We start from the raw sequence: 57,671 nt of genomic DNA on the forward strand, positions 1-57,671 counted from the left end.
TCCCGAAAGGCAGGCGTGTGTTGTTTGCGGGGCTTGTTTTTCGTTGCTGATGGTTTAGTCATGAGTCACCTCTGAGTTACGAGTTTACTCACTTAATACCGTGTCCACTATTACTGGGTAAGATCAAATACCGATCATTGGCACATAGTTGGTTAACTGGCTTACTTGGTGCAGAATACGTTCAGACACCCATTGCGGTAAGCTGGAAAGAGAGTTTTGCAGCGACTGCAGACCTTCAGAATTGTTCATCACTTCTCCTCTAAAATGAAAATAATAACGGCAGAATAATAAGTTCTGTCATTAAATGAGAGCTGTTCAGTTGAATAATATATGTCTGAAGAAAATTTTAATATCAGCATCAGATGTGAATGAGACGAGGGCAACCTTATACATAGACAACATATTTGTATCAAAATAAATTTAAAAATGTCCAATGCGGCATATTTAATATGAATCTGTAGACAGTCTATACCCTTGTAGATGTGTTAAATCTATGAACTGTACGGACATACTGATTGGGAATAGAGTTATCAATTTCAATGGTTACATTTAGATGTCAACTAATGTGAATTTTTATTCTTATTTATACGTCTTGATAATATACACCGATATTTTTTCCAATATTAATTGGGTTGCATTGAGAATTCAGCCTTGGATATAATCACAAAGCTGAATGTTAATGCTTGAAATTTCAATTGGAAAATTAAATTCAACCTATTTTGAATTCATGAAATCGATATTCTCTACCACGTTCGTTAAGTTCTGAAATATAATGCAGTGCTTTTTTATCACTCAATCCTAAACTCTGCAAAACAGCATATAACTGATAGAACTCACCAGCAAGATCACCAGCAAAAATTCCAGGATCATCTGAACCAAGTGTAACCATTATTCCTGGGTCGCCTGGCTGTGTATAATTTGGCAATCCCATCCATCTAAATACATGATGTTCAACAAAACTTTCATATTGGCTGATTCGAACGTTGCTTGAAGGCAATGTTTCAATAAGTACTTTTCTATCCTTGATAATCATCATTAGTGCCTGTTGTACTTTTATATATTCCTCTGCTGACATATATTCTGCATCAACAAATGTGAGTTGACTTCCTCGCGAACGTATTTCTGAGTCACTGAGCCATTCCCATAAAAGTCTGCAGTCCTTGACATTGGAACTGACAGCCTCATCAACCTTTAATGCTTCCATCATTTCTAAATCACTCAGTGGTGTGACCGAGTCTACGGATTTTGGAAGTACAGAGTTTTTTATATCCCGAGGAGTAGAGGTAAAGACTTTTGCTAGAAATCCAATATTGAGTCCTCTAAGCTTCATCACTCGCTCTAAAGTTATACTATTTATTTGCTGTCCAAATAATTCAGATCCAAGTTCGGTCAGTTCAGCTTCTAGTTTATATGCTAACCCGGTTTCTCCTGTCATTTTTAGAAGACGCCAAGTGGAAAGTAGATCAAGTAACCAGTCATCTTTGCGTATGTATACCCCTCTAGGCATTCTCTTTAACCATAGTTCAGGAGATATACCCATTGCTGTACCATGGCCAATACGATCTCCTTCACATAGTCCAAGTAATTCTAAAGCATCAAACATAGCCCGAATACCTGATAATATATGATGGAAATCTTCTCCTGCATGGTAACTGCGATGTGTAATACCAAAATGTCGGCACATACGGTACACGCTTGCAAACACTTCTGGTGGAGCATCTAACTCATTAGCAGCAGCATCAATACCCCTAACCCATAGCCTTAAGGATGGGTAGTGTTCAAGCGTATTTTTAAGGGTATATACTTGGTTGGTTAGTTTAGTTCGTAAAGTATAGTGTCTATAAGGGGTATCAAACCGAGATTCAGGCAGTTTAATAAAGTGAGTAACAAGTGCTAATTTTAAAAAACGTCCATTTTTAGCGTTCGGCTCTTTGATTTTTTTTTCAAAATCTCTTAGCAATAAAGTAAGATCACTTGCAGGTTTAGTGTCATACAAATATCTCCAGTATCCACTTAAAATATTATAGATGATTGATATGTTCTTGTTTTCGCTATCTTTAGGAGCAAATCGTCCTTCCAAATAAACAATTCGGCTATGATTAGGTAATGAACCATGCATACTTTGGAATCGTTCTAAATAATCTTTTTCAATTGGTTCGCGTAAATCTGTCCAAGTGATTTTTTGAAATTGATCAAAACCGTACTGCTCTTCACTTTGGACAAGCAATCTGTAATAAAGGTTTTGCAAGATTAAATAACAATGAAGCATGTTCGTCAAAGAGACTGAAGGTATAGTGTCTAGCCTTTTTAATAGGAGAAAAATCCAATACCTTTCTGAAACTATATTATCATTGTCATAAAGTATGAAGTTATTATATTCTGGTTCATTATGTGATATGCTTGGGGCGTGGCTTAGTAATGCTAGTGAAAATACATCTTCACAGTTTTTTGGGAGCTCTTCACTAGAGGAAAGACAACCAAAGGCTGCAGGGATTAAATATTTTCTAAGTTGTTTTGCTATATATATATGCTTTCGAAATAAGGATGTGGAAAAATCAGGGTGAACAGCTCTGGCTAATTCTCTCAGACGTGATGAGTTGCTTCCAGTGTCATTATATTTATTGCAGAAATCAGTAATTTCTCTTTCTGGTTCTGTTATTGCACGAAGCCAACAAAGCTCGGCGTGAGTGCTTCCATTCAAATGCAAATGAGTCTCATGTAATCCTTCCTTGTTAAAATACTCTTCGATTAAAGGATCAAATGGCAATAGTAAAGAATTTAATCTGTTGTAAGATGATATATCAGCGAACTGATTGGGGGCGGGGAGTTTATCTAGATAATAATCATTTTGAGGCCAAAGATAAGCAGCTGCTTGAATGGGTATGCCACTTACTCGGCTTAATATGCCTTGCTGCCAAATGCCGAACATTTGGAGTTTAACTCGTAAAATACCATGACGAGAAGTTATAAACTCTTTCACAATGAATCGTAGAGCAGATTGTAGTGGAGAGCTATCCGTTGGCTTGTGGTATAATTTCCAGGCTTCAAGAGCCCTACTAAAAACGTGATCGGGTTCTCTGGCCGCCCAAGGTTGATGGGTAAGATATAACTCTTCTCTGATTTCTTCTTCATTTAATGGGAAATGAAATGATTTCTCTTCAATAATCGTAAGTATTCGATGACTTGACAGTAAGTCACACCCTAACTTTGCAGAAGTTGATAATGATCGAACGGTCATTCGCCATCTCCAATTTTGGTACTGGCTTTAGTCCTTCCTCGGGATTTTGGTTCTGCCTCGGTTTTTCGCCATCGACCAGCGATAAATGCTTTGACAGGTAATTCGGCACTTGAAATATTTGTTATCGTATCATCTAGGGATAGGGCCTCTTTAATTATTATTCTTGATTCTTTTTTAAGAAGACCAAGAACAATCGGACAACTTGATATTAGAGTTGTAAGAGGGAGACTGCTTTTATTTTTTTTCAGAAAATCTTTTTTCTTTTTGAGTATATCAAAGGCCGAGGTTAGCGGATTAGTACGATCAGGTGAGATGCTATAATCTAGCAAATTGTGATCAGCTTCTTCCACTAAAAAAGCATTAATTAAACATGCAGCATTGATTTCCATTATGTCATCAACATTTCTTCCGCCACTGAGCAAACCAGGGCGAATTCGATCTGAGGACTTCTCAAGGCTAAAGTAAATTCTTATCCAAATTTTTCCAAGTAGAACAGAGGATGGGGAAAACTCTTTAAAAGATTCTTTATTTAATTCTTGCCATGCGAGTATGGAGTTAATTAAATCTCCCTCCAACTCTGAATTGTCGCTATCTTTTACAGTGTCATCACTAACTGTGTGTGGATTATCCTCAGAAGACATTGTATCGATGCTTCCACCCCAGTCTGGACTGCTGATACTAAGTTGTGGATAAGTACTTTTTAGCCGACGTGATACCTCTTCATGAGAACGAGCACCAAAAAGACGTTCAACTAAACCAAGTATATTATATATAGAAGAATAACAGCGACTGCTCTGACTTGATACATCTAAAAGGCTATATGCTAGAGTTGGATAAGCTTTATTCTCTCTACTGTAATTGATACTTAATATACTATCTATAGTACTAAAGCCTTCGCCTTTTCCTCTTGCTTCATCAGGTTCTCTTTTATTTAAACCAATGATACCAAAATCAATTACAGGAGCTTTAGCTTGAGAAGGGTGTCTAGCTGCGAGTACTGCTGTTGCACGTCTAGCCCAGTTCAGTGCATCTTCGTTTCTACCTATAGCCATATACTGGCTAAACTGCCTATAAAGCAAGTCTTGATTCATATTGTCCGACATACGTCGTTTTTCTTTTCCCCATAACGTAACATTGCCTGGCCCTGTCAACATGTATTTTATCGATGCTGATGCTGACTCGGCGCATTGCCCAGCGACTTCTGCAGCTAAGGCTAAATAGCAATTGTTAAGGTCATCATTACTTGCCTGAGGTCGTAAATAGGCTGCGGTATCAACATCTCCATCCTGACAGCATAAATCGAAGACTGCTTTGGACAGTGTGGGAAGATAATTAGCTGTTAGATCGTCAACTACTACACCGTATTTGTATAAACTTCCCTGAGCCATTGCTCTTAATGATTCCCTTAAAGCATCAGAGAGGTCACGATTCCATGTATTATTTATATCATCGTCAGATTTTGATAGGTGGGGGGCACAACCTTGCAAAACTTGTAATATTGAGCGTAGTGGTTGCTTTAATAAATGCGTTCTGAATAACTCGATATCTGATTGAGAGGCTATACGTAACCCACGACTAATAATTTCATCCAAGACTTTTATAGGATCGCGTTTTACATCATTCCATCGAGACGAGCAGATTTTATAGCTTGATGGATGGGTGCCATCATACATTTTACCGAAAAGTCTATTAAGTGTTTTTAAATGTTGACGGCGCGATAATGGGAATAACTTCAAAACGTATTGATCTTCTAAATGATCAAGCATTCTTAAACGCTGTTCCTCTCTCCAGGAATTATTTTTATTTTCAACTGAAGGAAGTCGTTGTGAAAACTCATCCCTGACCAAGAGTGAATAAAGTTCCATATCGCCAGTGACCAATATAAGGAGGCGAGGGCTATCCAGATAGTTTCGTATGCATTCTAATAATGGGAATGCGTGTTGGGCGTTAGTATCTGCATCATCAAATGCTAGCATTAATGTATCTGTATTTAATAAATGACAAGCAATATCTATGGCCTGATGAAAATACTTCCTTAACGACCTACTATCCTCTGCTTGGGTAAGGCCTCTATCAAAAAATAATTCTGGATCAAGATGCGCTAACTGGTCATGACCATTACGAAAGAGGCTTAGTCCACCAGCTAATTTTTTGAAGGCTTGACGAAAATTATTTTTGAGAGGTTCATTATCTAGAGACATATAACTGTTGTCGACAGCTACCTTTAGTGCTCTCAATACGTTCAATAATAAATTTTCACATGCTTCCAGCCGAGTGGGATCAATATAATCAAGTTTTGAAATGCTAATGGAAGTACTGTTTATATCTTTTTGAGATAATTCAAAGGGTAAGTTTTCATACACAGTACGCAAAAATGTCGTTTTACCTGCACCACGTGATCCATCAATAAAATAAACCAACCCACTGCTTGGAGGGTATTCATTTTGGAAGGTTGGTACTGACGATTTATCACCAAGAGGGTTTTTTTCTTTGGTTTGTAATATGGTGTTTTTGATGTCAAATATTAATTTTTTATATACATCTTGATGTATCAGTTCATCCGAACCCATTTTCATATAGCTATTGCATTCATCAATATTTATTACTATTGTGGTATCTTGAGCGTCCATTTTATCCCCAAATATGATAACTGAAATATTCTAATACCGTACTATATTATCTTTTTCACTCTAAAACTCAAATCATAAAAATGAGCGAGAGGAACAGCGCACGTCGACCAAAGTTTACTAGCGGCACAGGGGGACTGTTTTATCATCAGCACTCTGAAATTTCTATCAATTCAGGTATCTCAAACACATCATCAACTTCTATACCGAGGTAACGAGCCATGCTTTCATGTCTTTTTAAGCCAACTAGAGGTTGGAGCACTGGAGGATATTTTGTTTCTTGGGTATTAACTAAAGTTTAGTTTTTCACTTTGAATGTGTGTTGTACATCGAACCAACCAGATCAGGCTTTTATGTCCATGCATGATAGCTACGGCTGTATTGTCGAGGGGGATATGTTGTGAAAACTGAACGGGGATTACAACAAGTAGTCTGCATGTGCAGATTTCCCTGCTTGCAATTGTTTCTTCTATCCTTTTAGTTAACTCAAGCAGGTCAGGGCTTCTGGTCTTTGTTGTAACATCATTGTTCAGCACTGTATCTATGCGGCAGTTGCTGACATGTTAACGCAGCAACAACATACCCCATTCTGAGGTTAAAAGCTCAACAGACATTCGTACATCTTAACCGACCCCTCTTGGTTAAGCATGCTTAGCCAGTTATTATTTTATTTTAAATCAAGGGATTAGTTTTGGTTGGATTTCTGTTTTAACCCTTGCATTTTAGACGTATTATTTGGGATTAATCCACTTGCCCTGCTTCTTGTCACCATTTTCGGTGTTTGTAAAAAGCCCTTTTTAAGGTTATTGCTCATGGAGTTATGGATATTTTTAGCTGCGCTTTATGTCATTTACTTGTTGTTTTTCAAAAAGAAAAAGAACAAAACCGCCGGGGTAACTACTTCCAAGACCTTCAAAGCGCCACCAAAAGAATGGATCGCTGACATCAAGAAAAAAGAGACGGTTGTGCGAAACGATGATAGTGAAGATGACAACCTTGCAACCTTTACATTGAGTGGCGGCCGGGGTGTTGAACTTCGGGTGACAACCAATCATTACCAGAGCACCTCAAAGTCAGCAGGTGCATTAGCTCGCTGGGTACTTCCGGGTGAAATGATAACTGTAGCTGGTGTAACAATTAGCGGTGGCCATATTTACGTGGGACAACGTATGAAGCCCTCTAGTCAGGAGTCAGGCGGCTATTATGACGATGGAAGTGAGGCATCATTAATTGATGATACATGTAAGATACAACCCACTTCGTATCTTTACGAAGACAGTTCATTAGGATACTGGCCCAGTTTTTCCTCTCTTTCCCCTGAAGCACGCGGTGCGTATGTTAGTTGGCTTGCCAGCGATAGGTCCGACCCATCGTGTCCTATAGGCTATGTTTTTATATACCTCTACGGTCTGGAAAGAAAAGCGCTTGTAGATTCTACTTACCAAAAATTCCCTGATGCTGAGTTCAGCAGCCTGTTCAATGAAGTCGCTCGGTTAAGATCGGTATTCATTGAGAACCGCTCCTTCCGTGTATATTCGACCCAATTGCTCGAAGCCATGTCTATTCTGCGTCCGGACTTGGGTTTAACCACTGTGCTCGATAGCGATTCTGGTTTCAGCAACGGCATGCAATTTAAGCTGGCTCTGGCAAAAACTGTACATGAAGGCGTTCCTGTATCAGCTGAACTGGCATTGAACTGGGTAATAAACCATACCGAGTATTCGCTGCGTACCCCGGCTCGCCGCTGTGCTAAAGAGTTTGCTGCGCTTTTCAAACGGCGTTACACCCTCAAATATGGTGAAGGGATGGTCGTTAAGGCGAATAAAACGCGCCTAAGGTTAGATTACACACCAGCAAGTCCTAGTTTGCGAGCTGTCCGACTTCCTGTTCCTGACCTGCCTGATCCAAGTGCATTGAAGGGACCTGTCCAAAAAATTATGGCCCTTGCTGACATATGTACAGATGAACTTGATGCTTACAGTCGCTACCTTGGCCGGAAAGGTACGTCAGTCAATGATACGGCTGCAATTATGTTGCTCCCTTCAGAGATCGTTAATGAAAGCGCAGAAAAAATATTAAGCTCATTCAAACGCTGGGCTGATGAGGCGATCCTCGAAAAAGAGGGGCGAGTATCAGTTGCTGACTTTTGGGCACATATGAATGCCAGCTGTCCAACTAAAATCAATAAAAAAGAGGCCGACTTGATGCAGGCCTTTGCTCTGAAGATGGGTTACGGTCTGGCACCTGACCCGTATTATCACCATGTGAAGGCGGATGTTGATGGGACACTTGTTCTATTCCCTGCCGCCGAAGGTGGACGCTTCTCACCTTCTCCTGAATTTATCTCAGCAGTAATGACGCTCAGATTAGGGGCGATGGTCGCCTTGATTGACGATTCCCTTGATCAAGCTGAACAGAAAGTGCTTGAGAATGCCATCAACAACAATCCTGTCTTCACCGATGATGAAAAGCGCTCTCTACATGCGTACTTAACGTGGCAGCTTCATACCCCAGCCAATATGACGGGAATGAAAAGCAGGGTTGAGTTGATGGGGGCTGCGGAAAAGGCTGCTGTGGGTAAAGTTATCGTTAGTGTTGCCTGCTCAGATGGAACAATAGCGCCTGCCGAAATTAAACAGCTTGAGAAGATTTATTCAAGTTTGGGTCTGGATCCCTCATCTGTCTCGAGCAATATCCATCAGCATTCTGCAACTGAACATGATCTCGTCTCGTCTGTACCAACTGATCAGCCAACGGCAGGGTTCACACTGGATGCTAATGTACTTGCCCGACACGAATCTGCCACGGATGATGTTCGTAAATTACTGAACACAGTTTTCACCGAAGAAGAACTGGAAGAGCCAGAAAGCGCACCTGCCTCATTAACGGAGGCGGGGGGCCTTGATTCCGCACATAGCCAGCTTTATCGCAGTTTGCTGGAGAAAGAACAGTGGTCCCGGAAAGAGGCGACAGAATTGTGCGGAAATTTGAACTTGATGCTCGGCGGTGCGCTTGAGGTGATCAATGACTGGTCCTATGCGGTGGTTGATGCTCCGGTACTGGACGATACCGATGATGATATCTGGGTTGACCTGGAAATTGCCAAAGAATTAGAGGGATAGTGAATGTCTGTAACACGTATAAGAGTGAAAGAACGCGACGCTATTATTCAGTCACTTAAGTCAGGTGTAACGCCAAGGATAGGCATTCAGCATATCCAGGTTGGCCGCGTGAATGAGATCACCGCTCTCCATCAGGATATTGAGAGGATTGCTGACGGTGGTGCAAGCTTCAGACTTATCATCGGTGAATATGGTTCTGGTAAAACGTTCTTTATGAGTGTTGTGCGCTCTATTGCGCTGGAGAAGAAGTTGGTGTCAGTCAGTGCTGACCTTTCTCCTGACAGACGTATTCACTCATCGGGAGGTCAGGCTCGTAATCTTTATTCTGAGCTCATGAAAAACATGTCCACCAGAAACAAGCCGGATGGTAATGCGTTACTTAGCGTTGTTGAAAGGTTCGTTACGGAGGCAAGGAAGGAAGCTGACACGGACGGCTCCGAGGTTTCATCTGTTATTCATAAACGCCTGGCAGCACTATCAGATATGGTCGGTGGATATGACTTTGCGAAGGTCATTGATGCATTCTGGCGGGGGCATGAGCAGGATAACGAAACGCTAAAATCCAATGCCATTCGCTGGTTGCGTGGAGAGTACACTACTAAAACTGATGCCCGTCACGATCTCGACGTTCGGACTATTATCTCAGACGCTTCATTCTATGACTCTTTGAAGCTGATGAGCCTTTTTGTCCGCCAGGCTGGCTATGCCGGTCTTTTGGTCAGCCTCGACGAAATGGTGAACCTCTTTAAACTGAATAATACGCAAGCAAGAACAGCGAACTACGAACAGATTTTGCGGATCCTGAATGACTGCCTGCAAGGCTCAGCCGAGAACATTGGTTTTATCCTCGGGGGGACGCCAGAGTTCCTTTTCGATCCGCGCAAAGGTCTTTACAGCTATGAGGCGCTCCAATCACGTCTGGCGGAAAATCGGTTCGCGCAAAAAGCAGGAGTGATTGACTACTCGTCTCCTACTTTGCATCTTGCCAGCCTCACCCCTGAGGAACTGTATATTTTACTGAGAAATCTTCGCCATGTTTATGCAGGCGGAGATCCAGAGAATTATCTGATTCCAGATGAGGCACTGACTGGATTTCTGCATCACTGTAGTAAAACCATTGGAGATGCTTACTTCCGTACCCCCCGTAATACCATAAAAGGTTTCCTGGACATGCTGGCCGTGCTGGAACAAAACAGAACGATGAATTGGCAAACACTAATCGAGGGTGTGGCGATTGAAGAGGACAGGCCCAGCGATATGGATGACGCCATTGTAGAGGAAAGCGATGACGATGACGGACTGGCGAACTTCAAACTATGAGCAGTGCCTATGATAGTCTCGATCCCCGCGTCCGTAAGTGGGTTTACAAGCAGGGGTGGTCTACATTAAGGCCCTTGCAGGAGAGTTCTATCCCGGCAATTTTAGCCCGTGATCGAGACGTGCTAATCAGTGCAGGCACAGCAGCGGGTAAAACAGAGGCTTTCTTTCTTCCTGCCTGTTCGGCAGTTGCAGATCTCACTAATGGATTTGGCATCGTCTATATCAGTCCGTTGAAGGCATTGATTAACGATCAGTACCGTCGTCTTGAGAGCCTTGGAGATGCATTGGAAATGCCAGTGACTCCCTGGCACGGGGATGTGCCACAAAGCAAAAAGAAGAAGGCTCGGACAAACCCTGCTGGCATTTTACTGATTACACCTGAGTCACTTGAGTCTTTGCTCATAAACTCAATGGGCTGGCTCAAACAGGCGTTTTCTTCAGTCGCATACATCGTTATTGATGAGTTTCATGCTTTTATTGGCTCAGAGCGTGGTGTACAGCTGCTTTCTCTACTCAATAGAATTGACCATGTGCTAGGACGCCAGGTAAATCCAATTCCCCGCGTTGCGTTGAGTGCCACGCTAGGGGAACTGGAGAAAGTGCCCGAAATGTTGCGCCCGGACAAACGACTCCCCTGTGTAACTGTTACAGATAGTAATAGCACGGCCACTCTTCAGGTACAGGTCAAAGGGTACCTGGAGCGAGTGATCCAAAAAGAGGAAGAACTTCAGAGTTCAGTTGAACATGACGTTTGCGCTGACATTTTTAGACTTTGCCGTGGCGATTCTCATTTGGTCTTTGCAAACAGCCGAAAGCGCACTGAAAGTATTGCGGCAACGCTGAGCGACATGTGTGAGGAACAAATTGTTCCGAATGAATTTTTCCCCCACCATGGTTCCCTTGCCAAGGAATTACGTGAGGCGCTTGAATCTCGTCTTCAGAAAGGTAATTTGCCCACAACTGCTGTTTGTACAATGACGCTTGAGTTGGGAATTGATATCGGTAAGGTTAAGTCGGTTATCCAAGTTACGCCTCCGCATTCTGTTTCCAGTCTACGTCAGCGTATGGGACGTTCTGGGCGACGCGACTCCCCATCAGTTCTAAGAATGCTAATTACAGAAAATGAGCTTACTGTAACTAGCAGTATCGTTGACCACCTACGGCTGCAGTTGGTCCAGTCGATGGCAATGATCAGATTGATGATCTCTAAACAATGGTTTGAACCAGCAGATGCTCGACAGATGCATTATTCCACGCTGTTGCACCAGATTCTTGCTATTACGGCACAATGGGGCGGAGTTCGTGCCGACCAGCTCTGGTCACAACTATGCCAGACAGGGCCGTTTAGAAATGTAGATTTAAACGATTTCAAAAGTCTGCTTAAACATATGGGAACCTGTGGCCTGCTCACTCAACTTGCTAGCGGCGAAATGGTTGTTGGGGCAGAGGGTGAGAAACTGACTAACCATTACACGTTTTATGCCGTGTTCAATACACCGGAAGAGTTCCGCATTGTCACCGGAAACAGAACCCTTGGAACAGTGCCTGTGGACTCCCCACTGCTACCAGACCAACATATCATCTTCGGTGGGCGGCGCTGGAAAGTGACAGAGATCGAGACAGAGAAAAAAGTTATCTATGTAGAGGCGACCAAAGGCGGTCAGCCACCACAATTTAGTGGTGGAGGAATGTCTGTTCATGATGCCGTACGTCAGGAAATGCTCGCTATCTATAAGGAAAGTGATTACCGCATAGCGATAGGTAGCAAGAGAGTAGATTATGCCGATTCTGCCGCCAGAAATCTATTTGCTGAAGGCTGTAGTAACTTTCGGCGTTATGACCTGCAAAATGAATATTTTATTACGAGCGGTCAACACTGTTACGTAATTCCCTGGATGGGGGATAAAGTGGTGAATACGATTACAGCCTTGCTCCTACGCTGTGGTTTTAAAGCAAATTCGTTTGCTGGTGTTATAGAAATCGATAATTCAAGTGTAGCTTCCGTTCAGCACGCGCTTAAAGAAATACTGTTGTCAGGCTTGCCATCTGCATTTGATCTTGCTACAGATGTTCCAGAAAAGTACTTGGATAAATATGATGATTATTTACCAGAGTCCCTTCTTGCGAAGGGATTTGGGGAAAAGGCGTATGATATAGCAGGTACACGCATCTGGCTGCAAAAAAATCTTTAGTAATATAATGTTGTATTTAGGGTTTAAATAAGTTAACTATATCCTAAATTTATTTACCTGTTGATTTGCTAGGCTTCAACCCCGGGGTGTTGCCAGGTGTATCTTTATTATCACGTCGACGTTGATCCGGTTTTCCTGTCGATTTAGCAATTGGCTTTGGACCTGGTTTTAGACCCATGATAGTTTTCCTTTTGAAATTTAAGAGAAAGACTCTCAGCATCAATATTATTGATGTTGTGAAAATTATCAATGGAAGCGAGCAATGTTTCAATAATTAACTCTAAATATGTGAACAGTGTCAGCTTTTGGGACTAAGTGGTCAGATCTGATGGAACTGACCACTTAGTCCCAAAATATAATATATTTTTAAGTTTAAGGGCTAACGATAACTCTTATATCCGATCCGGAAATACTTTTAATGTATGAGTAACTCGTTCCAAGCACTGCTAACTGACCGCTAGAAATTTTTGTAGCTGAAATAGCAGGTTGTACTATAGCAAACTTGAAAACCAGTTCGTGATCATGACACTTATTTCGCAATATCTCGAGTTGTTCTGGGAGTCCTTTTAGGATTCTATCAAAACCGATTGGAAGCGACTTTTGATAACGCTCCATCAAACGATCAAAAAACTTCTCACCCGTATATAACCATTTTACAGATCTGGATGCCTGACCACACACTTCGTAAACATCGTTCACGCGGGCTCCTGGTATAGCCACTCCATCAGTCAAGGAACAATATTTGCAGTGAAATAAATCAATATGAATGACATTTTTACTTTCACGAATTGCAACGAGATCGGCGATTTCACCTGCACCATCATCATTGAATACTATACTGTAATCATCAGCAATCTTGTTGTAAGTAAATCCCTGTACACTATCAAAGCGTTTTTCTGCACGCATTGATTCCTGATGAATTTTAGTTGTCCCCCAATCCCATACCTCAAGTAGAGAGATTGGCAATTTTATATCTACACTGTTGGGCGAGAAATAACGATAATTACCTAGAAGCATTGACCCATCGACACTTAGTAGCACCAGTGGTTCGCTATCCAAGTATTCATCTAACGGAACCTCTTGAGATAATGAAATTTTCAAACCGGGGCAGTGTGTTTTGTAACCATCTTCCAATAGCTTAATATTGATCTTTGTAATTAGATGTTCCAATCCATCTGTATCTGCGACGTACACAGGAATACTTAAAGTTAGGTCATCATCATAATTTGGCTTGCCCAGAACAATATCAAGAAGGTTGAACCTCTCTCCCTGAAAAATAAGAGATCTTTTTTGTTCATTCTCGATTGCTATGGACTCAGGCCAGTCTGAGTAAAAAAGGCCATCAGGCCATTTTTGCTCAATTTTCTCTGCTCGCATGACATTCTTCAATAAATCACTTGGGTCTATTGTTTTATCATTAAGTTTCTTAGAGATATTTTTACACCATTCGACCCAATAATTAATTGGTGATGAGTTCATCTCCCAAATTTTACCTTTGTGCGAGCAACCAACTGTAGTTCTATCACCTTGTTCGAAACCAGTTGCAAAAACGTTGGATTTCTTTGCACTACCTTTTTCAATCTCACTGATTACTTGATTGATGTCGTGACCTACATGCATCGTAAATCGGAGATCCTTTCGGGCACGAGATAAGCCTACGTTTTGCAATTTCATTAACTTAATATTGTGGAGCGAGCGAAATGTCGGTTCACCATTAATACGTACAGGTTCTTTAGCCACTAAATTAAGGAATCGGTTAGACTGCATGTCATCACCCGATGTGTGAATAAAAAGTGTGTTCTCGGGTTTGTTGTAAAATGCCAGATATAAGAGCCAGTTGGTGTCGAAAATAGCTTCAGTTTGAGCCCATCCAACAAGTGTTTCCCGTTTTGTTACTACGATGACTGTATCTGCTTCATCATTAATGGAAATATATTGCAGCTTCTCTCTGTTGCCAGACATTTCATTTGCTCTTTCTGGCATCCAGTTCTTGGGGGAAAGATGATAGGCTGTTGCACTAATCTTTGGATTCGGATTCAACCCAAAGATAGTATCTGCGTCTTTCTCATCTGAAAACTGCCCACTGAATGACTCTTTTTCTATTTCCTTACTAACTTTTTCTTGACTAACATCCCGGATCACAGAACCCCAGTCAGCACTCTCTTTATAGAGCTCTGACATTTGGTGATCAGTCTTTTGGTTTGCAATGTTGGCAACAAATTTTGCGTTCCCAAGAGAATTATCAACCCTAGTTAACCGGCCAATAAACTGTAATGTGACTGCAGGGCTTCTGTGCTGATCATGAATAGCGGCGATTTTAAGTTCAGGCAAATCAAAACCTTCCCCTAGCATGTCCACACAAACGATGATTCGGTATTTTTTCAGGACAATCTCTTCGAAAATTCTAGCTTGGTTTGGAACTTTGCTATGTATTAATACCGGGTTAAGATCCGCATGAGTCCTGTAAATTTCGAAGAGGGCTTCAGCTCGTTTTTGTGATTTAGCCCGCACTAACATCAGATGGTTATAGCCCGCTTGTATATCTTTTCTCAATAGCTCTACAGCCTGATCTGCTATAGCTTGGTCAGAGCGATCTAAATTGTATTCCCGTACTGGGTGAAATTCGATGCTTTTGAAATAGCCATCATTTTGAGCATCGCGAAGAGGGTAGTTATAAATAATTTTTCCTTCTAATGCTAAACCATCTTCTCGAAATGGAGTTGCGGTAAACTGAATACATGGTTTCCCGTTGAAAGATTTTTTGATACGGCCCCAACTTGTTGCTGCAACGTGATGGGCTTCATCTATTAGAAGGTGACTACAGATTCCTACCAAAGCTTGCAGTGCATCCTTATCGAATAGTTGGAGGGCTTGCGGAGTAGCTACAATAACATTTGCTTTAGCAAGTTGAAGAACTTCTTGTTCAGACATTCCCGAGTTGATTACTTCGACTACAGGGTTTAAAGCCGTATCAGATATGGCTCCCACAGTGCGAAGTGTTACGAATTTTTCGCATTTACCAGATATTTGAGTCCTCAGAGCATCTGATGGAACCAGAATTAAGGTTCTAGACATTTTGCCTGCAATGAGCAGGGCAAGCATTGTGTCAGTTTTTCCTGTACCCGTAGGCATTACGACCGTTGCCGGGGAGGAAGGGTCAACCACCAGATGCCCCAGCGTTGCATAAATAGCAGCTAATTGGGGCTTACGTAGACCCGGAGTGTTGGTCAAGGGTACTGCAAGACTGAAATTAAATCGGTGATCCTGCCAACTTTGAAAGACATCCGTATAATTAGCTACTTCGCTCATAGACTTTTCCTAGGTTAACGACAAAGGAAGAATTCGGATCTCTATATTACCATGAGGCTAATACCTCTTTTAGAGGTATATTGTGACGAACCCTATAATTGAGCGAAAAACATATCTTAATTTTGTAGGGATTGTTACAACCTGCTACATGTCGCAAGTTGTAGCAGGGTACCGAGGCAGACTACAGAAATTTCACGGAGAAATGTGTCAATTATGTTAATAGCACTCTGAGTGAGGATAAATACCTCACTCAGAGTGCTATTAACAGGCTAATCCGCCTAAGCGTGAACACTGGCTTGTGCCAAAATTACGGTAATCGCTGTAAATATTCTTGGTACTGGTTTACGCCAGATACGCCAGTCGAATCAGGAAACGCCAGTAGGCATGAAATATGAGCGACCCGTGAGCTGAAATAAATAACATACTCATCTATCTCTGACCCCTGCTACAGCTGCTACACGTAGCAGCTGTAGCAGGGGAAACATAAAGCGTCATTTACTTTTTCTGACTGAACCAGTACTTCTCTGTTGACGTATGGATACGTTTCCCTTTTCCATAATTTTCCCTATCTACGTTTTTCTGATGCAATTCTCAAAGCCTCACATACCTTTTCCCGAAGACGTTTTGGCTTATCTGTTACTCCGGCAAATATCCTAATGTGTCCTAGTTCTTCTCCAGGGCATCTCAAATAACTAATAAAAACATTGATGCTACTCAGGAAATTATAAAAGCGCAGGTCTGCATCTATTTCTTGATTCTATTTCCACCATCACCTGACAAGCTGGCGATAATCACATTCCATCTCATCGATGAAATCATCACCGATTGTCGGAAAGCCATAGCTCAAATGCTCTTTCCCTTTAATTTCAAATAAATTATAGAGATAGCTATCCTTTTGGTTAGCGACGTGAACAGGCATAAAGGGCCTGTTTCTTACGATATTTTCGTTTAGTTTACTGGCGTTGATGATGTTGTATTGATCTCCGGTGATATCAATAACGTAATCTTCCACTTCCAGCCAGAAGTGAGTTATTGCGCCATTTTTACCGGTGACTCCAGTGACCCCTTTCAATTCCAGTTCGGGCCATAATTGCAGAAAGTGGAAGGAAAGTAACATTGAGCAAAGCTTGCAACTCATTACCGGGAAGCCGTGAGGTACAAGGTAGGTTGTTGACGGATCACATGTTTCGAGTATCTTTCGAAACCTATTCGCCTCTTCACGTGCAGTCTCAATGGTAAACAATATTATCCCCCTGATTTAGCATACGAGTGTTTGTAAGCATACGTACCAATGGCAGGCTCCTTAGGATTTATTCTGCGTAGTATGAGTCAATGCTGTCCGGTCGAATCATACGTGAAGCCTAGGGAGTTAGACTTTATATAACAGGATTGCGCCATTACCGCACACTCCTGTTTTTCGCTTGTGTGGATTAAGAATTGGTCTTATCCAGTTAGCTTTAATGTTGTTAATTCAACGTCAGTGAGTCTGCCACTATCTGCCTTTTTCACAAAGTAAGCCCACCACTGCATCATCGGACGACGTTGCTCAAGGTAATCACTGCGGTTGTAAGCGCGACGTACCTCATTTTTGTCCACATGAGCCAGTGCTGCTTCAATGACATCAGGCGGAAATCCTTTCTCATTGAGTGCCGTACTGGCGATAGAACGTAAGCCGTGTGAAACGAGTACGCCTCCTAAGCCAGCACGCTTCAGTGCGGCATTAACTGTTTGGCTGTTCATTGGCTGGGTTGGTTTGATGCGACTGGGAAAGATAAATTCTCGGCCACCACTGAGTGACTTCATCATTTCCAGAATAGAGAGAGCCTCATCGGATAGTGGAACCGTATGGTCCCGGTTCATCTTCATTCGAGCTGCAGGAATTTTCCATTCGCTAGCATTGAAATCGATCTCATCCCATCGAGCCTCAGCAGCTTCGGCAGGGCGGGTAATGGTGAGAAGCTGCCACATGAACAAGCACCGCGTTGACACACTGATACTTGCTGTACGCATTGTTTGCATTAACTGTGGAAGCTGATCCGGACGGATACTCGGCATGTTTTTCTTTTGCGGTTTCTCGAACGCTTTTCCGATATTTACACTGGGAACTGCATCAATCAGGCCTGTGTTCTGCGCATAAATCATGACTTCGTTAATACGCTGACAAAGGCGTCGGACTGTCTCTAATGCACCTCTGGCCTGGACCGGCTGCACTGCTTTAACCAGAGTATGAGCCTTAATCTCAGTGACACTGATATCACCGATTGCTGGAAAAATATCTCTCTCAAGTGAGCGCCAGATATCGTCGGCATAGTCTTCTGTTACGCTGGCTTTCTTCACATTCCACCAACGCTGGGCAACTAGCAAGAAAGTGTTGGTTTTAGCCTCTTGAGAATTTCTTACCTGTTCTTTCTGATGTTCCTGAGGATCAATGTCTTTCGCCAACAAAACTCGAGATTCAGCTCTGAGTTTACGCGCATCAGAAAGGGATATGGCAGGGTATGCACCGAAGCTCTGTTTGGTTCGCTGCTTGGTCAGAGGCCGATAGTAACGGAACTGCCAGAGCTTACTACCACTGGACTTGATTAATAGAGTAAGCCCGTCACCATCATACAGCTGGTAATCGGTAGCTTTAGGTTTGGCGGCTTTGATTTCCGTATCGGTTAACGGCTTGGTTTTTCTTGCCATGGGGGAGTCTCCATGCGTTTAGGCCCAACGAAAACAATAGAGCTTTTCGTTGGGCCTATCAATGGGCCTAAAAGGTGCGGATTTAATTAGTTCTCTTCGGACTTCGCGGGACAAATTGAAGGCACAAAAAAGCCCGCAGGGCTTGTGCCGTGCGGGCTCTTAGGACTTCATCGGATGACTCTGGTAATCACCGATGGAGAATTTTGGTGGAGCTGGGGGGATTTGAACCCCCGTCCGAAATTACTACACCGTCGGCACTACATGCTTAGTCCAATCTTTACATTCGCCGGTCAGCTGCGGATGGACACGCCACTAACAAACTAGCCTGATTGGATTTAACGCTTCAGCCCCAGGCAGGACATCCACGCGATCTCTTTTGGGTTTGACCTCTCTTGATCCCCGTCTTAAGAGCGGAAGCTAGGGAGAGAGGGCTCTAAGCAGGGTATTAAGCTGCTAGTGCGTAGTTTTCGTCGTTTGCGACTATTTTTTTGCGGCTTTTTACGAGGCCAACCGCCCCTCGGCATGCTCCTAGGGCTTCGCAAATCCCGTCGAATCCAGAATCAGCCCCAAGTAACTGTGAGCAGTATAACAGAAGTTTACCCTGTTAAGCCAGCGGCTTAACGATTGGCATGCTTCATGATACGGGCTTTCGCCGTCTGCCATTCACGATCTTTGATGTCATCGCGCTTATCGTGTTCTTTCTTACCTTTGGCAACACCGATCTTCACTTTGCTCCAGGCATTTTTCCAATACATGGATAAAGCAACGAGGGTGTAACCATCGCGGTTAACGAGGCCAATCAGTGAGTCAAGCTCACGCTTTTTCAGCAGCAGTTTGCGGGAACGTGTGGGATCGCATACTACATGAGTCGAAGCAACGTTCAGTGGCGAGATGGTAGCACCAAACAGATAGGCTTCACCGTCACGAAACATCACGTAGCTGTCGCTGATGTTAGCTTTGCCAGCACGCAGTGATTTTACTTCCCAACCTTGCAGAGCCAAGCCCGCTTCGATCTCTTCTTCGATGAAGTATTCAAAACGTGCTCGCTTATTTTGCGCAATGGTAGCGGAACCGGGTTTGTATGCTTTTTTCTTTGTCATAGTGTAAGCATTATACTGGATGCGACAGCGAAAGAAATCCTTTCCCGGTCGGTACCTGCGCAAATTCATGTATTTTCGAACCATTAAATGTGCAGCGGATTTTTTGTCTGACGATAGATAAATGGTATTATCTGTACGTTTTATGCCTCACAGGAAATGATATGCCCCAGATCAGTCGATCTGCATTGGTGCCGTTCAGCGCCGAGCAGATGTATCAGTTGGTTAATGATGTTCATTCTTATCCCGATTTTCTGCCAGGTTGCATCGGTAGCCGGGTGATTGCCGCTTCCCCTAATGAGATGACCGCGGCGGTTGACGTTGCGAAAGCCGGTATCAGCAAGACGTTTACCACGCGTAATACGTTGCATGATAACCAACGTATCAATATGCAGCTGGTTGATGGCCCGTTCCGTAAGCTGATGGGGGGCTGGCAGTTCACCGCGTTGAGCCCAGAGGCTTGTAAGGTTGAATTACATCTGGATTTTGAATTCACCAACAAGCTGATTGAGTTGGCTTTCGGCAAAGTGTTTAAAGAACTGGCAGGCAATATGGTGCAGGCGTTCACTCAGCGTGCAAAAGAGATTTACAGTGTCTGATATACAGGTCGAGGTGGTGTATGCGCTGCCAGAGCGCCAGTATGTGCGCCAGGTGAAATTAGCGCCGGGCAGTAACGTCGAACAGGCAATCCTGGCTTCTGGGTTGCTTGAGCTGCGTAGTGATATCGATTTAAACAGCAATAAAGTCGGGATCTACAGCCGCCCCGCCAAATTGGGTGATGTGCTGAATGACGGCGACCGGGTGGAGATTTATCGGCCATTGATTGCCGATCCTAAAGAACTACGTCGCCAGCGGGCGGAAAAAGCAAAAAAATAAGGCGCACTCAGCGCCTTATTTTTTATCAGAATATTATCTTCCGAGTTGCAGCCTGAACTGTCGTGACGAGTTCTGCACTCCCTCACGGGCCGGATGACAGCTCCGGCTTGGCTTACTGTGCCGTCAGCGCGGTTTTATTCTGTATATCAGTCAATACGCCTGCGCTGTCGAAGGTCAGCGTCAGCGTTTGCTGGGTAATTTTTTCATGGCCAGGTTGCTGGCGGAACACGTAGAACCACGTCTGAGAACCAAACGGATCCTGCATCATTGGTGTGCCCAATGTATAAGCAACCTGTTGTTGTGTCATTCCTTTGTGGACTTTCGCCACATCAGTAGGTGTCAGGTAGTTACCCTGGTTGATATCAGGCCGGTAAACCACCTTCTCGAAAGTAGAACAGCCTGCAGTCAGCATCACAAGAACCACAGCGGCAGCTGTCAGCGTTTTACAGCGCATAGTAATCACATTCCTTTAGGGCATAGGATGCCGATGATAATAGACCTTGCAGCAGTTGGAAACCTTTACAGGGCTCCAATATGACCTCAGGAAAGTAAAAAAGTTATGCAGCCAGCAATTCTTTTGCGTTTGCCAGCGTATTTTTAGTGACTTCACTGCCACCAAGAAGGCGCGCCAGCTCTTGCAAGCGAGCCCGTTTGTCCAAAGGGGACATCTGGGTTTCGGTTTCTGTGCCGTCGGTTTGTTTGCTGACAAAGAAATGCTGATGGCCACAACCGGCAACCTGCGGCAGGTGGGTGACGCACATCACCTGTGTTGATTCACCCAATTGGCGCAGCAGGCGGCCAACGATGGCAGCGGTTGGGCCGCTGATCCCCACGTCAACTTCATCAAAGATCAATGCCGGGGTTTCCATTTTACGCGCGGTGATCACCTGAATGGCTAATGCGATACGGGAAAGTTCACCGCCAGATGCCACCTTGGCCAACGGCTGCAACGGTTGCCCCGGGTTGGTGGAAACGTAAAACTCGATGCGGCTTGCCCCTTCGCTACTGAGATACTCAGGCTCAAAGCGGACATCAATCTGGAATTTACCGTGCGGCATTGAGAGCGTATTCATGCTGTCGGTAATCAATGTGGTCAGCTCTGCGGCATAATGTTGGCGTTTTTGGTGCAGTTGTTCAGCCAGTGCCAGCGCTTGCTGGTGATGCTGGGCAACCGCTGCACTGAGATGTTGGTGATCGCTTTCCTGCTGGGAGAGCAGTTGTTGTTCATCGAGCAACTGCTGATGCAGGTTGGGGAGCTCTTCTGGCGAAACATGGTGTTTGCGCGCCAGGCTGATTTGCCGGGAAAGGCGTTGCTCCAGCTCATACAGCCGGTTGGGATCGAGATCCATGCGATCGGTATAATGACGCAGTTCGTCACTGGCCTCGCTGATTTGGATCGACGCTTCTTCGAGCATGTCCAACAGCCCGCTGAGCTTTTCGTCCATACTTGCCAACTCGGTCAACAGATGTTTGGTGCTATAGAGTTGGCTGAGCATATTGTGCTCTTCATCATCTGCCAGCAGCTGCAATGCCTGCTGGCTTAGCGTCAGCAACTGGCCGCTGTTGGCCAGGCGTTTGTATTCGGTATCGATCTGCTCGAATTCACCCGCCTGCGGGGCAAATTCATTCAGCTCTTTCAGTTGATATTGCAGCAGTTGTTTGCGGGCATCACGTTCGAGGGATTGCTGCTGATGATGTGCCAGTTCGCGGCAGCTTTGGTGCCACTGGTGGTAAGCCTGACGCATGGCCGTTTGCAACGCAGGTTCGCTGGCATAGGCATCCAGCAGCTGTTTCTGGTGTTCGGGCTTTAACAGCAACTGGTGTGCATGTTGGCCGTGGATCTGGATCAGCCGTTGGCCCAGTTCGCGCAATTGCGAAAGCGGGACGGCAGTGCCGTTGATAAAACCGCGTGAACGGCCATCGGCACCAATCACGCGGCGCAGCAGGCATTCGTTACTGTCATCAAGCTGATTCTGCTCCAGCCATTCGCGGGCGGAGGGGGTATCTGCCAGAGAAAAGCGCGCGCAGATATCGGCACGGGTGGCCCCTAAACGCACCACTTTGCCGTCGGCACGATTGCCGAGACACAGGCCAAGCGCATCGATGGCGATCGACTTACCGGCACCGGTTTCACCGGTAATCGCCGTCATACCCGGTTGAAAGTCGATCTCCAACTCACGAACGATAGCAAAATTGCTGATGGTTAATTGTGCCAGCATAGGGACCTTCCTGTGTATAAAAACACAACTGTTATTTCATACAGTATAAACTGGTTTTATATACAGTAAAGTAGCTGGCGCTATTTTTAGAACAATTTTTTTGACCACCCCAACTTGGTGCTCAATGTATTGAAATAGCTGTAATCCTTTGGATGAATAAGATTCAGATGGAAGTCACTACGGCGAATCAGCACCTCTTCACCCTCCTGTATGGGCAGGGCGATCTGGCTGTCGCAACTGATTTCCAGATCGCGCCCGGTCTGGGAAAACTTCAGCCGGATGGTGCTGCTGCCATTGATGACCAATGGCCGGGCAGAAAGCGTGTGCGGGAACATCGGAACCAGCGCAATGGCTTCCAGAGAAGGCGTGAGTATTGGCCCACCGGCGGAAAGTGAATAGGCGGTAGAGCCGGTTGGCGTGGCGATGATCAGGCCGTCGGAACGCTGGGAAAACGCAAAGCGATCGTCGATATACACTTCAAACTCGATCATATGCGCTACTTTGCCCGGGTGCAGCACCACCTCGTTAATCGCGGTGCTGACACGGCATTGCTGGTGCTCTTTATGCACGATGGTTTCCAGCAGGAACCGCTGTTCGTCGATATACTCGCCTTCCAGCACGTCGGCCAGTTGCTGCAGTGCGTTATCAGGATCGAGATCGGTCAGGAAGCCCAGATTGCCGCGGTTAACCCCGATCACCTTGATATCGTAACGCGCCAGTACACGCGCTGCTCCCAGCATGTTGCCATCGCCACCCACCACCACTGCCAGATCGGCCTGCTGGCCAATATCTGCCAGGCTGCCGGTAATCACGTCTTTCAGCCCGAGATCGTGGGCGATCTGGCGCTCAAGGATTACCGAATAGCCACGGGCGACCAGCCAGTGAAACAACATCTCATGTGTTGCCAAAGCAGAAGGGTGACGCGGGTGGCCAACAATGCCAATACAGGTAAATTTTTTATTCATTGTTGTGATTTTCCTCACCGGGGCCGGATTATGCCCCACATTGTGACCGGCTGACTTGAAACCCCGGTTTTGATCCCCATAATAAGCCAAGTTGCGAGATTAATGCTAAAACGCGGAGATATCCATGAGTAGTAAAGAACAGAAGACGCCAAACGAGCAAGTCTCGGAAGAGATGGAACAGCAAGCCCAGCACGAGGAAACCCTGCCGGAGATGATGGAAGGTGTCGATCTGCGCGACGAACGCATTACTGAGCTGGAAGCCCAACTGGCAGAAGCCCAGCAACGTGAGCGTGACAGCCTGTTACGTGCCAAGGCTGAGATGGAAAACGTCCGTCGCCGCACCGAACTGGACATTGAAAAAGCACACAAATTCGCGTTAGAGAAATTTGCAGGCGATCTGCTGCCGGTGATCGATAACCTTGAGCGTGCGCTGGAGCTGGCAGACAAGAACAACCCAGATTTGGCGGCGATGATCGAAGGTATCGAACTGACGCTGAAGTCACTGTTGGACGCGGTACGCAAGTACGGCATTGAAGTGGTGGGAGATACCAATGTGCCGTTCAACCCAGACGTGCATCAGGCGATGAGCATGATGGAGTCCGCTGAACATCAGCCGAACCATGTGATGATGGTGATGCAGAAAGGCTATACGCTGAATGGCCGCCTGCTGCGCCCGGCAATGGTCGCGGTGGCTAAAGCCAAGGCGTAAGGTTTTGGTGATAAGTGAGGGCACCGCAAGGTGCCCTTGTTGTTTAGCGGCAACAATTTCCGAACCTCATTACAATTCCTATCCTTTTCTTGGCTTGTGATACAGCTTCCTATTTTCCCCATCTGCATGCTTTAAAAATTGAAATTCTACATCTGTATTCTTTTTGGCCGAACGGCACACTGATGGGCAGTGAGAGATGGATAACTTATTGGAAGAGCCCAGTGAACGGCTCGGTGCTGCCAGAATCAGAAGATAGGGTGCTTGGCAGTTATTGCGCTAGCGGGCTTGGTGGAATAGGCATGCGGCAAGGAACATTCTGGCGGCAATAAGCGATGCGCAACTGCGGGACATCGGGCTCAGGCGCACTGATGTGGAGCGGGAAGAGCGGAGATAACCTAGGCCGTGGTGACGCTCATTGATCTGCCGATGCCCCAGCCAGGGGCATCGGCAGCGTAGTTTTATTCCTGCGGCAAGCGTGGTGTCCAGTCGATAGGGGCTGAGCCTTGCTGTTCAAGCAACTGGTTGGCCTGTGAGAAATGGCGGCAGCCGAGAAAACCACGATGAGCAGAAAGCGGTGATGGATGAGGGGCTTTCAGCACGTGGTGGCGCTGGCGATCGATAAAATTCCCTTTCTTCTGCGCATGCGACCCCCACAACAGGAACACCAGTCCCTCACGGTGTTCATTCAGCGCGGCAATCACCTTATCAGTAAAGGTTTCCCAGCCCAGATTGGCATGAGAGTGCGCCCGGCCAGCTTCGACGGTTAATACGGTATTAAGCAGCAGCACGCCCTGCTCGGCCCAGCTTTGCAGATAACCGTGGTCAGGGCGCTCAAAACCGGGGATATCGGTCATCAGTTCTTTATACATATTCACCAGCGACGGCGGTGCCGGGATGCCAGGGCGCACGGAAAACGACAGGCCATGAGCCTGATTGGGGCCATGGTAAGGGTCTTGCCCGAGGATCACCACTTTGACATCTGCCAGTTCAGTAAACCTGAAGGCATTGAACACGTCTTTCTGCGGCGGATAAATGGTCTTACCAGACTGACGCTCTGCGGCAACAAAGGCGAGCGTTTCAAGAAAATAGGGCTGCTCTTTTTCTTTGCCGATGACGTCATGCCAGGTGAGGGAGGTGGACATAAACGCTCTCCTTTGTTTTCGTTAGCAATTCACTGTGCATAGCTTACCGTTTACCTTCGTACAGTGAAACCTGCTTTTAGCATTGGCGTAGAAGGTCGGGGGGACCAAAAATTACAAATTTTTTTAAAATTTACAAAAATAATTTTAAGGCCGTAAAGGGGTAAAATTGATATAAAACATAAATTTGCCTTTGACGCCCATTATCCCACCCCGTAAAAATTGACTTAAATCAAGGAACTCACCCGGTCAGACTGGTATACAGAACAATAAGACAACATTGGTTTTACCAAATAGCCGGAACTCGTCATGGGTTTCGACAATGTAGAAATTTTTCTCCCTTATTACGGAGGCAACACAATGATTACTGGTATTCAAATCACTAAAGCGAACAATCAGGCACTGGTGAACTCTTTCTGGCTGCTGGATGAAGAGAAATCAGAAGCCCGCTGCGTGTGCGCCAAGGCTGATTATTCTGAAGATCAGATCGTTCCTGTCAGCGAACTGGGCCAGATCGAGTATCGTGAAGTGCCGATGGAAATGCAGCCAACCGTGCGTGTGGAAGGTGGTCAGCACCTGAACGTGAACGTGCTGCGTCGTGAAACGCTGGAAGATGCGGTCAAGAACCCGGAAAAATACCCGCAACTGACCATCCGTGTTTCTGGCTATGCGGTGCGTTTCAACTCACTGACGCCAGAACAGCAACGTGATGTTATTGCTCGTACCTTTACTGAAAGCCTGTAATTTCAGGCTGAGGACGAAAGGGAGCTGCGGCTCCCTTTTTTAATGCCTGTAGCGCAGCAAGCAAGGGAGAGAGCAGATCTCCAGCGGCTGAGATCATAAAAAACCGCCTTCAGAGAAAAGGCGGTTTTCAGATACTCAGATCATATTATTACTCAGGTTTGGCTTTGGGCTGACGGCGTTTACCGACGTTTTTCGCGTCGCGATGGCGTACTTTGACCTTGGCCTTTTCTTTATTCTTCAGCTTATCTTCAGCGCGTTTTGCCAGAACCTTCTTCGAAGGTTTACCGTTACTCTTTTCGTTTGGCGCTTTGGTGGTCGGGCGCAGTTCATCAATCACGCGGGCTTTCAGCGGTTCATTCAGATAACGGCCCACTTTGCCCAGCAGCAGATGATCGTGTGCTTCCACCAGCGAGATCGCGGTGCCTTTGCGCCCGGCGCGGCCAGTGCGGCCGATACGGTGCAGATAGGTATCGGCGGTGCGCGGCATGTCGAAGTTAAACACGTGGGTGATATCCAGGATATCCAGGCCACGCGCGGCAACGTCGGTGGCAACCAGCACGTTCACCCGGCCATCCATCATACGTTTGACCGCTTCGTTACGCTTGGCTTGCACCATTTCACCTTCGAGATAACAGGTGTTGATACCCGCTTCGCGCAGCCAGGCGGCCAGTTCATGCACGCGCTCGCGTTTGCGCACGAAGATGACGGATTTCTGCACTTCCGGCTGCTTCAGCAGATGCACCAGCAGCGCGGTTTTATGCTTGACGTCATCGGCACGGTAGTACCATTGCAGGATTTTTTTGCGTTCGCGGCGCGATGGGTCGGCTTCCACTTCCACCGGCTCTTTCAGGATGCGTTCGGCAAATTCGCGAATGGCATCGCCTTCCAGCGTGGCAGAGAACAGCAGTGTCTGGTTGCGCCAGCGGGTTTCGGCAGAAATGGTTTCGATATCCTGCGCAAAGCCCATATCGAGCATGCGATCGGCTTCATCGAGGATCAGGGTTTCAACCGCACGGCAATCAAAGTTTTCTTCTTTGATGTATTGCAGCAGGCGGCCAGTGGTCGCAACCACGATGTCCTGGTTCTCACTGAACACTTCTGCGTGGTTCATATAGGCCACGCCGCCGGTGATGGTGGCAATATCCAACGAGGTATGAGCAGCTAATTCACGCGCCTGATCGGCAACCTGCATTGCCAGTTCACGCGTTGGGGTGAGGATCAGTACGCGCGGCGGGCCGGATTTTTTACGCGGGAAATCCAGCAGGTGCTGTAAAACGGGCAGCAAAAATGCGGCGGTTTTACCGGTGCCGGTGGGAGCCGAACCCAAGACATCACGCCCGTCCATGGCCGGCGGGATCGCTTCGGCTTGAATGGCGGTGGGGCGATCGTAACCTTTATCACGCAGCGCGGTGATCAGGCGTTCATCGAGTTCGAGTTCGGAAAATTGGGTTGCTGTCATGGTCTACCTCTACTTGGGGCGCCGATTATAGACGGGTTAGCCTCAGGGTTCACCCTTTTTAAGGAAAGCATCTCTTTTACCCTCAATCAGATTGCCTTATGCTACGCCAGTTTTGTCACCAGGTGGCTATTGTGAGTAATCAAACAACAACCAAACAGGCCCCGCGCCGCGGTGGTTTTACCTTTAAACAATTCTTTGTTGCTCACGATCGCTGTGCGATGAAAGTGGGCACCGATGGCGTGCTGCTCGGTGCCTGGGTGGCGCTGGGGCAGGCACGGCGGATCCTGGATATTGGCTGTGGCAGTGGGCTGATCGCCCTGATGCTGGCACAGCGATCGGCCGCAGAGGTCACCATTGATGCGGTTGAGCTGGATAGTGACGCTGCCGCTCAGGCCGGTGAAAACGTGCTGGAATCGCCCTGGCCGCAAAAGATTAACGTGCATAGCCAGGATATCCACCATTTTGCCCTGCGGCATACCCATTGCTATGACCTGATCGTCAGTAATCCGCCTTATTTTGAGCCGTCCGTCGCCTGCCGCGATCTGGCCCGAACCCACGCTCGCTATACCGAAACCCTGACTCACGATGCTCTGCTGGATTGTGCCGAGCGTTTGCTCGGTGAAAACGGCCATTTCTGCGTGGTGTTACCTCATGGTATCGGCGAAGCATTTGAAGTGAATGCCCACCAACGTGGCTGGCATACCGCTCGGCGGCTGAATATCAGCGATCGGGCCGAGACGCCGCAGCATCGTATGTTGTTGGCTCTGACACGTCACCCGGTGGTAAAGGAGGAAGCTGAGTTGGCGATAAAACAGGATGATGGCCGCTATACCGCTGATTTCCGCCGGTTGATTACGGATTTTTACCTGAACTATTAACATTCCCCTCTCAGCACAAGAGGGGAAAAATTCTCAAGGTTGCAGGATGGTGGGCTTGGGTTGCGGCAGTTGCTCGGGATAATCCAACGTAAAATGCAGCCCACGGCTTTCTTTGCGCGCCATCGCGCTGCGCACAATCAGCTCCGCTACCTGTACCAGATTGCGTAACTCCAACAGATTGTTGGAGATGCGGAAGTTGGCATAGTACTCATCGATCTCCTGCTGCAGCGTATTGATACGACGCAGGGCGCGCTCAAGGCGTTTGGTGGTGCGCACGATGCCGACGTAATCCCACATAAACAGCCGCAATTCATGCCAGTTATGCTGGATCACCACACGTTCGTCGGAATCGTCGACTCGGCTTTCATCCCACGCTGGTAACTGTTTGGCTAACGTGATGGCGGGCAGGCGCGTCAGAATATCTTCGGCAGCGGACCAACCATAAACCAGGCACTCCAGCAGTGAGTTAGACGCCATGCGGTTAGCGCCGTGCAGGCCGGTATAGCTGACTTCGCCAATGGCGTACAGGCCATCCAGATCGGTACGGCCATGCTGATCGACCATCACGCCGCCGCAGGTGTAGTGGGCGGCTGGCACAATCGGGATCGGCTGTTTGGTCAGATCAAACCCCAGCGTCAGCAGTTTTTCATGGATCATCGGGAAATGCTGGGTGATAAATTCGGCTGGCTTATGGCTGATGTCCAGATACATGCAGTCTGCACCCAGGCGCTTCATCTCATGATCAATGGCGCGAGCCACGATATCGCGCGGAGCCAGTTCGCCTCGCGGGTCGAAGTCCGGCATAAAGCGGCTGCCGTCCGGGCGTATCAGATAAGCCCCTTCACCGCGCAGTGCTTCGGTCAGCAGGAAGTTGCGGGCCTGTGGATGGAACAGGCAGGTTGGGTGGAACTGGTTGAATTCCAGATTGGCGACCCGGCAGCCGGCGCGCCAGGCCATGGCAATGCCGTCACCGGAGGAGATATCCGGGTTGGTAGTGTACTGATAGACCTTGGCAGCACCGCCGGTGGCCAGCACCACCGCTTTGGCGCGGTAAGTCTCCACCTGCTCCTGTTCACGGTTCCAGACGTAAGCGCCCACTACGCGTTTGGTGCCCGGCAAACCGATTTTATTGGAGGTGATCAGATCGACCGCATTGTGGCGTTCCATGACACAAATATTAGGGTGGGAACTTGCTTTCCCTACCAGGGTGGTCTCTACTTCTTTACCGGTAGCATCGGCGGCGTGCAGGATACGGCGGTGGCTATGCCCGCCCTCGCGCGTCAGATGATAACGTGCTTCACCCTGGGAATTGGTTTCGGTGTCGAACAGAACGCCTTGATCGATCAGCCACTGTACGCAATGGCGTGCGTTTCCGGCGATAAATTCGACGGCGTCTTTATCACACAGGCCTGCTCCGGCGATCAGTGTGTCATCAACGTGCGAGGCAATACTGTCCGTTTCGTCAAACACCGCGGCGATCCCGCCTTGGGCATAAAAGGTCGCCCCTTCATTGAGTGGGCCTTTGCTGAGTACGGTAACCTTGCAATGTTGCGCCAGGCGCAACGCCAGTGACAAGCCCGCAGCACCGCTGCCGACGATCAGTACATCGCTAACATGTTCAGAAGATGGTTGCATAACGTATGATGTGTGCAGAAGAAGAGTGAAATTCATGTTAGCCTACTTATCCGGGCAAAAGCCACGGGTAGGTTGATATCAACAGAAAAACAATGGCGGTATGGAACTTCGTGTTCTATATGAACTCCAAGCGAGTGCTTGCTCAGGAAAATAATGTATGGCTGGCAGTACTGTTTTACGCATGGAGACGGATTTGGGGAGAATTTACCTCGGATGAGCGAGCAGTTAACGGATCAGGTTCTGGTTGAGCGAGTCCAAAAGGGCGATCAGCAGTCTTTTAACCTACTGGTAGTTCGTTACCAGCATAAGGTTGCGAGCCTGGTTTCTCGCTATGTACCCCAGGGTGATGTCCCTGATGTGGTGCAGGAGTCGTTTATTAAAGCCTATCGCGCACTGGAATCATTCCGTGGTGATAGCGCCTTTTATACCTGGTTGTATCGAATTGCCGTGAACACGGCAAAAAATTACCTGGTTGCTCAGGGGCGGCGTCCACCCTCAAGCGATGTGGATGCTAACGATGCTGAAAATTACGAAAGTGCGGGTGCACTGAAAGAAATTTCGAACCCTGAGAACTTAATGTTGTCAGAAGAGTTGAGACAGATAGTTTTCCGTACTATTGAGTCACTTCCTGAAGATCTTCGCATGGCGATTACCTTGAGGGAGTTGGATGGTCTAAGCTACGAAGAGATAGCATCTATCATGGACTGTCCGGTGGGAACAGTACGTTCGCGTATTTTCCGCGCCAGGGAGGCTATCGATAATAAAGTTCAACCGCTGATCCAACGTTAGCGATGGCGGACACAGGAAGGGTACTTAGGTATGCAGAAAGAAAAGCTTTCCGCTCTGATGGACGGAGAAACGCTGGACAGTGAGCTGCTGAGTTCATTGTGCAAAGATAAGGCGCTTCAACAAAGCTGGCAGAGCTATCACCTGATCCGTGACACATTACGGGGTGATATCGGCCAAGTCATGCATCTCGATATCGCAGATCGTGTTGCCGCAGCGCTGGAGAAAGAACCCGTACGTCTGGTTCCTTCAGCCGTTCCCGAATCCCAGCCACAGCCCCATACATGGGGAAGAATGCCTTTCTGGGGCAAGATTCGCCCTTGGGCCAGCCAACTCACGCAAGTGGGTGTCGCTGCCTGTGTGTCTCTGGCGGTGATTGTGGGTGTGCAGCATTATAACCAGCCAGATGTCCAATCTGGGGCGTCTGAGACCCCGGTATTCAACACCTTGCCTATCATGGGGCAGGCTTCACCGGTTAGCCTGGGCGTGCCGGCGGATAGCTTCTCAACTGGCAGCGGCCAGCAGCAACAGGTACAGGAACAGCGTAAGCGTATTAATGCCATGCTGCAGGATTATGAACTGCAACGCCGTTTGCATTCTGATCAACTGCAACTTGAACAGAGCACTCCGCAACAGGCCGCTGTTCAGGTCCCTGGAACTCAGTCTTTAGGAATGCAACAGCAGTAATGAAGCAAATCTGGTTATCCGTTTGTCTATTGACGGGCAGCCTGCTCTTTTCAAATATCGCCCCAGCTCAATCTGAGTCTGGGGCGTTATTACAACAAATGAGCAGTGCCAGTCGTTCACTCAATTATGAAATCGCCTATATCAGCATCACTAAGCAGGGGATAGAGTCGTTACGCTACCGCCATGCTGTGATCGATAATCAGCCTTTAGGGCAACTGCTGCATATGGATGGCCCGCGCCGCGAAGTGCTGCAGCGTGGCGGCGGGATCAGCTATTTCGAACCTGGCCTTGAGCCTTTCACCCTATCCGGCGATCACATCGTTGATGTGTTACCTTCCATTGTGTATGCCGATTTCAATTATCTGGCGAAATACTACGACTTCATTTCCGTTGGGCAAACCCGTATCGCCGATCGTCCAAGCGAGGTGTTTCGCATTGTTGCGCGTGATGGTTCCCGCTATAGCTACGTTGTGTGGATGGACGCGGAGACCAAGCTGCCGCTGCGGGTGGATCTGCTTGATCGCGATGGTGAAACGTTAGAACAGTATCGCGTGATCTCGTTCGTGGTGGGAGAGCAGGTGAAGAACGTCATGCAGGGTTTGCTCAAGGCTAATCTGCCGCCGTTGCTGTCGTTACCTGCTGCAGAAAATATTCAACTGGGTTGGAGAACGGGCTGGTTACCCGCAGGGGTCAACGAAGTGGCTCGCAATCGCCGCAAGTTGCCGAATGTGGATGAACCCGTTGAGTCGCGTTTGTACAGCGATGGTCTATTCAGTTTTTCGGTGAACGTAACGCCATCTGGCAGCAGCGTCAGCCAGCAGTTTTACCGCCAAGGCCGCCGTACCATTCAGACCGAAATCCGCCATGGTAATGAAATTACCATAGTCGGCGAATTACCACCGTCAACGGCCAAGCGGATTGCTGACAGTATTTCTTTCAAGGTATCACCGCCATGATGAAAGAATGGGCTACGGTCGTTTCGTGGCAGCAAGGGGTTGCTTTGTTACGCTGCGAACCTAAAGCGGGTTGTGGTAGTTGCACGGCCCGTTCCGGCTGTGGTGCGCGAGCACTGAATGAACTGGTGCCGGAAAGTGAACATCATTTACAGGTGCAGATTGAGCAGCCGCTTGAGCCTGGGCAGCGTGTTGAAGTTGGCATTGCTGAAGGCAGTTTGTTGCGTTCGGCAATGCTGGTGTATATGACGCCATTGTTTGGCGTTATGCTTGGCGGTGGCTTGTTGCAATGGTGGCAGGGCAGTGACGCCGCCGCGCTGTTTGGGGCTGTGATCGGTGGTGGTGCCGCTTTTCTGGTGGCCCGCTTGCTGGCAACGCACCTCGGTGAACAGGCTGATTATCAACCTGTGGTACTGCAAATCGGTTTGCCCCCAGGCGCGTTGCGTTTGCAAACAGAAAACGAAACCCCGCTCTAAAATGGTCACCGCGTCGTTGCTAGGCTTCTATGCGGTGATAAATCATCTTGTTCACCAGTGCAATAAACTGTCTGCGCTAAACAGCAGAAAATACTCTATTGAGAGCCGCTCGTTTCCGCTGGAGTCAGGGCGCTTGCCGCGACGGTTATTTGTGAGCATCGGCTTTCAAAACTTGCGCCGCTCTGTAACACTAAAATGAGCATAAATAGAATGCCTTCACTGCACCGATCGCTAGGTTTTCAGTGGTGTGGCATGTAGAATGCTGCGATTCAGGCGAAAGACGGCCTAACCCATTCACTGTCGCTTTATGTCCATGCGGGTTTCCATAGGCGAGTAATTCAGAAATACCAAGGCAGAAAAACTTTTATAATGAAGCATATACGAAATTTCTCCATTATTGCCCATATTGACCACGGTAAGTCGACGCTGTCAGACCGTATTATTCAAATCTGTGGCGGCTTGACCGAGCGTGAAATGGCGGCGCAGGTTCTGGATTCAATGGATCTGGAGCGTGAGCGTGGTATTACCATCAAAGCACAAAGCGTAACGCTCGATTACAAAGCGACAGATGGTCAAACTTATCAGCTTAACTTTATCGACACCCCAGGGCACGTTGACTTCTCCTATGAAGTTTCCCGTTCGCTGGCCGCCTGTGAAGGCGCATTGCTGGTGGTTGATGCCGGGCAGGGCGTAGAGGCTCAGACGCTGGCCAACTGCTATACCGCCCTGGACATGGATCTGGAAGTTGTGCCGGTGTTGAACAAGATCGACTTGCCTGCCGCCGATCCCGATCGTGCAGCGCAGGAAATCGAAGATATTGTTGGCATTGATGCGACCGATGCGGTGCGCTGTTCGGCGAAAACCGGCGTGGGTGTGCCAGACGTTCTGGAGCGCTTGGTGCGCGATATTCCACCGCCAGAGGGCGATCCGGAAGCGCCACTGCAGGCGCTGATCATTGACTCCTGGTTTGATAACTACCTGGGCGTGGTTTCCCTGATCCGCGTTAAAAACGGGACGCTGCGTAAGGGCGACAAAGTCAAGGTAATGAGCACCGGCCAAACTTATAACGCCGATCGCCTGGGGATTTTCACCCCGAAACGCGTCGATCGCGACGTGCTGAACTGTGGCGAAGTGGGTTGGCTGGTTTGCGCCATCAAAGACATCCTTGGTGCGCCGGTAGGGGATACCCTGACTCTGGCTCGCCAGCCGGCAGAAAAAATGCTGCCAGGCTTCAAGAAAGTGAAGCCGCAGGTCTACGCGGGTCTGTTCCCGATCAGTTCCGACGATTATGAAGCCTTCCGCGATGCGCTGGGTAAACTGAGCCTGAACGATGCTTCCCTGTTCTACGAGCCAGAAAGCTCTACGGCATTGGGCTTCGGTTTCCGCTGTGGTTTCCTGGGCTTACTGCACATGGAGATCATTCAGGAACGCTTGGAGCGTGAATACGATCTTGAGTTGATCACTACCGCGCCAACGGTTGTGTATGAAGTGGAAACCACCAGCAAAGAAACTATTTACGTCGATAGCCCGTCCAAACTGCCGCCGCTGAACAATATTGCTGAGCTGCGTGAGCCGATCGCCGAATGCCATATGCTGATGCCGCAAGAATATCTGGGTAACGTGATTACGCTGTGCATTGAGAAACGTGGTGTGCAGACCAACATGGTCTATCACGGTAACCAGGTGGCACTGACCTACGAAATTCCGATGGCAGAAGTGGTGCTTGATTTCTTCGATCGCCTGAAGTCGACCTCGCGCGGTTACGCGTCGCTCGATTATAACTTCAAGCGTTTCCAAACCTCTGACATGGTGCGTGTCGATGTGCTGATCAACAACGAACGTGTCGATGCGTTAGCATTGATCACTCACCGTGATAATTCGCAATATCGTGGCCGTGAGTTGGTAGAAAAGATGAAAGAGCTGATCCCACGCCAGCAATTCGATATTGCGATCCAGGCCGCGATCGGTACTCACATCATTGCGCGTTCCACCGTGAAACAGCTGCGTAAAAACGTTCTGGCGAAGTGTTACGGCGGTGACGTGAGCCGTAAGAAGAAGCTGTTGCAGAAACAGAAAGACGGTAAGAAACGCATGAAGCAGGTGGGGAACGTTGAGTTGCCACAGGAAGCCTTCCTGGCCATCCTGCACGTAGGCAAAGACAGCAAGTAAGAGCGAAAGCTCGTTTAACGAGGAAGTTTGCATGGCGAATATGTTTGCCTTGATTCTGGCAATTGCGACGCTGGTGACTGGGATCATCTGGTGCTTTGAGCGCTTTAAATGGGCACCTGCACGCCGGGCGAAAATTGCGGCGATCAATGCACAGGCTACGGGCGAAATAGACGAAAACGTGCTGGCGCAGGCGGCGAAGCAACCGAGTTGGGTTGAAACCGGTGCTTCGGTTTTCCCGGTATTGTTGCTGGTGTTTGTGGTGCGCTCGTTTATTTACGAGCCTTTTCAGATCCCTTCCGGTTCAATGATGCCGACGCTGCTGATTGGCGATTTTATTCTGGTGGAAAAGTTTGCCTACGGTATTAAGGATCCGATCACCCAGACGACGTTAATTCCTACCGGGCAACCTAAACGCGGCGATATTGCCGTATTTAAATATCCCCGTGACACGAAATTGGACTATATCAAACGCGTTATCGGCCTGCCGGGCGATCGTGTTACCTATGATCCGGTCAATAAACGCGTCACGGTGCAGCCATCTTGTAATAACGGCCAGTCATGCGATAGCGCATTGGCGGTGACCTACAGCGACGCGCAGCCAAGTGATTTCGTGCAAATGTTCAGCCGCAGCGGCATGGGTGAAGCCAGCAATGGTTTCTTCCAGATCCCGCTGGCCGATAGCGTGCCACCGGGCGGTATTCGTTTGAGTGAGCGCAAGGAAACCTTGGGTGATGTCACACACCGTATTCTGACCGTGCCCGGTGCGCAGGATCAGATCAGGGGCTATTACCAGCAGCCAGGCCAGCAATTAGCGGAGTGGGTAGTTCCTGCCGGGCATTATTTCATGATGGGCGACAACCGTGATAATAGCGCTGACAGCCGTTATTGGGGTTTTGTGCCGGAAAGAAATCTGGTGGGCAAAGCCACGGCCATCTGGATGAGTTTTGAAAAGCAAGAAGGTGAATGGCCAACCGGCGTAAGATTGAGCCGCATTGGTGGAATTCATTAATAGGCGTTTTTAACCCGCAATCTTTTAACTGCAGCGCTGTTAGCTGCGGTTTGAAATCCATTGGGTATATATAAACGCAGCATTATATTTCCACTCGTTGTAGAATACCTTCTCGAGCGATAAAAAGTTGGCTCCCTGTTGGGAGCCACTGCAAACGAAACAGCTTTGGATTGGCTTTAGGCGAAGCAGGCCTGTTCCGTATGCTGCAAGTTTTTGACGCATTCTTGATCTATTGGTAACTCATGAACCCCATCGTAATAAACAGGCTGCAGCGGAAGCTGGGCTATACTTTTCAACAGCAGGAGCTCTTACTGCAAGCGTTAACTCACCGTAGCGCCAGCAGTAAACATAATGAACGTCTTGAGTTTCTCGGTGACTCTATTCTGAGTTTTGTCATCGCCAATGCGCTTTATCACCGTTTTCCTCGCGTAGACGAAGGCGATATGAGCCGCATGCGTGCCACGCTGGTGCGGGGGAATACGTTGGCGGAGATGGCGCGCGAGTTCGATCTGGGTGAATGCCTGCGCCTTGGGCCGGGAGAGTTGAAAAGTGGTGGATTCCGCCGCGAATCGATCCTGGCAGATACGGTGGAAGCCTTGATTGGCGGCGTGTTCCTGGATAGCGATATTCAGACCGTCGAACGCCTGATTTTGGACTGGTATCGCAGCCGGTTAGAAGAAATCAGCCCCGGTGATAAGCAGAAAGACCCGAAAACCCGCTTGCAGGAGTTTTTACAGGGCCGTCATCTGCCGTTGCCTTCTTATCTGGTGGTGCAGGTTCGCGGTGAAGCGCACGATCAGGAGTTTACCATCCACTGCCAAGTGAGTGGTTTGAGCGCGCCCGTGGTGGGCACAGGCTCAAGCCGCCGTAAAGCCGAACAGGCAGCAGCGGAACAAGCGATGAAAAAGCTGGAGCTTGAATGAGCGAAGAAAAACAATACTGTGGTTTTATCGCGATCGTAGGTCGTCCCAACGTGGGCAAATCCACGTTGCTGAACCAACTGTTGGGGCAAAAAGTCTCCATCACCTCGCGTAAACCACAGACTACCCGTCACCGCATTATGGGGATCCATACCGAAGGGCCTTATCAGGCTATCTATGTGGATACCCCAGGGCTGCACATCGAAGAAAAACGCGCCATCAACCGTTTGATGAACCGCGCAGCCAGCAGTTCGATTGGCGACGTAGAGTTGGTGATCTTCGTGGTGGAAGGAACTCACTGGACCGCCGATGATGAGATGGTGGTTAACAAACTGCGTAGCCTGAAGTGCCCGGTGCTGTTGGCGATCAACAAGGTCGACAACGTTACCGACAAATCCAAGCTGCTGCCGCACATATCGTTCCTCAGCCAGCAGATGAATTTCCTTGATGTGGTGCCGATCTCCGCGGAAAAGGGGACGAATCTGGACGCGATCGCCGGTATTGTGCGCAAACTGTTGCCGGAAGCGGAACACCACTTCCCGGAAGACTATATTACCGATCGTTCCCAGCGCTTTATGGCGTCGGAAATCATCCGTGAAAAACTGATGCGTTTCCTGGGGGAAGAACTGCCCTATTCGGTGACGGTGGAAATTGAACAGTTTGTGGCCAACGATCGCGGTGGTTACGACGTTCACGGCTTGATTCTGGTGGAACGTGAAGGCCAGAAGAAAATGGTTATCGGCAATAAAGGTTCGAAGATCAAAACTATCGGCATTGAAGCCCGTCAGGATATGGAACAGATGTTTGAAGCCAAAGTGCATCTGGAACTGTGGGTGAAAGTGAAATCCGGCTGGGCAGACGACGAACGTGCGTTGCGTAGCCTGGGCTATGTCGACGACCTGAAGTAAGCCTCTGATGGATGGCTGGGAGCGCGCCTTCGTCCTGCATGGGCGGCCGTACAGTGAAACCAGCCTGATGCTGGATCTGTTCACGGAAGGTCATGGGCGGGTGCGCTTGCTGGCAAAAGGCGCGCGCAGCCGTCGCTCTAATCTCAAAGGGTGTTTGCAACCCTTCACCCCTCTGCTGGTTCGCTGGGGCGGGCGTGGCGAAGTTAAAACGCTGCGCAATGCCGAAGCGGTTTCTCTCGGTTTACCTCTCAGTGGCATGATGCTTTACAGCGGCCTGTACGTGAACGAATTGCTGTCGCGCGTGCTGGAGCAGGAGGGCAATTATTCGGTGCTGTTCTTCGACTATCTGCAATGCCTGCAGGCGTTGGCGGCAGAAGACAGCTCGCCGGAACATGCGCTACGCCAATTCGAATTAGCCCTGTTAGGCCACCTCGGTTACGGCCTGGATTTTTTGCACTGTGCGGGCAGCGGTGAGCCGGTGGATGATCGCATGACCTACCGCTATCGTGAAGAAAAAGGCTTTATCGCCAGTTTGGTGGTGGATCACTACAGTTTTACCGGCCGTGAACTGCGTGCATTGGCCGAGCGACAGTTCCCTGATGCTCAAACGCTGCGCGCGGCCAAACGTTTTACTCGTATGGCGCTGAAACCCTACCTTGGCGGCAAACCGCTGAAAAGCCGTGAGCTGTTCCGCCAGTTCGTGCGCAAACAACCCGAGCCCCCCGTCGACGAAGCTTAATCTCTTTCTGCTTTTGCCGTTTTCCGCTGGCGTGTAAACTGCTGTTACTGAACATCGTTATTGAGAGGATTGTGATGGCTGATTTGCTGCTGGGCGTTAATATCGATCATATTGCCACGTTACGTAACGCGCGCGGGACCCAATATCCGGATCCGGTTCAGGCGGCGTTTATTGCCGAGCAGGCCGGTGCCGACGGTATTACCGTTCATCTGCGGGAAGACCGCCGCCATATTACCGATCGGGATGTGCGCATTCTGCGCCAGACGATTCAGACGCGCATGAACCTGGAAATGGCGGTGACTGACGAAATGCTGGATATCGCCATCGAACTGAAGCCGCACTTTTGCTGCCTGGTGCCGGAAAAACGCCAGGAAGTGACCACCGAAGGTGGATTGGACGTGGCTGGGCAACTGGACAAAATGACCGTGGCGGTTGAACGCCTATCTCAAGCCGGGATCCTGGTGTCACTGTTTATTGACGCCGATCACCGCCAGATTGACGCCGCCGTTGCCGTCGGCGCGCCTTATATTGAGATCCACACCGGTGCTTATGCCGAGGCACAAGGTGAACTGGCCGTTCAGGCTGAGTTGAAGCGCATCGCGCAGGCAGCAACCTACGCCGCGCGTAAAGGGCTGAAGGTCAACGCCGGTCATGGCCTGACTTATCACAACGTCCAACCAATTGCGGCTATGCCAGAAATGCACGAGCTGAATATTGGCCACGCGATCATTGGCCAGGCGGTGATGAGCGGTTTACCCGCGGCGGTGGCGGAGATGAAACTGTTGATGCGTGAAGCGCGTCGCTAATGGCGATCCTTGGCTTAGGTACCGACATCGTTGAGATAGCGCGCATCGAAGCGGTGGTGGAACGCAGTGGCGATCGTTTGGCGCGCCGCGTGTTGAGCCAGGCGGAATGGGAAGCGTATCAGCAGCATCAGCAGCCGATACGCTTTCTTGCCAAACGCTTTGCGGTGAAAGAAGCTGCCGCCAAAGCCTTTGGTACCGGCATCCGCAACGGCTTGGCCTTCAATCAGTTCGAAGTGTTTAACGACGGTTTGGGCAAGCCAAATATTCGCTTGCATGAAGGAGCCGCTGAGTTGGCGCAGAAAATGGGGGTTACCGCGATCCACGTTTCTCTGGCGGACGAGCGGCGTTATGCCTGCGCTACGGTGATTATTGAAGGGTGATGGATGCAGCCAGTGCCGGGCTCTGCCTATTGTGCCTGAGCCCCCGTATTGCTATCGGGTTCACAGCCGATCGGCATGATGCAGTAGCACAAACTTTTCCCACAGTTGTTCCTGATTTTCGACATGCTGCGGATCGATAATGATGGTGTTGTCGATCGGGCAAACCTGCTGGCAGGTTGGTGTATCATAATGCCCAACGCATTCGGTGCAGCGAGTGGCGTCGATCTGGTAAATTTCCTCCCCCATCGAAATCGCCTGATTCGGGCATTCCGGCTCGCACATATCACAATTGATACAGCGTTTGGTAATCAATAGGGCCATTGTAGTAATTTACCTTTCTATCTTTTAAATTCAATCGGTTAAATGCGTGGCGTACTTGTTTGCGATGGCGAATGGTTGGCTTGCGCGTTTGCCCTATCACCGCTGCGTTTCTCTGAGTATTCCCATGAGCTAACCAGGTTTGCTGAGGAATAATTTCAACGCCGCGCACTGTACCACAGAATCACGTTGATAAGAATTGGTGCTGCGCGGGCCAACGGGCCTTGCCGATATATCCGCGTTGCTGTGGTAAGGCATTAGATTCCAATCAGTCGTATTTCCTTCCTTATTGTTCAGTATCAGAGATATTCCGCTCACCTTATTCATTAATTTTATGAATGATAGGTGATAGCTAATCTGAAATGAGTGAATTTCTTATTTCCTTATATTTTAATAAGAAAATCATTAGGTGAGAGAGTTTTTACGCAATTGAGAAATGATTTGGTTTGTTTTTTAGACTTTAAACTTATGTTAAAATTAATTTTTTCTAATGATTTTGTTGGGTCTGGGATGGCTTAAACAGCCATGTAAGGCAAATACTAAAATAAATGGAGGTTTAATATGGTATCACGTAGACGATTTCTTCTGGGCTGTGGCGCTATAGGTGCAGGGAGCCTCACGGGGTTAAATTCAACGTCAGCGCACGCCACAATATCGGCAATTAATACGCTGAAATATAAAATTCACGTTCCTGAAATTTTCCAAACCGTCAAACGTCCTCCGGCTCATACCCCCGTGATTGTTATCGGCTCAGGTTTTGGTGGGGCAGTGTCGGCTTTACGTTTCGCGCAGGCTGGCGAGAGAGTGACGGTGCTGGAAAGAGGCTTCAAATGGCCAACCGGGCCATTCCGTACCACATTCAGCAACGATACTCTGCCTGACGGCAGGGCGTTTTGGCACCGTACCAGTGCCAAGATGATCGCTGGCAATACCGCTTATTTTGATAAATTTGCCGGTGTGATGGACGCCACTGATTATCCCAATATGACGGTATGGCGGGGTGCGGCTGTAGGGGGCGGTTCAGTTATTTTTACCGGTGTTATGATTCAGCCGGAACGTCAGTATTTCGATGCAATTTTTGGTGGTGGTGTCAGTTACGACGAAATGGATAAAAAATATTATCCTCTCGTGCGTAAAATGTTGAACTTGAATTCAATGCCGCTGGATATTTATAACAGCTCGCCTTTTGGGCATTCGCGCGTCTGGGATCAGCAGTCAAGAAAGGCGGGTTATGTCACTTCACCGATCGACTCGATCTTTAATTGGGATGTGATAAGAGCCGAACTCAGTGGGCGCAGTTTGCCTTCGGCCATCTCCGGTGCTAGCAATCACGGCAACAGCAACGGTGCCAAGTACGACTTAAACCAGAACTACCTGCGGCAGGCAGAGGCGACCGGGTTGGCGACGATTTATCCAGGGCATGAAGTCTCTGATATCTCATGGGATGGCCGTCGTTATCTGCTCAGCGTGACGCTCTCTTCCCCTGAAGGTAACCTGCTGAATCGCTATGAGCTTTCTTGCGATCGCCTCGTGTTGGCGGCGGGTTCTATTGGTACAACGGAATTGCTGGTCAAGGCCCAGGCCAAGGGCACTCTCCCTAACCTGAACGAAGAGGTGGGCCAAGGCTGGGGGACGAACGGCGACACCATCGTGACGCGCAGTTTCTCTGCTCTTAAAGGGTTACAGCAAGCTTCGCCAAGTGCTTCACGTATACATGACAGCAATGCCGGCCTGCCGGTGACGCTGGAAAACTGGTACGTGCCGGGCGTGCCGGTCAACCTGGGCATTATTGGTTCGCTGGGTATGGCGTTTGATGAAACCAATCGTGGGAATTTTGTTTACGATAAGGCCAAAGGCAAGGTCAATCTGCGTTGGGCAGCCAATGGTAACGCCGATATTGTAGAAGCCGCCCGTTATGTGAATAACCGGATCTGTGATGCTAACGGCGTTGTCCCTGGTGTACCGATATTTAAAGAGGACGTTGCCGGTATGAACTGGACGGCGCACCCGCTGGGCGGAGCCGTGCTGGATAAAGCGCTGGACAATGAAGGGCGGGTCATCGGCTATAACGGTTTGTACGTGATGGATGGTGCAGCCATTCCTGGGTCAACCGGCTCAGTTAACCCATCCTTGACCATTACCGCTCTTGCGGAACGCAACATAGAACGGATTATTGCTGCAGGGGGATGATGCGCCTTTAAGCTTTCCATTCGTGGGCTGCGTTAAATAACGCAGCCTGAGGTTGATGACAAAATCGCTTTTGAACCCGAGATACTCGGGCCTAGCGCACCTAGGGGCTATGATGGGACACATCCTTGTGTCCCACCCTGCGGGCCGACTTAACGTCGTTCAAATTTGCTCCCGGCAAATTTGTCGGCGGCTTACGCCGCTACGACCTCTTCGGCACGCTCTCCCTAATAACGGGCTTTGTCAGCAGTCTGGGGCTGCGTTAAATAACGCAGCCTATTTCCCGAGTTTTTTCACCAGTTGTTCACTATGGCGGATCCGATCGCGGGCATGTTCGAGATCCTGCTGGATCAGCGCCATAAACAGCAAATCGGTCAGAGCAAACTGTGCGGTACTGGAAGAGATGGCGGCACTGCGGGTATTGGGTTCCTCAGCAATGGTATACAGGCAGTGATCGGCGCGTTGCTGCAAGCCATTAGGTGAAAAACTGGTCAATGCCAACACCCGCGCACCGGCAATACGTGCTTCTTCTGCCGCCAGATTGACCTCACGCCGTTCGCCACTGAACGAGATCGCCAGCAGGAGATCCTCTTGGCTTAACGCTTGCACGGTGGCCAACTGAACATGCATATCCGCTTCCGCCAGCGCCATCACACCAATTTTCAGCAGCTTGAATGCCAGATCTTTCGCCACTAGGCCAGAGGCCCCTAGCCCAACCAGCACCACTCGCCGGGCCGAACGCAGCATATCCAGAGCGGTATTCAACCGTTGTTCGCTGTTGATATCCAGCGTTGCCCGCAAGGCTGCCTGTTTTTCAGCCAGTAATTTTTCACCCACAGTCTTCAGGGAATCACTGCTGAGGATTTGATTATGGACGGTGATGATGAGCTTGGTCTGTGGTTGTGCCAGGGTTTCACTCAAGGCCAGCTTTAATGCCGGGAAGCCTTTGTAACCCATTTTCTGAGCAAATTTGACCACGCTGGATTGACTGACGCCTGCCAGTTGAGCCAGGTTCTGTGAACTGAGATGGCGTGCCTGTTCGGCATTATGCAACAGAAAATCTGCCAGTTTGCGGTCATTTTGAGCCAGCGTTGGGTACATCTGGCGAATGCGAAGAAGGGTACTCATCAGGTTGTATTCCATAATGGGGGATGATGCCGTCGGTCGGCGGAAAAACCACAGTTTCTGATCTTTTCCTTTGAGCCAGCAGGCATTCTGCCACGTTGGTAGTGAAATTCTTAATGAAAAATTTTGTGATTTCACCTTTAAAATAGCCAATAACCGCATTGATTTGATAAAATATTCAAATATTGATTTAATTTTATGAATTAAAAATTCAAGGTGATGAAATGAATTTAGGTGCATTAGTATCAGAAACTCGCAATCCCGCCACCATGATGCTGGATGAGATGTCCTCGCTTGAGATGATGATCTGCTTTAATAATGAAGATCGTAAAGTTCCGGAAGCCATTGCCAAAGTGCTGCCGGAGATCGCTCAGGCAGTGGATTTGTCTGCTGCCGCTCTGCAGGCTGGTGGACGTTTGATTTACCTGGGCGCGGGGACCAGCGGCCGGTTGGGGATACTGGATGCTTCCGAGTGCCCGCCGACCTTTGGGGTGCCGCATGACATGGTGATAGGGTTAATTGCCGGTGGGCAGGGGGCGATGTTTAAAGCGGTAGAAGGCGCTGAAGACGATGCCGCACTCGGTGAGGCCGACCTGAAAGCGCTGAATCTGACCGCACATGATATGGTGATTGGCCTGGCGGCCTCTGGGCGCACGCCTTATGTTATCGGCGCGCTGCGTTTTGCGCGTCAGGTGGGCTGCCCAACGGCGGCGATTTCCTGCAACCCGGATTCGCCGATTGCCAAAGAAGCGCAGGTGGCTATTTCGCCAGTGGTGGGGCCAGAAGCCCTGACCGGCTCTACCCGTATGAAATCAGGTACTGCGCAGAAGTTGGTTCTGAACATGATCTCTACCGGTGCGATGGTCAAGTTGGGCAAGGTCTATCAGAACCTGATGGTGGATGTGAAAGCCACCAATGACAAACTGGTCGATCGTGCCTGTCGTATCGTGATGGAAGCCACCGGTGCCGTACGCAGCCAGGCGGAAGAGGCGCTGGCCCAAACCGAGTTTGAGGTAAAGCCTGCGATCCTGATGATTCTGGCCGACGTGACGGCGGTAGAGGCGCAACAGCGTTTACAGCAGCATCAGGGGTATTTGCGCGCAGCCTTGACGTGCTAGCGCGTTGCTCTGATTGCTGGCCTATCTCAAGGAGCCACATGTGATCGATAAACCACAAGCTCGCCGCGCGGTGTTTTTTGACCTCGATGGAACGTTGCACCAGCAAGATATGCTCGGCAGTTTTCTGCGTTTCCTGTTGTGGCATTTGCCGCTGAATTTGCTGGTGGTGGTGCCGCTTTTGCCCGTGGTTGGGGTAGGCATGTTGATCAGTGGGCGTGCCGCACGCTGGCCGGTTAGCCTATTGCTGTGGGCGATGACGTGTGGCCGCTCTGAGGCCAGGCTGGGGGCGCTGGAACAACGCTTTGTCGCGGATTTTCGCCGGAAAGTAACCGCGTTTCCGGTGGTACAAATGCGCCTGCGTCACTATCTTGACGAGCACGATGCACAAATATGGCTGATTACCGGTTCCCCGGAGCGGCTTGTGGAGCAGGTCTATCAGGATTCGGCTTTTCTGCCACGGGTGCATTTGATCGGCAGCCGCATCACCCGTCGTTACGGTGGTTGGGTACTGACGGTGCGTTGTCTGGGAAGGGAAAAGGTATTGCAACTGGAACGGCGTCTCGGTTCACCGCTGAAACTGTACAGTGGCTACAGCGATAGCAAACAGGATAACCCGTTGCTGTTCTTCTGCGAGCATCGTTGGCGTGTCAGCAAGCAAGGTGAGTTACAGCAACTGGAGTAGCTCTGGTGGAAGATGAGGCTGTGCTTTTTGAGCACAGCCTCGGCAAGGAGTGACATCAATCATCGGTCGCATCCTGCGATTGGCGCCCCAGCCGCCAGATGTTTTCTGCATAATGACCCAATGCCCACAGGCTTATCCCGAGCACAATAAAGAAAATGGCCTTTGGCATACTGTCCCAGAAAAACTCGAAAAACCGGGTGTACAGATTAATTCCGAGGAAGGTCAGGCCAAATCCGCGCAGCATACCGTCGTCATTTTTCAATCCAAGCCAGATCGCTGCGGCGGCGACAATGCCAAACAGCAGGCTCCAGTGCAGCAGTTCGATCTGGTGCACGCTGTACCAACTGTCCAGATCGCCATAGTTACCGAAGATCGACAGGATCCACAGCGCGATAAACAGATACAGCAGCCCCATGGCCAGCGAAACTCGCTCCAGGCCTCGTTGGGCCAGCGGGGGTTTCAGCAGCAGCGCCGCAGCAATCAACACCGTGCCGAAGGCAATAAAGCGAATCGGATAACTCATTCCCAGCCAGTAGGCCCCCCAGCCGGAGAGATAACCGGTTTCGGCACCAAAGGCGTTGCCGAGTGACAGCAAGGCAAACCACCACACCAGCCCGGAACGGCTGAACCAGCCGATAACGCCGTACAGCACCGCGGCCAGCACCAGCAGCACCGAGACCCGCCCACTGCCATTATCCAGCCAGACACCCAGTTGCCACAGTGCGCAGGCGGTGAGCAGAATGGCGATAAACAGAATGGCTTCATTGCTGTAGCGTTTATCGGGATAACGGAGACGGCGGCGCAGCGCCCAGATATAGACCAGAACGGCCAGCACGGCGGCGATCGCCATGCGCACTGGCGCATCTAAGCTGAACAGTTCGCTGAGTTGTTCCAGTAACCAACTGTCAGTGAACAGGCTGGTGATAGCGATCACCAGCGAAGCCAGCGCCGCCAAGAATGCGTAACGTGCCAGCCGGCGCCAGTCAAACGGCTGAACCTGCATATTTTGCAGCAGATGTTGCTGCTGTTCAGCGCTGAGCGTGCCCTCGTCCACCCAGCCGCTGAGCGCTTTGCGCACCACCACGGCATTTTTCTTGCTGAGTTTCATGTTTTGCGTCCTTGAATAACACCGGTTTTTGCCAGTATATACCTGCTGAGCTAGCTTGATTGGTAGCGATAACCCATACCGTGCACCGTGCGCACCAGCACCGGATTGAGCGGATCTCGCTCAATGGTCTTGCGCAACTTGGAAATATGCTGATCAAGCGTTCGGCTTTGCGGTAAATGATCGTATCCCCAGATGGCATCAAACAGCATATCTCGGGTCACCACCCGGTTTTTATGTTGATACAGGTAACGCAGGATATTAACTTCGCGCAGCGACAGTTCTAGACGTTGCTCCATGCGCATGGCACAGAGTTCGTTAGGGAAAACAATGAGATCGCCAAACGGGAAGCTGGCGTCTTCTTCTGCATCCGGTGTTTGACGCAGGCAGCGGCGGGCGATAGTTTTGATTCTGGCTCGCATCTCATGAATACCGAACGGTTTACTGATGTAGTCGTCTGCGCCGAGTTCCAACCCGATCACCCGGTCAATCTCCTCATCTCTGGCCGAGAGGAAAACAATGGGGATCTGTTGATCGTGCTTGCGGATCTCCTTACATACCTTATATCCATCCAGTTCCGGCATCATGATGTCGAGAATAATAAAGTCTGGTTGCTGTTGCCGATACAGGGCCAGCGCCTGTGTGCCATTTTCTGCCGCAATAGGGCGGTAGCCTTCGTGGGCCAGCACTTCCATCAACCCGTTGCGGATGTGAGCATCGTCTTCGGCGATCAATATTTTCACTTGCACAACTCCTTATCGATGATTGCTTGCGGCTCAAGAGCCAGCGGCAGAGAAAGGGTAAAACAACTGCCGGTTGGGCCGCTGGTGACAGAGATTTCCCCTTGCAAACCGATCGCCAGTTGCTTGGAAATCGTCAGGCCAATTCCTGTGCCGGAAACACCTTCGGTAATGCTACTTTTCACCCGATAGAAAGGTTGAAAAATGGCTTTCAGGTCTTTCGCTGCGATGCCGCTCCCATAGTCGCGTACCCTGATCAGCCCCCTGTCAGCGCGTTGTTCGGCTATCAGTTCCACCCGTTTACCGTGTGCGGCGTATTTTTCTGCGTTGCTGAGAAAGTTGCTGATTATCTGCGTTAAGCGATCCACGTCCGTAGTGAGATGAATTTCGGCGTGGACGAGTTGCACCAGTTCCATTTGCCTGGCATTGAAAGCGGGGAGAAAGGCGCGGTAAATCGTATTCAACACAGGGCTCAGCGCTACCGCCTGCAAGTGCACTTTGGGGGCTTTGGTAAAACTGAGAATATTTTGGATCAGGCGTGACAGGCGCTGGCTTTCATTGAGGATAACCTCCAGATAGCGCTGGTTTGGGGAGCGCGGTGCGCTCTCTTCCTGTTGTAACTCCTGCAGCATCTCCGCATACAGGGAGATATTGGTCAGCGGCGTCTTCAACTCGTGTGAAACCTGGCCGACAAAGTTGACCTGCTGCTGGGCGAGCCGCACTTGGCGAGTATATTCTCGGTACAGGTACAGCATTGCCAGCCCGAAGAGGGCGATCAGCAGCAGGATCAACAGGCCGCCCCAGAGATAGATGGAATAGCCGTTAGGCATTTTGGCGTAATAGTCTATCTGCCAGGCGCTCAACGGATAAGGCAGGCGCAGAGAGTCCAACGGCATCTGGCCTTTGGCCAATTCGCTATCACCGCTCTGATAGAGCAGGCGGCCGTCATCGGTTACCCGCACGGTGTTCGGCGCATAGTCGAACGCCAGTGAGTTAATCACGTCGGACAGCAGTTTAACGTAGGAAAACTTGAATCCGATCAGCTGATTGCCGCGCTGCAGCCAGTAAATCAGCAACGGATCGCCAAGCTCACGGCTCAGATACCAACCCGAGGTTGGGCGGGTTTGCTCGTCGGTAAAGTAGTGGCTGTAGAGCAAACTCGGATCCTGCACGATAGGAGAGATCGCCTGGAGCCAGGTTTTTTCTTTCTCGGTCAGCGCCGCCTGCGTATTAGGGAACAATAGCCGGTTTTTCTCGAGCACAAAGAGCGCATCGATACTGCTCTCTTGGGCGATCAATTGATTAAGTGCTTTGCTGTCTAACGAGATATAGGTAGCGACAGAGCTGAGATGCACCGCATTCTGCTTCAGCAACCCCTGAATGAAGCTGCTGACCTGGCTGGTATGGCTCTGTGCCAGACGCTGGTTCTGATAATGGCGCAGTAGGGCTTCGTGGGTCAGGGTACGATAGCCGAAGTAGGCGATTGCCGCGCAGATCAGCAGCGTAGTGAAGGCAAAGAGAAACAGACTTTTTGACGGCTTCATGACCCATCCCATGGCGGCGCTGAGCCGGTTTACTGACTCAGCGCAAAATTGATCCCTACTTCTGCTGTTGTTTGACGCTGTAGTTCTGTTCTTTCAGCTCCTTACGGTAGGTGGCGGCTTCTTTACTGTCAATGTCCTCTGCTAACCTGCGCTGTTTCTCCGTGCTTTCTCTGACTTTTTTCTCCGCGGCAGGGCTGGAGAATGACAGCCCGCTCAGCTTGGAAGCGTTGGATTCCAGCACCTTTTTTGCTTCATCCTTGCGGCCTGCATCGATTAGCCGGATGGCTTCGTCATTAGCCAGCGCGGTTTTCTGGATCTCTGATTCGGCCAAGACTTCCTGTTGCACGGCATCGCTGACCTTTGCCGCCGAGCGGCTATAGCTGACGGTAACTCGTTCGTTGACCCGATCTTGTCGTTTACTGCTGAGGTTCAGGTAGCTGACGTTGACATCGGCCAGGTTCTTTTGCTGATTGTCCGTGCCTTTTTCTGGCATCACCTCCAGCAGGACATATTTTTCCTGATTGGAATAAAGCTGATTCAGTTTGACGTTAACCACATTGCCGGAGATCTCGCCATCGCGCCCCAGCAAGCGCACTGGCTTTACGCGGTCGCCTGTCTTGATCTGCACGACAACATCCTGTGCCACCACCGACATAACGTCCTGAAACTCTTTGGTAAAGGCGGTTTCCAGATCGGCCGAGTTGGCCACAAAAGCGTGGTTACCATCGCTGTAACCGGCGATGGTGGTCATTAAGTCTTCGTTATAGTCATCGCCTAGCCCAATGGTGGTAATAGCGATGCCTTTCTTGGCCGCGATGCGCGCCAGCTCGGCAAGTTCACCGATCGAGGTCGGGCCGGTATTCGCCTGGCCATCAGAGAGTAGAATAATACGGTTTACTTGCTCTTGATTCAGGTGTTTATCCACCTGACCAATGCCTTTACTGACACCGGCAAACAGCGCGGTCATGCCTTGTGGGCGAATATGCCGTTGAATACTGGCGATCAGCGCGGGTTTGTTGCTGACTTTGGTCGCAGGGATGATCACTTCGGCGCTGTTATCGTAGGCAACGACCGACAGAGTGTCGGTAGGGGTAAGCATATTTACCGCCAGAATCGCTGCTTCTCTGGCTTTTTCGATACGATCGCCGCTCATAGAGGTGGAGCGATCAATCACCAGTGCCAGGTTGATAGGGCTGCGGCGTTGACTGTCAAGATTGAAACCGGTCAGGGATACCTTCAGATAGTTTTTATCTTCACTGTCTACCAGCATGATCGGAGCGGCGAGTTCTGATTTAACGCTGACCACCGGGGATGCCGCGTTTGCCAGGCCAAACAGTGGGAGCAGAGAGAGTGCTAATAGGGTTGCTGCCTGTTTTATTTTCACGATAGTGCCTCTTATGCAGGACTCTGGGAGTAGTGCAGCGATTATTCACTTTATCATGGGCCGAGTTGTCTGTTCGCTGTATAAAGTTGTCAAATTTTTGTAAAACAGCGAGTTACTGTGAGGTCGACCTTTGAGATGAAGCACGCGGGGCAGATCTCCCAAGTGAACTACCGAAGGATTTGTTGCTACGTCGCTGCGCTAAAAGAGGGCTACTGTGTATAATGCCCGCCGCAAAAAAGCGCACGAGGATTGATGTAATGAATGAATATAGTGACGAATACTGGATGCGGCAGGCGTTAAGCCTGGCCCTGCGTGCGCAGGAAGAGGGCGAAGTGCCGGTGGGCGCGCTGCTGGTGCTGGACAATCAGGTGATTGGCGAAGGCTGGAACCGGCCGATTGGCCGCCACGATCCCACTGCCCACGCCGAGATCATGGCGCTGCGCCAAGGCGGCTCGGTTTTGCAGAACTATCGCCTGCTGAACGCCACCCTCTATGTCACGCTGGAGCCCTGTGTGATGTGTGCCGGGGCGATGATCCACAGCCGTATCCGCCGCCTGGTGTACGGTGCAGCGGATGAGAAAACCGGTGCCGCTGGGTCGCTGGTGGATATTTTGCGCCACCCGGGAATGAATCATCAGGTCGAGATCGTTGCAGGCGTGTTGGCAGAGGAGTGCGCCGCGACGCTCAGTCATTTCTTCCGTCTGCGCCGTGAGCAGAAAAAAGCGCTGAAGCAGGCACAGCGTATCGAGAAAGATCTACAATAATCAATGGTTCAGCGCCAACTTTGCCTCAACTGCCGGGTAACCGTTCGCCAGTGCAACCTGTTTCGCCGCGTCTTGAGCCGCTTTCTTCTCCTTTTCCTGTAAATACCCCACCAGGCTGACCTGATAACGGCGGATATTTTCCACGTAATTGTAGGCTTCGTGGCCACGGGCATAGCCGTAGGTGAGCAACGGGGAATAGCGTTTCTGGCTGAGCATCGGCAGGCGCTGTTTGACATCCACCCAGCGGTCAGGATTGCCCTGTTGATTCTTGGTCAATTTGCGGGCATCCAACATATGGCCCCAGCCCATATTATAAGCCGCCAGAGCGAACCAGATGCGTTCGTCCTCCGGTACGCTGTCGGGCACTTTTTCCATCAGGCGTTGCAGATAAAGAGCACCGCCCTTAATGCTTTCTTCGGGATCGAGCCGATCATTCACCCCTAAACCTTCGGCGGTGGCGCGCGTCAGCATCATTAGCCCACGCACGCCGGTAGGGGAGGTTGCCTGCGGATTCCAGTGGGATTCCTGATAAGCAATGGCTGCCAGCAGTTTCCAGTCGATCTCATTGGCATGTTTTTCAAACAATGAACGGAAGTTGGGCAGCACTGAATCGATCGCTGACAGGAAGGTTTTGGTATCAACATAATCGAAGCTACCCACATGACCCAGGTATTTTTCTTCAAGCCGCGCTAGCGTACCGTCTTCCACCTTCTGGCTGTAAAAGTCCAGCAGGGCGGCATACAGGCTGTTATCGCTGCCGCGTTTCAGGTACCAGGTCACTGGTTCTTCGTCGGTGACGTCAAATGCTACCGCTAACTGTGGATGAATACGCTGCAGCAGAGCGATGGTGACAGAATCACCGATGGTGTAATCCAGTTTGCCGTCGGCCACCTGCTCCAGCAGTTCCTTGGAGGTGAGATCGCTCGAGGCTTCCCAACTGAGGGTGGGATATTTATTTTGTTTGAGCTGTTTCAAGGTGCTGACGTGTGCCGAGCCGGAGGCCACCGCCAGCTTGCCTTTCATCTCGGCAAAGTTTTTTGGCCGCGGGCTACCGAGCCGGTAAACCACCTGTTGGGAAACCGAATAGTAGGCCGGGCCGGTGCTGGCACGGCTGAGACGATCCGGGTTGTAGATCAGGCCAGCGGCCAGCAGATCGGCGTTATCATCGTCCAGATCGTCAAACAGATCGTTGATGTTCTGGTGCGGGATGACCACCAGTTTCACCCCCAGATAGTTGGCGAAGCTTTTGGCCAGCTCATAGTCAAGGCCACTCGGCCCCTGCTTGGTGGTGAAATAAGTCAACGGCGAGTTCAGCGTGCTGACTCGCAACTCTCCCCGTGCTTTGATCGCTTCGAGTTGGCCACCCAGGCCACCACGCCAAGTAATATTGGGCCACAGTGCCAGTGCCAGAAGCAAGGTGACAACACCGATTAGAATGTAATTTATTTTTATTCGTTTCAAATAGTTATCTCAAATAAATGCGCACTTTCTGTTAGCCGGAACATGGGGTTTATCATGGTTAAATCACCAGTGTCGGGGCATTTTGCGTAACAAAACGCCAGCGTGCAACTTTATTGACACGTTATGGTAAATCGATAGCGAAAGCGCTTTTCGCAATAATAGCTACGCAAACGGTTTCGTCGGCGGTGCGGATTCTCTATAATGGCGCGCGTTTTCCCCTGTTGCGCCCAATGAAGTGCTGAGATCAGTTGCTTCGAAGACGAGAGAACTTTAATTATGGAAATATTGCGTGGTTCGCCCGCTTTGTCGGCTTTTCGTATTACCAAACTGCTGTCCCGCTGCCAGGACGCTCAACTCCCGGTCAGTGATATCTACGCCGAATACGTCCACTTTGCCGATGTTAGCGCACCGCTAAGTGCTGAAGAACATGCCAAGCTTCAGCGGCTGCTAAAGTATGGCCCCTCTCTCGCTGAGCATGCCCCGGAAGGCCGCCTGCTGCTGGTTACGCCGCGTCCAGGCACCATTTCCCCCTGGTCTTCCAAAGCCACCGATATTGCGCACAACTGTGGTCTGGCCCAGGTGATTCGTCTTGAGCGTGGTTTGGCATTTTATGTCACTGCACCTGCGCTCGATGAAGCCCAGTGGCAGACTCTGGCCGCGTTGTTGCACGATCGCATGATGGAGACTGTCTTTAGCGAGTTGCAGCAGGCTGAAAAACTGTTTTCTCATCACCAACCGGCTCCCTATCAGACGGTGGACGTGCTGGGCCAAGGCCGCAGCGCACTGGAACAGGCCAACGTCAAACTTGGCCTGGCGCTGGCACAGGACGAGATCGACTACCTGCTGAATGCGTTTACCGGCTTGGGGCGCAACCCGACGGATATCGAGCTGTACATGTTCGCGCAGGCCAACTCCGAACATTGCCGCCATAAGATTTTCAACGCCGATTGGATCATCGACGGCGAACAGCAGCCCAAATCGCTGTTCAAGATGATCAAGAATACCTTCGAACAGACGCCGGACTATGTGCTTTCAGCCTATAAAGATAACGCCGCCGTGATGGAAGGTTCGCAGGTTGGCCGCTTCTTTGCCGCAGCGGAAAATGGCCTCTATGACTACCATCAGGAAGACGCACATATCCTGATGAAAGTAGAAACACACAACCACCCGACGGCAATCTCTCCATGGCCGGGAGCCGCTACCGGTTCCGGTGGCGAGATCCGTGATGAAGGGGCTACTGGCCGTGGCGCGAAGCCAAAAGCCGGTCTGGTGGGCTTTTCGGTCTCCAACCTGCGTATTCCTGGTTTTGAACAGCCGTGGGAGCAGGATTTTGGTAAACCGGATCGCATCGTCACTGCGCTGGATATCATGACCGAAGGCCCGCTGGGGGGCGCTGCATTCAACAACGAATTTGGCCGCCCGGCGCTGGTGGGTTACTTCCGTACTTATGAAGAGCGCGTTAACAGCCACAACGGAGTTGAACTGCGGGGTTACCACAAGCCGATCATGCTGGCTGGGGGGCTGGGTAACATCCGTGCCGATCACGTGCAGAAGGGCGAAATCACCGTGGGGGCCAAACTGGTGGTGTTGGGCGGCCCGGCGATGAATATCGGTTTGGGTGGCGGCGCGGCATCCTCTATGGCTTCTGGCCAGTCTGATGCCGATCTGGATTTTGCGTCGGTACAGCGTGACAACCCTGAAATGGAGCGCCGCTGCCAGGAGGTGATCGATCGCTGCTGGCAGTTGGGCGATCACAACCCGATTCTGTTTATCCACGATGTCGGGGCCGGTGGCCTGTCGAATGCGATGCCGGAGCTGGTCAGCGACGGTGGCCGCGGTGGCCGTTTTGAACTGCGTGACATTCTCAATGATGAGCCGGGGATGAGCCCGCTCGAAGTGTGGTGTAACGAATCGCAGGAACGCTATGTGCTGGCGGTGGCCCCCGAACAGATGGCGCAGTTCGATGCTATCTGCCGCCGCGAGCGCGCGCCTTATGCGGTGATTGGTGAAGCCACAGAAGAACGGCACCTGACGCTGAACGATCGTCATTTTGACAATCAGCCGATTGATATGCCGCTGGAGGTGTTGCTGGGTAAAACGCCAAAAATGACGCGTGACGTCCAGAGCCAACAGGCGCAAGGCGAAGCGTTGCAGCGTGCCGAAATCACTCTGGCCGATGCGGTAAAACGCGTTCTGCACCTGCCTGCCGTGGCGGAGAAAACCTTTCTGATCACCATTGGTGACCGTACCGTGACCGGTATGGTGGCGCGTGACCAGATGGTTGGCCCATGGCAGATCCCGGTGGCCGACTGCGCAGTTACTACCGCCAGCCTGGACAGTTACTATGGCGAAGCTATGTCGATCGGTGAACGTGCGCCGGTGGCGTTGCTGGATTTTGCTGCCTCTGCTCGCCTGGCAGTGGGGGAAGCGCTGACCAACCTGGCAGCGACCGAAATCGGTTCGCTGAAGCGCGTGAAGCTTTCCGCTAACTGGATGGCGGCAGCGGGCCACCCTGGTGAAGATGCTGGCCTGTACGCCGCGGTAAAAGCCGTAGGTGAAGAACTGTGTCCGGCGTTAGGTATCACCATTCCGGTGGGCAAAGATTCGATGTCGATGAAAACCCGCTGGCAGGAAGGTAATGAGCAGCGCGAGATGACGTCACCGCTTTCGCTGGTGATCACCGCTTTTGCTCGAGTTGAAGACGTGCGCCACACCGTTACGCCGCAGCTGCGTACTGACAAGGGCGACACCGCGCTGTTGCTGATCGACTTGGGTAATGGCCACAACGCGCTGGGGGCCACGGCTCTGGCACAGGTTTATCGTCAACTGGGCGACAAACCTGCCGATGTGCGTAACGTTGAACAATTGGCCGGTTTCTTTAACGCGATGCAGCAATTGGTGACGGATCGCGCGTTGCTGGCTTATCACGATCGTTCCGACGGTGGTTTGCTGGTCACGTTGGCCGAAATGGCTTTTGCGGGGCACTGTGGCGTCAATGTCGATATTCAGGCATTGGGCGACGATGTGCTGGCGGCCTTGTTCAACGAGGAACTGGGGGCGGTGATTCAGGTTTCCGCCGCGCATTTGGCCGCCGTGCAGCAGGTATTTGCCGCTCATGGCCTGACAGGCAATGTGCACCACATTGGCAGCGTGCAGAGTGGCGATCGCTTTGAGATCAACTGCGCAGGCAAACCGGTATATAGCGAAAGCCGTAATACGCTGCGCACCTGGTGGGCTGAAACCACCTGGCAGATGCAGCGCCTGCGTGATAACCCTGAGTGTGCCGATCAGGAGCATCAGGCCAAGCAGGACGAACGCGATCCGGGTCTGAACGTTAAGCTGACTTTTGCACCAGATGAGGACATTGCCGCACCTTATATCGCCAAGGGCTCGCGTCCGAAAGTGGCGGTGCTGCGTGAACAGGGCGTTAACTCTCATGTTGAGATGGCGGCGGCATTCCACCGTGCCGGTTTTGACGCAGTCGATGTGCATATGAGCGATCTGCTGGCAGGGCACCGCGATCTGCAAGGCTTCCACACGCTGGTCGCCTGCGGCGGTTTCTCTTACGGTGACGTGCTGGGTGCCGGTGAAGGCTGGGCGAAATCGATTCTGTTCAATCAGCGCGTGCGCGATCAGTTTGCCGCGTTCTTCCATCGGCCAGATACCTTGGCATTGGGCGTTTGCAACGGCTGCCAGATGATGTCTAACCTGCGTGAACTGATCCCAGGGGCTGAAGATTGGCCGCGCTTTGTGCGTAACCTGTCTGATCGTTTTGAAGCCCGTTTCAGCCTGGTCGAAGTGGCTGCCAGCCCATCTCTGTTTATGCAGGGAATGGCTGGTTCACGTATGCCAATCGCTGTTTCTCATGGCGAAGGCCATGTGGAGGTGCGCGACTTGGCACACCTGGCGGCGCTGGAGCAACATGGCCTGGTGGCTCTGCGTTTTGTGGATAATGCCGGTCAGGTCACCGAAGCGTATCCAGCAAACCCGAACGGTTCGCCAAACGGGATCACAGCCGTGACCAGCAGCGATGGCCGTGCCACCGTCATGATGCCGCACCCGGAACGGGTATTCCGCACGGTCAGCAACTCCTGGCACCCGGAAGAATGGGGGGAAGATAGTCCATGGATGCGCATGTTCCGCAACGCGCGTAAACAACTGGGTTGATTGATTCCGTTCGCTTGAGGCGTAATTGACTGGGGGCGCAAAGTATTGCGCCCTTTTTATTGCCTTATATTTTAATAGGTTATGTGGCGTGTCGGTTTTTTGCGACAAACGCCACATTGGGTGTCTCTAAAAAGAGACATTTAAATTATTGATTTTATTATGGTGTGGATTTATGAGGATAAGTTGTCGGTATTTGGCGACGGTACGATGGATTATGACTCACTGTGTATCACGCAGATTGATAGATTTGCACAGGGTTTAAATTAATATTTTATAAATATCATATGCTTAATAAGTTTTATTAAAAGTTGGCACGACTAGTGCATTATATTGTTCAGTTGCTCATTCAACTTTTTATGACGGCCCCGTATTTAGACGGAATTCTGCCTCATAAGCCTCCGAATGATGCCAAAGAAATGGTGCCTATCGTCCAACTAAACCGATAACAGACGCGCAAGCGGCTTTATCAAACATCGGACGACACGTTGAGTGAGGCACCGCCTTGTATCCACCTGTGATGATGTGTTCATCAATTCCGGATACTTATGGATGCTATTCGTCCTATTCGATGCCAGCCTTGTGCTACATCACCTGGGGACGAGGCGTAAGGGCATCCACATATCTCATTGCGATGGGGCATTTTGCCCCAGCGTCAATGTCAGAAACCGCATTCATGCTGCCATCATACTTTGTGCACCCTGTCATAACAGCAACGCAATATCCGCTTGGCAAAACTTCCCCAACTCTTTTCCTTCGGCTTATGCGCCGCATATCCTCTTGTGAAAGGCTTTCTGCTGCGTTCAATGCCCCTCTTTGCGTGCCAGATCGCGGATTATCCTTTACCGGGCTTTTTTCTCTCCGCTGAGTCAGTTAGCATCAAGGTAGACTAGAGATAATGAGATGATTTCTTTGAAAAGATGGCGTTTATTCCCGCGCTCGCTGCGTCAGTTGGTGCTGATGGCGTTTCTGTTGGTGCTGTTACCCTTGCTGGTACTGGCTTACCAGGCCTATCAAAGCCTGGATCATCTC

At 49.8% G+C, this 57,671-nt stretch carries 44 protein-coding genes, 1 other RNA gene and 2 pseudogenes (1 of these 47 running past the window's edge); 26 read left to right on the forward strand and 21 right to left on the reverse strand.

Annotation, left to right across the window (positions count from 1 at the left end):
• Positions 1-126: 126 nt before the first annotated feature.
• The 3 genes and pseudogenes from BMI79_RS24265 to BMI79_RS13640 all read right to left on the reverse strand — a co-directional run.
• Positions 127-249 (reverse strand): annotated as a pseudogene (locus BMI79_RS24265) (GTPase family protein); the annotation flags it as partial.
• Between the two features lie 460 nt (positions 250-709).
• Positions 710-3,238 (reverse strand): amidohydrolase family protein, encoded by a 2,529-nt coding sequence (locus BMI79_RS23585; protein ID WP_076942691.1) that lies wholly within the window; start codon positions 3,236-3,238, stop codon positions 710-712.
• Positions 3,235-5,868 carry a hypothetical protein gene (locus BMI79_RS13640; protein WP_076942692.1) on the reverse strand — a complete coding sequence of 878 codons (2,634 nt, stop codon included), beginning with the start codon at positions 5,866-5,868 and terminating at the stop codon, positions 3,235-3,237. The genes BMI79_RS23585 and BMI79_RS13640 overlap by 4 nt, the downstream gene beginning before the upstream one ends.
• An 809-nt stretch (positions 5,869-6,677) precedes the next feature.
• Between BMI79_RS13640 and BMI79_RS13645 the strand changes: the two genes are divergently transcribed.
• The 3 genes from BMI79_RS13645 to BMI79_RS13655 are packed head-to-tail and all read left to right on the forward strand — an operon-like array spanning position 6,678 to position 12,499.
• A complete protein-coding gene (locus BMI79_RS13645; RefSeq protein ID WP_076942693.1) occupies positions 6,678-8,987 on the forward strand; it encodes a tellurite resistance TerB family protein in 2,310 nt (769 codons plus the stop codon).
• Between the two features lie 3 nt (positions 8,988-8,990).
• Positions 8,991-10,307: an ATP-binding protein gene (locus tag BMI79_RS13650; RefSeq protein WP_047461853.1), complete on the forward strand. Its 1,317-nt coding sequence runs from the start codon at positions 8,991-8,993 to the stop codon at positions 10,305-10,307.
• Entirely contained in the window at positions 10,304-12,499 is a 2,196-nt protein-coding gene (locus BMI79_RS13655) for a DEAD/DEAH box helicase (RefSeq protein WP_076942694.1), read from the forward strand. Before BMI79_RS13650 ends, BMI79_RS13655 begins: the two co-directional genes overlap by 4 nt.
• Positions 12,500-12,871: 372 nt before the next feature.
• Here the strand turns inward: BMI79_RS13655 and BMI79_RS13660 are convergent, their stop codons facing one another.
• From BMI79_RS13660 to smpB, 5 genes are all read right to left on the reverse strand, one after another.
• Positions 12,872-15,808, reverse strand: coding sequence for a DEAD/DEAH box helicase (locus BMI79_RS13660; protein WP_076942695.1), 2,937 nt, complete (start codon positions 15,806-15,808; stop codon positions 12,872-12,874).
• 769 nt (positions 15,809-16,577) lie between these two features.
• The gene (locus tag BMI79_RS13665) at positions 16,578-17,051 is read right to left on the reverse strand and encodes a hypothetical protein (RefSeq protein WP_047461866.1); all 474 of its coding nucleotides are present in this window, start codon (positions 17,049-17,051) and stop codon (positions 16,578-16,580) included.
• 200 nt (positions 17,052-17,251) lie between these two features.
• Positions 17,252-18,493 (reverse strand): integrase, encoded by a 1,242-nt coding sequence (locus BMI79_RS13670; protein WP_076942696.1) that lies wholly within the window; start codon positions 18,491-18,493, stop codon positions 17,252-17,254.
• A gap of 204 nt (positions 18,494-18,697) precedes the next feature.
• Positions 18,698-19,061, reverse strand: a transfer-messenger RNA (tmRNA) gene (gene ssrA, locus BMI79_RS13675).
• A gap of 49 nt (positions 19,062-19,110) precedes the next feature.
• Positions 19,111-19,593: an SsrA-binding protein SmpB gene (gene smpB / locus BMI79_RS13680; protein ID WP_076942697.1), complete on the reverse strand. Its 483-nt coding sequence runs from the start codon at positions 19,591-19,593 to the stop codon at positions 19,111-19,113.
• Between the two features lie 161 nt (positions 19,594-19,754).
• Between smpB and BMI79_RS13685 the strand changes: the two genes are divergently transcribed.
• Both BMI79_RS13685 and BMI79_RS13690 read left to right on the forward strand, forming a co-directional pair.
• A complete protein-coding gene (locus BMI79_RS13685) occupies positions 19,755-20,189 on the forward strand; it encodes a type II toxin-antitoxin system RatA family toxin (protein ID WP_208611208.1) in 435 nt (144 codons plus the stop codon).
• Positions 20,182-20,466: an RnfH family protein gene (locus BMI79_RS13690; protein ID WP_076942698.1), complete on the forward strand. Its 285-nt coding sequence runs from the start codon at positions 20,182-20,184 to the stop codon at positions 20,464-20,466. The genes BMI79_RS13685 and BMI79_RS13690 overlap by 8 nt, the downstream gene beginning before the upstream one ends.
• Positions 20,467-20,578: 112 nt before the next feature.
• Here the strand turns inward: BMI79_RS13690 and bamE are convergent, their stop codons facing one another.
• The 3 genes from bamE to nadK all read right to left on the reverse strand — a co-directional run bounded on the left by bamE (position 20,579) and on the right by nadK (position 23,650).
• Complete coding sequence (gene bamE, locus BMI79_RS13695) at positions 20,579-20,920, reverse strand: outer membrane protein assembly factor BamE (protein WP_076942699.1); 342 nt, start codon at positions 20,918-20,920, stop codon at positions 20,579-20,581.
• 103 nt (positions 20,921-21,023) lie between these two features.
• Complete coding sequence (gene recN / locus BMI79_RS13700) at positions 21,024-22,685, reverse strand: DNA repair protein RecN (RefSeq protein WP_076942700.1); 1,662 nt, start codon at positions 22,683-22,685, stop codon at positions 21,024-21,026.
• An 86-nt stretch (positions 22,686-22,771) separates the two neighbouring features.
• Positions 22,772-23,650: an NAD(+) kinase gene (gene nadK / locus BMI79_RS13705; RefSeq protein ID WP_076942701.1), complete on the reverse strand. Its 879-nt coding sequence runs from the start codon at positions 23,648-23,650 to the stop codon at positions 22,772-22,774.
• Positions 23,651-23,774: 124 nt separating this feature from the next.
• Here nadK and grpE point away from each other — a divergent pair, with 124 nt between their 5' ends.
• Entirely contained in the window at positions 23,775-24,359 is a 585-nt protein-coding gene (gene grpE / locus BMI79_RS13710) for a nucleotide exchange factor GrpE (protein WP_076942702.1), read from the forward strand.
• Between the two features lie 292 nt (positions 24,360-24,651).
• Positions 24,652-24,753: pseudogene (locus BMI79_RS24270) on the forward strand (YjiS-like domain-containing protein); the annotation flags it as partial.
• Positions 24,754-24,817: 64 nt separating this feature from the next.
• Here BMI79_RS24270 and ung read toward each other — a convergent pair.
• Positions 24,818-25,501: a uracil-DNA glycosylase gene (gene ung, locus BMI79_RS13720; RefSeq protein WP_076942703.1), complete on the reverse strand. Its 684-nt coding sequence runs from the start codon at positions 25,499-25,501 to the stop codon at positions 24,818-24,820.
• A 357-nt stretch (positions 25,502-25,858) separates the two neighbouring features.
• On the opposite strand from ung, the gene grcA reads away from it, so the two are divergent.
• Positions 25,859-26,242 (forward strand): autonomous glycyl radical cofactor GrcA, encoded by a 384-nt coding sequence (gene grcA, locus BMI79_RS13725; protein ID WP_076942704.1) that lies wholly within the window; start codon positions 25,859-25,861, stop codon positions 26,240-26,242.
• Between the two features lie 148 nt (positions 26,243-26,390).
• Here the strand turns inward: grcA and srmB are convergent, their stop codons facing one another.
• On the reverse strand, positions 26,391-27,701 hold the full coding sequence (gene srmB, locus BMI79_RS13730; protein ID WP_076942705.1) for an ATP-dependent RNA helicase SrmB: 1,311 nt from the start codon (positions 27,699-27,701) through the stop codon (positions 26,391-26,393).
• 98 nt (positions 27,702-27,799) lie between these two features.
• Here srmB and trmN point away from each other — a divergent pair, with 98 nt between their 5' ends.
• Positions 27,800-28,579 (forward strand): tRNA(1)(Val) (adenine(37)-N(6))-methyltransferase TrmN, encoded by a 780-nt coding sequence (trmN, locus tag BMI79_RS13735; RefSeq protein WP_076942706.1) that lies wholly within the window; start codon positions 27,800-27,802, stop codon positions 28,577-28,579.
• 33 nt (positions 28,580-28,612) lie between these two features.
• On the opposite strand, the gene nadB is transcribed toward trmN, so the two are convergent.
• The gene (gene nadB / locus BMI79_RS13740) at positions 28,613-30,214 is read right to left on the reverse strand and encodes an L-aspartate oxidase (protein ID WP_208611209.1); all 1,602 of its coding nucleotides are present in this window, start codon (positions 30,212-30,214) and stop codon (positions 28,613-28,615) included.
• A 213-nt stretch (positions 30,215-30,427) separates the two neighbouring features.
• On the opposite strand from nadB, the gene rpoE reads away from it, so the two are divergent.
• The 11 genes from rpoE to acpS all read left to right on the forward strand — a co-directional run bounded on the left by rpoE (position 30,428) and on the right by acpS (position 40,047).
• On the forward strand, positions 30,428-31,003 hold the full coding sequence (gene rpoE / locus BMI79_RS13745) for an RNA polymerase sigma factor RpoE (protein WP_076942915.1): 576 nt from the start codon (positions 30,428-30,430) through the stop codon (positions 31,001-31,003).
• A gap of 30 nt (positions 31,004-31,033) precedes the next feature.
• Complete coding sequence (rseA, locus tag BMI79_RS13750) at positions 31,034-31,687, forward strand: anti-sigma-E factor RseA (protein ID WP_076942708.1); 654 nt, start codon at positions 31,034-31,036, stop codon at positions 31,685-31,687.
• A complete protein-coding gene (gene rseB / locus BMI79_RS13755; protein WP_076942709.1) occupies positions 31,687-32,643 on the forward strand; it encodes a sigma-E factor regulatory protein RseB in 957 nt (318 codons plus the stop codon). Before rseA ends, rseB begins: the two co-directional genes overlap by 1 nt.
• Complete coding sequence (gene rseC / locus BMI79_RS13760) at positions 32,640-33,116, forward strand: SoxR-reducing system protein RseC (RefSeq protein WP_076942710.1); 477 nt, start codon at positions 32,640-32,642, stop codon at positions 33,114-33,116. Before rseB ends, rseC begins: the two co-directional genes overlap by 4 nt.
• A gap of 369 nt (positions 33,117-33,485) precedes the next feature.
• Positions 33,486-35,285 (forward strand): translation elongation factor 4, encoded by a 1,800-nt coding sequence (gene lepA / locus BMI79_RS13765; RefSeq protein WP_076942711.1) that lies wholly within the window; start codon positions 33,486-33,488, stop codon positions 35,283-35,285.
• A 31-nt stretch (positions 35,286-35,316) separates the two neighbouring features.
• On the forward strand, positions 35,317-36,294 hold the full coding sequence (gene lepB, locus BMI79_RS13770) for a signal peptidase I (protein WP_076942712.1): 978 nt from the start codon (positions 35,317-35,319) through the stop codon (positions 36,292-36,294).
• A gap of 242 nt (positions 36,295-36,536) precedes the next feature.
• Complete coding sequence (gene rnc, locus BMI79_RS13775) at positions 36,537-37,217, forward strand: ribonuclease III (RefSeq protein ID WP_076942713.1); 681 nt, start codon at positions 36,537-36,539, stop codon at positions 37,215-37,217.
• On the forward strand, positions 37,214-38,122 hold the full coding sequence (gene era / locus BMI79_RS13780; RefSeq protein ID WP_076942714.1) for a GTPase Era: 909 nt from the start codon (positions 37,214-37,216) through the stop codon (positions 38,120-38,122). The genes rnc and era overlap by 4 nt, the downstream gene beginning before the upstream one ends.
• A 7-nt stretch (positions 38,123-38,129) precedes the next feature.
• Positions 38,130-38,861: a DNA repair protein RecO gene (recO, locus tag BMI79_RS13785; protein WP_076942715.1), complete on the forward strand. Its 732-nt coding sequence runs from the start codon at positions 38,130-38,132 to the stop codon at positions 38,859-38,861.
• Positions 38,862-38,935: 74 nt separating this feature from the next.
• Entirely contained in the window at positions 38,936-39,667 is a 732-nt protein-coding gene (pdxJ, locus tag BMI79_RS13790) for a pyridoxine 5'-phosphate synthase (RefSeq protein ID WP_076942716.1), read from the forward strand.
• Complete coding sequence (acpS, locus tag BMI79_RS13795) at positions 39,667-40,047, forward strand: holo-ACP synthase (protein ID WP_076942717.1); 381 nt, start codon at positions 39,667-39,669, stop codon at positions 40,045-40,047. Before pdxJ ends, acpS begins: the two co-directional genes overlap by 1 nt.
• 60 nt (positions 40,048-40,107) lie before the next feature.
• Here the strand turns inward: acpS and BMI79_RS13800 are convergent, their stop codons facing one another.
• Positions 40,108-40,368, reverse strand: a complete 261-nt coding sequence (locus BMI79_RS13800; protein ID WP_076942718.1) for a YfhL family 4Fe-4S dicluster ferredoxin — start codon at positions 40,366-40,368, stop codon at positions 40,108-40,110.
• A 558-nt stretch (positions 40,369-40,926) separates the two neighbouring features.
• Here BMI79_RS13800 and BMI79_RS24410 point away from each other — a divergent pair.
• A complete protein-coding gene (locus BMI79_RS24410; RefSeq protein WP_076942719.1) occupies positions 40,927-42,555 on the forward strand; it encodes a GMC oxidoreductase in 1,629 nt (542 codons plus the stop codon).
• A 273-nt stretch (positions 42,556-42,828) separates the two neighbouring features.
• Here BMI79_RS24410 and BMI79_RS13815 read toward each other — a convergent pair whose 3' ends face one another.
• Entirely contained in the window at positions 42,829-43,680 is an 852-nt protein-coding gene (locus tag BMI79_RS13815; protein ID WP_076942720.1) for a MurR/RpiR family transcriptional regulator, read from the reverse strand.
• 221 nt (positions 43,681-43,901) lie between these two features.
• Between BMI79_RS13815 and murQ the strand changes: the two genes are divergently transcribed.
• Both murQ and yfhb read left to right on the forward strand, forming a co-directional pair.
• Positions 43,902-44,795 carry an N-acetylmuramic acid 6-phosphate etherase gene (gene murQ / locus BMI79_RS13820; RefSeq protein ID WP_076942721.1) on the forward strand — a complete coding sequence of 298 codons (894 nt, stop codon included), beginning with the start codon at positions 43,902-43,904 and terminating at the stop codon, positions 44,793-44,795.
• Between the two features lie 40 nt (positions 44,796-44,835).
• Complete coding sequence (gene yfhb, locus BMI79_RS13825) at positions 44,836-45,477, forward strand: phosphatidylglycerophosphatase C (RefSeq protein WP_076942722.1); 642 nt, start codon at positions 44,836-44,838, stop codon at positions 45,475-45,477.
• 55 nt (positions 45,478-45,532) lie between these two features.
• On the opposite strand, the gene BMI79_RS13830 is transcribed toward yfhb, so the two are convergent.
• Genes BMI79_RS13830 through BMI79_RS13845 form a run of 4 tightly spaced genes read right to left on the reverse strand, consistent with a single transcriptional unit; the run spans position 45,533 to position 50,253 of the window.
• The gene (locus tag BMI79_RS13830; protein WP_076942723.1) at positions 45,533-46,585 is read right to left on the reverse strand and encodes a DUF2339 domain-containing protein; all 1,053 of its coding nucleotides are present in this window, start codon (positions 46,583-46,585) and stop codon (positions 45,533-45,535) included.
• A gap of 50 nt (positions 46,586-46,635) precedes the next feature.
• Positions 46,636-47,325, reverse strand: coding sequence for a response regulator transcription factor (locus BMI79_RS13835; RefSeq protein WP_076942724.1), 690 nt, complete (start codon positions 47,323-47,325; stop codon positions 46,636-46,638).
• Positions 47,322-48,866 carry a sensor histidine kinase gene (locus BMI79_RS13840; protein WP_076942725.1) on the reverse strand — a complete coding sequence of 515 codons (1,545 nt, stop codon included), beginning with the start codon at positions 48,864-48,866 and terminating at the stop codon, positions 47,322-47,324. Before BMI79_RS13840 ends, BMI79_RS13835 begins: the two co-directional genes overlap by 4 nt.
• Positions 48,867-48,921: 55 nt before the next feature.
• Positions 48,922-50,253, reverse strand: a complete 1,332-nt coding sequence (locus tag BMI79_RS13845) for a vWA domain-containing protein (RefSeq protein WP_425272357.1) — start codon at positions 50,251-50,253, stop codon at positions 48,922-48,924.
• 254 nt (positions 50,254-50,507) lie between these two features.
• On the opposite strand from BMI79_RS13845, the gene tadA reads away from it, so the two are divergent.
• Positions 50,508-51,014 carry a tRNA adenosine(34) deaminase TadA gene (gene tadA, locus BMI79_RS13850; RefSeq protein ID WP_076942727.1) on the forward strand — a complete coding sequence of 169 codons (507 nt, stop codon included), beginning with the start codon at positions 50,508-50,510 and terminating at the stop codon, positions 51,012-51,014.
• Here tadA and mltF read toward each other — a convergent pair whose 3' ends face one another.
• Complete coding sequence (gene mltF / locus BMI79_RS13855) at positions 51,015-52,475, reverse strand: membrane-bound lytic murein transglycosylase MltF (RefSeq protein ID WP_076942728.1); 1,461 nt, start codon at positions 52,473-52,475, stop codon at positions 51,015-51,017.
• Between the two features lie 276 nt (positions 52,476-52,751).
• On the opposite strand from mltF, the gene purL reads away from it, so the two are divergent.
• Together purL and BMI79_RS13865 are read left to right on the forward strand one after the other, a co-directional pair.
• Positions 52,752-56,642 carry a phosphoribosylformylglycinamidine synthase gene (gene purL, locus BMI79_RS13860; RefSeq protein ID WP_076942729.1) on the forward strand — a complete coding sequence of 1,297 codons (3,891 nt, stop codon included), beginning with the start codon at positions 52,752-52,754 and terminating at the stop codon, positions 56,640-56,642.
• Between the two features lie 900 nt (positions 56,643-57,542).
• On the forward strand, positions 57,543-57,671 hold the 5' portion of the coding sequence (locus BMI79_RS13865) for a sensor histidine kinase (RefSeq protein WP_076942730.1). Its footprint extends 1,308 nt past the window's final position; the window shows 129 of its 1,437 coding nt (coding positions 1-129); its start codon is at positions 57,543-57,545; the stop codon falls past the right edge of the window.

The sequence above is a fragment of the Serratia oryzae genome (assembly GCF_001976145.1).
GTDB lineage: Bacteria > Pseudomonadota > Gammaproteobacteria > Enterobacterales > Enterobacteriaceae > Chania > Chania oryzae.

Bases quoted from the DNA above. Each gene is read 5' to 3' on its own strand.
- rseA (WP_076942708.1), top strand. From the start codon at position 31,034: ATGCAGAAAGAAAAGCTTTCCGCTCTGATGGACGGAGAAACGCTGGAC.
- grcA (WP_076942704.1), top strand. From the start codon at position 25,859: ATGATTACTGGTATTCAAATCACTAAAGCGAACAATCAGGCACTGGTG.
- BMI79_RS23585 (WP_076942691.1), bottom strand. From the start codon at position 3,238: ATGACCGTTCGATCATTATCAACTTCTGCAAAGTTAGGGTGTGACTTA.
- BMI79_RS13815 (WP_076942720.1), bottom strand. From the start codon at position 43,680: ATGAGTACCCTTCTTCGCATTCGCCAGATGTACCCAACGCTGGCTCAA.
- rseC (WP_076942710.1), top strand. From the start codon at position 32,640: ATGATGAAAGAATGGGCTACGGTCGTTTCGTGGCAGCAAGGGGTTGCT.
- rnc (WP_076942713.1), top strand. From the start codon at position 36,537: ATGAACCCCATCGTAATAAACAGGCTGCAGCGGAAGCTGGGCTATACT.
- nadB (WP_208611209.1), bottom strand. From the start codon at position 30,214: ATGCAACCATCTTCTGAACATGTTAGCGATGTACTGATCGTCGGCAGC.
- purL (WP_076942729.1), top strand. From the start codon at position 52,752: ATGGAAATATTGCGTGGTTCGCCCGCTTTGTCGGCTTTTCGTATTACC.
- BMI79_RS13650 (WP_047461853.1), top strand. From the start codon at position 8,991: ATGTCTGTAACACGTATAAGAGTGAAAGAACGCGACGCTATTATTCAG.
- ung (WP_076942703.1), bottom strand. From the start codon at position 25,501: ATGTCCACCTCCCTCACCTGGCATGACGTCATCGGCAAAGAAAAAGAG.
- BMI79_RS13800 (WP_076942718.1), bottom strand. From the start codon at position 40,368: ATGGCCCTATTGATTACCAAACGCTGTATCAATTGTGATATGTGCGAG.
- murQ (WP_076942721.1), top strand. From the start codon at position 43,902: ATGAATTTAGGTGCATTAGTATCAGAAACTCGCAATCCCGCCACCATG.
- lepB (WP_076942712.1), top strand. From the start codon at position 35,317: ATGGCGAATATGTTTGCCTTGATTCTGGCAATTGCGACGCTGGTGACT.
- BMI79_RS13640 (WP_076942692.1), bottom strand. From the start codon at position 5,868: ATGGACGCTCAAGATACCACAATAGTAATAAATATTGATGAATGCAAT.
- pdxJ (WP_076942716.1), top strand. From the start codon at position 38,936: ATGGCTGATTTGCTGCTGGGCGTTAATATCGATCATATTGCCACGTTA.
- rpoE (WP_076942915.1), top strand. From the start codon at position 30,428: ATGAGCGAGCAGTTAACGGATCAGGTTCTGGTTGAGCGAGTCCAAAAG.
- BMI79_RS24410 (WP_076942719.1), top strand. From the start codon at position 40,927: ATGGTATCACGTAGACGATTTCTTCTGGGCTGTGGCGCTATAGGTGCA.
- era (WP_076942714.1), top strand. From the start codon at position 37,214: ATGAGCGAAGAAAAACAATACTGTGGTTTTATCGCGATCGTAGGTCGT.
- BMI79_RS13660 (WP_076942695.1), bottom strand. From the start codon at position 15,808: ATGAGCGAAGTAGCTAATTATACGGATGTCTTTCAAAGTTGGCAGGAT.
- trmN (WP_076942706.1), top strand. From the start codon at position 27,800: ATGCTACGCCAGTTTTGTCACCAGGTGGCTATTGTGAGTAATCAAACA.
- smpB (WP_076942697.1), bottom strand. From the start codon at position 19,593: ATGACAAAGAAAAAAGCATACAAACCCGGTTCCGCTACCATTGCGCAA.
- recN (WP_076942700.1), bottom strand. From the start codon at position 22,685: ATGCTGGCACAATTAACCATCAGCAATTTTGCTATCGTTCGTGAGTTG.
- tadA (WP_076942727.1), top strand. From the start codon at position 50,508: ATGAATGAATATAGTGACGAATACTGGATGCGGCAGGCGTTAAGCCTG.
- nadK (WP_076942701.1), bottom strand. From the start codon at position 23,650: ATGAATAAAAAATTTACCTGTATTGGCATTGTTGGCCACCCGCGTCAC.
- srmB (WP_076942705.1), bottom strand. From the start codon at position 27,701: ATGACAGCAACCCAATTTTCCGAACTCGAACTCGATGAACGCCTGATC.
- BMI79_RS13840 (WP_076942725.1), bottom strand. From the start codon at position 48,866: ATGAAGCCGTCAAAAAGTCTGTTTCTCTTTGCCTTCACTACGCTGCTG.
- grpE (WP_076942702.1), top strand. From the start codon at position 23,775: ATGAGTAGTAAAGAACAGAAGACGCCAAACGAGCAAGTCTCGGAAGAG.
- BMI79_RS13645 (WP_076942693.1), top strand. From the start codon at position 6,678: ATGGAGTTATGGATATTTTTAGCTGCGCTTTATGTCATTTACTTGTTG.
- lepA (WP_076942711.1), top strand. From the start codon at position 33,486: ATGAAGCATATACGAAATTTCTCCATTATTGCCCATATTGACCACGGT.
- recO (WP_076942715.1), top strand. From the start codon at position 38,130: ATGGATGGCTGGGAGCGCGCCTTCGTCCTGCATGGGCGGCCGTACAGT.
- bamE (WP_076942699.1), bottom strand. From the start codon at position 20,920: ATGCGCTGTAAAACGCTGACAGCTGCCGCTGTGGTTCTTGTGATGCTG.
- BMI79_RS13685 (WP_208611208.1), top strand. From the start codon at position 19,755: ATGCCCCAGATCAGTCGATCTGCATTGGTGCCGTTCAGCGCCGAGCAG.
- rseB (WP_076942709.1), top strand. From the start codon at position 31,687: ATGAAGCAAATCTGGTTATCCGTTTGTCTATTGACGGGCAGCCTGCTC.
- acpS (WP_076942717.1), top strand. From the start codon at position 39,667: ATGGCGATCCTTGGCTTAGGTACCGACATCGTTGAGATAGCGCGCATC.
- BMI79_RS13670 (WP_076942696.1), bottom strand. From the start codon at position 18,493: ATGGCAAGAAAAACCAAGCCGTTAACCGATACGGAAATCAAAGCCGCC.
- BMI79_RS13655 (WP_076942694.1), top strand. From the start codon at position 10,304: ATGAGCAGTGCCTATGATAGTCTCGATCCCCGCGTCCGTAAGTGGGTT.
- BMI79_RS13830 (WP_076942723.1), bottom strand. From the start codon at position 46,585: ATGAAACTCAGCAAGAAAAATGCCGTGGTGGTGCGCAAAGCGCTCAGC.